At 75.2% G+C, this 56,779-nt stretch carries 45 protein-coding genes, 5 tRNA genes and 1 pseudogene (1 of these 51 running past the window's edge); 22 read left to right on the forward strand and 29 right to left on the reverse strand.

The annotated features are described in order from the left end of the window. Positions 1–359, forward strand: the 3' portion of a protein-coding gene (locus tag ACFVVU_RS20015; RefSeq protein WP_387791229.1) for an LLM class flavin-dependent oxidoreductase. The gene continues 745 nt to the left of window position 1, outside the view; 359 of the gene's 1,104 nt are visible here — the last part of the coding sequence; its start codon lies beyond the left edge, outside the window; it ends in the stop codon at positions 357–359. A gap of 21 nt (positions 360–380) precedes the next feature. On the opposite strand, the gene ACFVVU_RS20020 is transcribed toward ACFVVU_RS20015, so the two are convergent. Both ACFVVU_RS20020 and ACFVVU_RS20025 read right to left on the reverse strand, forming a co-directional pair. After that, a complete protein-coding gene (locus ACFVVU_RS20020; RefSeq protein WP_387791278.1) occupies positions 381–2,291 on the reverse strand; it encodes a putative bifunctional diguanylate cyclase/phosphodiesterase in 1,911 nt (636 codons plus the stop codon). A gap of 535 nt (positions 2,292–2,826) precedes the next feature. After that, positions 2,827–3,255, reverse strand: coding sequence for an OsmC family protein (locus ACFVVU_RS20025; RefSeq protein WP_350571830.1), 429 nt, complete (start codon positions 3,253–3,255; stop codon positions 2,827–2,829). Positions 3,256–3,587: 332 nt separating this feature from the next. On the opposite strand from ACFVVU_RS20025, the gene ACFVVU_RS20030 reads away from it, so the two are divergent. Together ACFVVU_RS20030 and lepB are read left to right on the forward strand one after the other, a co-directional pair. Further along, the gene (locus ACFVVU_RS20030) at positions 3,588–3,950 is read left to right on the forward strand and encodes a chorismate mutase (RefSeq protein WP_380683919.1); all 363 of its coding nucleotides are present in this window, start codon (positions 3,588–3,590) and stop codon (positions 3,948–3,950) included. A 147-nt stretch (positions 3,951–4,097) separates the two neighbouring features. After that, on the forward strand, positions 4,098–4,886 hold the full coding sequence (lepB, locus tag ACFVVU_RS20035) for a signal peptidase I (protein WP_380683920.1): 789 nt from the start codon (positions 4,098–4,100) through the stop codon (positions 4,884–4,886). Positions 4,887–4,929: 43 nt separating this feature from the next. Here the strand turns inward: lepB and ACFVVU_RS20040 are convergent, their stop codons facing one another. The 3 genes from ACFVVU_RS20040 to ACFVVU_RS20050 form a co-directional block, all read right to left on the reverse strand. Further along, positions 4,930–6,030 carry a DMT family transporter gene (locus ACFVVU_RS20040; RefSeq protein ID WP_387791232.1) on the reverse strand — a complete coding sequence of 367 codons (1,101 nt, stop codon included), beginning with the start codon at positions 6,028–6,030 and terminating at the stop codon, positions 4,930–4,932. Positions 6,031–6,150: 120 nt separating this feature from the next. Continuing rightward, positions 6,151–8,682 (reverse strand): transglycosylase domain-containing protein, encoded by a 2,532-nt coding sequence (locus ACFVVU_RS20045; RefSeq protein WP_387791234.1) that lies wholly within the window; start codon positions 8,680–8,682, stop codon positions 6,151–6,153. Positions 8,683–8,939: 257 nt separating this feature from the next. Then, positions 8,940–9,013: transfer RNA gene (locus ACFVVU_RS20050), tRNA-Lys, on the reverse strand. 205 nt (positions 9,014–9,218) lie between these two features. Between ACFVVU_RS20050 and ACFVVU_RS20055 the strand changes: the two genes are divergently transcribed. Both ACFVVU_RS20055 and ACFVVU_RS20060 read left to right on the forward strand, forming a co-directional pair. Further along, entirely contained in the window at positions 9,219–9,953 is a 735-nt protein-coding gene (locus ACFVVU_RS20055) for a DUF998 domain-containing protein (protein ID WP_387791280.1), read from the forward strand. Continuing rightward, entirely contained in the window at positions 9,950–10,840 is an 891-nt protein-coding gene (locus tag ACFVVU_RS20060) for an alpha/beta fold hydrolase (protein WP_380683923.1), read from the forward strand. Before ACFVVU_RS20055 ends, ACFVVU_RS20060 begins: the two co-directional genes overlap by 4 nt. Before the next feature lie 94 nt (positions 10,841–10,934). Here ACFVVU_RS20060 and ACFVVU_RS20065 read toward each other — a convergent pair. The 4 genes from ACFVVU_RS20065 to ACFVVU_RS20080 all read right to left on the reverse strand — a co-directional run bounded on the left by ACFVVU_RS20065 (position 10,935) and on the right by ACFVVU_RS20080 (position 15,186). After that, positions 10,935–11,008, reverse strand: a tRNA-Lys gene (locus ACFVVU_RS20065). 101 nt (positions 11,009–11,109) lie between these two features. After that, a complete protein-coding gene (locus ACFVVU_RS20070) occupies positions 11,110–13,197 on the reverse strand; it encodes a dipeptide ABC transporter ATP-binding protein (RefSeq protein ID WP_387791236.1) in 2,088 nt (695 codons plus the stop codon). Then, positions 13,194–14,081 (reverse strand): ABC transporter permease, encoded by an 888-nt coding sequence (locus ACFVVU_RS20075; protein WP_380681971.1) that lies wholly within the window; start codon positions 14,079–14,081, stop codon positions 13,194–13,196. Before ACFVVU_RS20075 ends, ACFVVU_RS20070 begins: the two co-directional genes overlap by 4 nt. 121 nt (positions 14,082–14,202) lie before the next feature. Continuing rightward, positions 14,203–15,186 (reverse strand): ABC transporter permease, encoded by a 984-nt coding sequence (locus ACFVVU_RS20080; protein ID WP_380681955.1) that lies wholly within the window; start codon positions 15,184–15,186, stop codon positions 14,203–14,205. Positions 15,187–15,539: 353 nt separating this feature from the next. On the opposite strand from ACFVVU_RS20080, the gene ACFVVU_RS20085 reads away from it, so the two are divergent. Together ACFVVU_RS20085 and ACFVVU_RS20090 are read left to right on the forward strand one after the other, a co-directional pair. Next, positions 15,540–17,246 carry an ABC transporter family substrate-binding protein gene (locus tag ACFVVU_RS20085; protein WP_380681956.1) on the forward strand — a complete coding sequence of 569 codons (1,707 nt, stop codon included), beginning with the start codon at positions 15,540–15,542 and terminating at the stop codon, positions 17,244–17,246. A gap of 520 nt (positions 17,247–17,766) precedes the next feature. Next, positions 17,767–18,960, forward strand: a complete 1,194-nt coding sequence (locus ACFVVU_RS20090; RefSeq protein WP_387791238.1) for a low temperature requirement protein A — start codon at positions 17,767–17,769, stop codon at positions 18,958–18,960. Between the two features lie 395 nt (positions 18,961–19,355). Here the strand turns inward: ACFVVU_RS20090 and ACFVVU_RS20095 are convergent. Next, positions 19,356–20,357, reverse strand: a pseudogene (locus ACFVVU_RS20095) (LysR substrate-binding domain-containing protein); the annotation flags it as partial. Between the two features lie 63 nt (positions 20,358–20,420). Here ACFVVU_RS20095 and snpA (ACFVVU_RS20100) point away from each other — a divergent pair. From snpA (ACFVVU_RS20100) to ACFVVU_RS20110, 3 genes are all read left to right on the forward strand, one after another. Then, the gene (gene snpA, locus ACFVVU_RS20100) at positions 20,421–21,059 is read left to right on the forward strand and encodes a snapalysin (RefSeq protein WP_387791241.1); all 639 of its coding nucleotides are present in this window, start codon (positions 20,421–20,423) and stop codon (positions 21,057–21,059) included. Positions 21,060–21,233: 174 nt separating this feature from the next. Beyond that, entirely contained in the window at positions 21,234–21,854 is a 621-nt protein-coding gene (gene snpA / locus ACFVVU_RS20105; RefSeq protein ID WP_387791243.1) for a snapalysin, read from the forward strand. A 225-nt stretch (positions 21,855–22,079) separates the two neighbouring features. Further along, positions 22,080–22,736 (forward strand): pentapeptide repeat-containing protein, encoded by a 657-nt coding sequence (locus tag ACFVVU_RS20110; RefSeq protein ID WP_380681960.1) that lies wholly within the window; start codon positions 22,080–22,082, stop codon positions 22,734–22,736. Here the strand turns inward: ACFVVU_RS20110 and ACFVVU_RS20115 are convergent. Further along, positions 22,720–23,490 (reverse strand): hypothetical protein, encoded by a 771-nt coding sequence (locus ACFVVU_RS20115; RefSeq protein ID WP_387791245.1) that lies wholly within the window; start codon positions 23,488–23,490, stop codon positions 22,720–22,722. The genes ACFVVU_RS20110 and ACFVVU_RS20115 overlap by 17 nt on opposite strands. 254 nt (positions 23,491–23,744) lie before the next feature. Between ACFVVU_RS20115 and ACFVVU_RS20120 the strand changes: the two genes are divergently transcribed. Continuing rightward, positions 23,745–25,880, forward strand: a complete 2,136-nt coding sequence (locus ACFVVU_RS20120) for a phosphocholine-specific phospholipase C (protein WP_380681972.1) — start codon at positions 23,745–23,747, stop codon at positions 25,878–25,880. A gap of 59 nt (positions 25,881–25,939) precedes the next feature. Here ACFVVU_RS20120 and ACFVVU_RS20125 read toward each other — a convergent pair whose 3' ends face one another. Further along, on the reverse strand, positions 25,940–26,737 hold the full coding sequence (locus tag ACFVVU_RS20125; RefSeq protein ID WP_380681962.1) for a phosphoribosyl-dephospho-CoA transferase MdcG domain-containing protein: 798 nt from the start codon (positions 26,735–26,737) through the stop codon (positions 25,940–25,942). A gap of 318 nt (positions 26,738–27,055) precedes the next feature. On the opposite strand from ACFVVU_RS20125, the gene ACFVVU_RS20130 reads away from it, so the two are divergent. Beyond that, positions 27,056–27,322, forward strand: coding sequence for a hypothetical protein (locus ACFVVU_RS20130; RefSeq protein WP_387791247.1), 267 nt, complete (start codon positions 27,056–27,058; stop codon positions 27,320–27,322). A gap of 30 nt (positions 27,323–27,352) precedes the next feature. Here ACFVVU_RS20130 and ACFVVU_RS20135 read toward each other — a convergent pair whose 3' ends face one another. After that, the gene (locus ACFVVU_RS20135; protein WP_380681964.1) at positions 27,353–30,580 is read right to left on the reverse strand and encodes a S41 family peptidase; all 3,228 of its coding nucleotides are present in this window, start codon (positions 30,578–30,580) and stop codon (positions 27,353–27,355) included. Between the two features lie 225 nt (positions 30,581–30,805). Here ACFVVU_RS20135 and ACFVVU_RS20140 point away from each other — a divergent pair, with 225 nt between their 5' ends. Then, positions 30,806–32,494, forward strand: coding sequence for a chitinase (locus ACFVVU_RS20140; RefSeq protein ID WP_387791249.1), 1,689 nt, complete (start codon positions 30,806–30,808; stop codon positions 32,492–32,494). Positions 32,495–32,584: 90 nt separating this feature from the next. On the opposite strand, the gene ACFVVU_RS20145 is transcribed toward ACFVVU_RS20140, so the two are convergent. Next, complete coding sequence (locus tag ACFVVU_RS20145) at positions 32,585–32,947, reverse strand: MerR family transcriptional regulator (RefSeq protein WP_355370094.1); 363 nt, start codon at positions 32,945–32,947, stop codon at positions 32,585–32,587. 65 nt (positions 32,948–33,012) lie between these two features. Here ACFVVU_RS20145 and ACFVVU_RS20150 point away from each other — a divergent pair, with 65 nt between their 5' ends. Beyond that, positions 33,013–34,239 carry an MFS transporter gene (locus tag ACFVVU_RS20150; RefSeq protein WP_380681966.1) on the forward strand — a complete coding sequence of 409 codons (1,227 nt, stop codon included), beginning with the start codon at positions 33,013–33,015 and terminating at the stop codon, positions 34,237–34,239. A gap of 89 nt (positions 34,240–34,328) precedes the next feature. Here ACFVVU_RS20150 and ACFVVU_RS20155 read toward each other — a convergent pair whose 3' ends face one another. Both ACFVVU_RS20155 and ACFVVU_RS20160 read right to left on the reverse strand, forming a co-directional pair. After that, positions 34,329–35,006, reverse strand: a complete 678-nt coding sequence (locus ACFVVU_RS20155) for a response regulator (RefSeq protein WP_387791252.1) — start codon at positions 35,004–35,006, stop codon at positions 34,329–34,331. Positions 35,007–35,077: 71 nt separating this feature from the next. After that, entirely contained in the window at positions 35,078–36,247 is a 1,170-nt protein-coding gene (locus tag ACFVVU_RS20160) for a sensor histidine kinase (protein WP_387791254.1), read from the reverse strand. A gap of 184 nt (positions 36,248–36,431) precedes the next feature. On the opposite strand from ACFVVU_RS20160, the gene ACFVVU_RS20165 reads away from it, so the two are divergent. Both ACFVVU_RS20165 and hemC read left to right on the forward strand, forming a co-directional pair. Further along, complete coding sequence (locus tag ACFVVU_RS20165; RefSeq protein ID WP_380681969.1) at positions 36,432–37,124, forward strand: DUF2306 domain-containing protein; 693 nt, start codon at positions 36,432–36,434, stop codon at positions 37,122–37,124. Positions 37,125–37,165: 41 nt separating this feature from the next. Then, entirely contained in the window at positions 37,166–38,101 is a 936-nt protein-coding gene (gene hemC / locus ACFVVU_RS20170) for a hydroxymethylbilane synthase (RefSeq protein WP_387791256.1), read from the forward strand. Between the two features lie 81 nt (positions 38,102–38,182). Here the strand turns inward: hemC and ACFVVU_RS20175 are convergent. Together ACFVVU_RS20175 and ACFVVU_RS20180 are read right to left on the reverse strand one after the other, a co-directional pair. Continuing rightward, positions 38,183–38,256 (reverse strand) — tRNA-Lys (locus ACFVVU_RS20175). 75 nt (positions 38,257–38,331) lie between these two features. Continuing rightward, positions 38,332–39,240: an NADP-dependent oxidoreductase gene (locus ACFVVU_RS20180; protein WP_380688657.1), complete on the reverse strand. Its 909-nt coding sequence runs from the start codon at positions 39,238–39,240 to the stop codon at positions 38,332–38,334. Positions 39,241–39,472: 232 nt separating this feature from the next. Here ACFVVU_RS20180 and ACFVVU_RS20185 point away from each other — a divergent pair, with 232 nt between their 5' ends. Continuing rightward, positions 39,473–41,056, forward strand: coding sequence for a Na+/H+ antiporter (locus ACFVVU_RS20185; protein ID WP_387791258.1), 1,584 nt, complete (start codon positions 39,473–39,475; stop codon positions 41,054–41,056). 202 nt (positions 41,057–41,258) lie between these two features. Then, on the forward strand, positions 41,259–42,920 hold the full coding sequence (gene pgi, locus ACFVVU_RS20190; protein ID WP_387791260.1) for a glucose-6-phosphate isomerase: 1,662 nt from the start codon (positions 41,259–41,261) through the stop codon (positions 42,918–42,920). A gap of 136 nt (positions 42,921–43,056) precedes the next feature. Here the strand turns inward: pgi and ACFVVU_RS20195 are convergent. From ACFVVU_RS20195 to ACFVVU_RS20220, 6 genes are all read right to left on the reverse strand, one after another. After that, a tRNA-Lys gene (locus ACFVVU_RS20195) sits at positions 43,057–43,130 on the reverse strand. A gap of 89 nt (positions 43,131–43,219) precedes the next feature. Then, positions 43,220–43,807, reverse strand: coding sequence for a bifunctional DNA primase/polymerase (locus ACFVVU_RS20200; protein ID WP_380690317.1), 588 nt, complete (start codon positions 43,805–43,807; stop codon positions 43,220–43,222). Between the two features lie 84 nt (positions 43,808–43,891). After that, positions 43,892–44,299, reverse strand: coding sequence for a hypothetical protein (locus tag ACFVVU_RS20205; protein ID WP_380690315.1), 408 nt, complete (start codon positions 44,297–44,299; stop codon positions 43,892–43,894). A gap of 248 nt (positions 44,300–44,547) precedes the next feature. Further along, on the reverse strand, positions 44,548–45,918 hold the full coding sequence (locus ACFVVU_RS20210) for an AAA family ATPase (RefSeq protein WP_387791262.1): 1,371 nt from the start codon (positions 45,916–45,918) through the stop codon (positions 44,548–44,550). An 8-nt stretch (positions 45,919–45,926) separates the two neighbouring features. Then, complete coding sequence (locus ACFVVU_RS20215; protein WP_380688459.1) at positions 45,927–47,564, reverse strand: hypothetical protein; 1,638 nt, start codon at positions 47,562–47,564, stop codon at positions 45,927–45,929. Next, positions 47,561–48,844, reverse strand: a complete 1,284-nt coding sequence (locus ACFVVU_RS20220) for a hypothetical protein (protein WP_387791264.1) — start codon at positions 48,842–48,844, stop codon at positions 47,561–47,563. The genes ACFVVU_RS20215 and ACFVVU_RS20220 overlap by 4 nt, the downstream gene beginning before the upstream one ends. Before the next feature lie 228 nt (positions 48,845–49,072). Between ACFVVU_RS20220 and ACFVVU_RS20225 the strand changes: the two genes are divergently transcribed. Next, positions 49,073–49,723 (forward strand): histidine phosphatase family protein, encoded by a 651-nt coding sequence (locus ACFVVU_RS20225; protein ID WP_380688463.1) that lies wholly within the window; start codon positions 49,073–49,075, stop codon positions 49,721–49,723. A gap of 42 nt (positions 49,724–49,765) precedes the next feature. Here the strand turns inward: ACFVVU_RS20225 and ACFVVU_RS20230 are convergent, their stop codons facing one another. Next, positions 49,766–51,403 (reverse strand): tetratricopeptide repeat protein, encoded by a 1,638-nt coding sequence (locus ACFVVU_RS20230; protein WP_387791266.1) that lies wholly within the window; start codon positions 51,401–51,403, stop codon positions 49,766–49,768. 371 nt (positions 51,404–51,774) lie between these two features. Here ACFVVU_RS20230 and ACFVVU_RS20235 point away from each other — a divergent pair, with 371 nt between their 5' ends. The 3 genes from ACFVVU_RS20235 to ACFVVU_RS20245 all read left to right on the forward strand — a co-directional run bounded on the left by ACFVVU_RS20235 (position 51,775) and on the right by ACFVVU_RS20245 (position 53,895). Continuing rightward, positions 51,775–52,281: a hypothetical protein gene (locus ACFVVU_RS20235; RefSeq protein WP_387791268.1), complete on the forward strand. Its 507-nt coding sequence runs from the start codon at positions 51,775–51,777 to the stop codon at positions 52,279–52,281. A gap of 84 nt (positions 52,282–52,365) precedes the next feature. Continuing rightward, the gene (locus ACFVVU_RS20240) at positions 52,366–53,295 is read left to right on the forward strand and encodes a spermidine synthase (protein WP_387791269.1); all 930 of its coding nucleotides are present in this window, start codon (positions 52,366–52,368) and stop codon (positions 53,293–53,295) included. Between the two features lie 135 nt (positions 53,296–53,430). Further along, a complete protein-coding gene (locus ACFVVU_RS20245; RefSeq protein ID WP_380688544.1) occupies positions 53,431–53,895 on the forward strand; it encodes a GNAT family N-acetyltransferase in 465 nt (154 codons plus the stop codon). An 89-nt stretch (positions 53,896–53,984) separates the two neighbouring features. On the opposite strand, the gene ACFVVU_RS20250 is transcribed toward ACFVVU_RS20245, so the two are convergent. From ACFVVU_RS20250 to orn, 4 genes are all read right to left on the reverse strand, one after another. Further along, on the reverse strand, positions 53,985–54,956 hold the full coding sequence (locus tag ACFVVU_RS20250) for a hypothetical protein (RefSeq protein WP_387791270.1): 972 nt from the start codon (positions 54,954–54,956) through the stop codon (positions 53,985–53,987). A 114-nt stretch (positions 54,957–55,070) separates the two neighbouring features. Continuing rightward, positions 55,071–55,517: a DUF4442 domain-containing protein gene (locus ACFVVU_RS20255; protein ID WP_380690432.1), complete on the reverse strand. Its 447-nt coding sequence runs from the start codon at positions 55,515–55,517 to the stop codon at positions 55,071–55,073. Positions 55,518–55,695: 178 nt separating this feature from the next. Continuing rightward, positions 55,696–55,771: transfer RNA gene (locus tag ACFVVU_RS20260), tRNA-His, on the reverse strand. A gap of 125 nt (positions 55,772–55,896) precedes the next feature. Continuing rightward, positions 55,897–56,499 (reverse strand): oligoribonuclease, encoded by a 603-nt coding sequence (orn, locus tag ACFVVU_RS20265; protein ID WP_380687736.1) that lies wholly within the window; start codon positions 56,497–56,499, stop codon positions 55,897–55,899. Positions 56,500–56,779: the final 280 nt, after the last annotated feature.

The raw sequence follows: 56,779 nt of genomic DNA on the forward strand, positions 1-56,779 counted from the left end.
CGTACTCGGTGATCGGGGTGAGCGCGGTCGCGGCCGACGACGAGACCTCCGCCCGCCGCCTCGCCCGCTCCGCGGCGCTCGGCATGCTGCGTCTGCGCCGGGGCGACCCGGGCCCGATCCCCACCCCCGAGGAGGCCGAGGCCTACCCGTACAGCCCGGTGGAGGCGGACTTCATCGACGACTGGCTGGGCAATGTGGTCCTCGGCGCGCCGGGCGCGGTGGCCGACGGCCTGGAGGCGCTGCGCAAGCGGACCGGGGTGGACGAGCTGATGGTGACCTCGCACGTCCACGGCCGCGAGGCGCGGCTGCGCTCCTACGGTCTGATCGCCGAGGCGTACGGCCTGACCGCGACCACCTGACACCGGCCAGGCCTGACCGGCCTAACGCCCGCCCCGGTCCTCCCGGTCCTCCCGGTCCTCCCGGCCGTCGCGGAGTATCGCGGCGACCAGTTCGGCCTCGCCGGGGCGGGCGAAGTACCAGCCCTGGGCGGTGTCGCAGCCGGTGAGCCGCAGCCGTTCGGCCTGGGCGGCGCTCTCGATGCCCTCGGCGGTGACGGTCAGGCCGAGGGTGTGGGCGAGCTGCACCATCGCACCGACGATCTGCTCGTCCGCGTCGCTGCGCCGCGAGCGGAGCTCGGGGAGCTCCGGTCGGCCGCCGCTCGGCGCCGGGTCGCGGAACCCCTCGATGAAGGTGCCGTCCAGCTTCAGCACGTGCACCGGGAGCCGGGAGAGGTAGGCCAGGTTGGAGTAGCCCGTCCCGAAGTCGTCGATCGCGATCCGCACACCCATGTCGGCGAGCGCCTGGAGCGCCTGGAGCGGGCGTCCGCCGGGGCCGAGCAGCGCGCTCTCGGTGATCTCCAGCTGCAGCAGCCGGGCCGGCAGGCCGGTGCGGTCGAGGGCCTGGGCGACGTCGGCGACCACGTCGGAGTCCCAGATCTGGCGGGCGGCCAGGTTGACGCTCACGAAGGTCTCGGTCTCGGGGAACTCGGTGAGCCAGCGCCGCGCCTGGCGGCAGGACTCCTCCAGCACCCACTTGCCGAGCGGCACGATCGCCCCGGACTCCTCGGCGAGCGGGATGAAGCGGTCCGGCGAGAGCGTCCCGTAGCGGGGGTGGCGCCACCGGACCAGGGCCTCGGCGCCGTGCACCGCGCCGTCGGCGAGGCCGACCAGCGGCTGGTACTCGATGGTGAACTCGCCGCGTTCCAGCGCGGGGCGCAGCGCGGTGGCGAGCAGCTGGCGGGTCAGCTGGTGGGCGCCCCGGTCGGGGTCGTAGAGGGTCCACCGGGCGCGGCCGTCGGCCTTGGACCAGTACAGGGTGGCGTCGGCGTCCTTGACCAGGTCGGTGGGCGTGGTCTCGTGCACGGAGCGTTCGACGACGCCGACGCTGGCGGTGACCACCAGCCGGTGGCCGGCCACGTCGAAGGGGCGCTCCAGGGCGTCGAGGATCCGGGCGGCCAGGTCGGTGAGCTGGTCGCTGCCGCGGCTGTCGGGCACCAGGACGGCGAACTCGTCGCCGCCCATCCGGGCGACCAGCCGGGCGCCGTGCGCGGAGAAGCCGCGCCGCAGCCGGGTCGCGACGGCGATCAGCAGCTGGTCGCCGATGTGGTGGCCGAGGGCCTCGTTGATCGCGGCGAACCCGTCCAGGTCCAGGTAGCAGACGCCGATCCGGGGCCCGTCGGTCCCCGTTCCCGGGCCCACGCCGGCGCCCAGCGGGTCGGTGGCCCGGTCGGGGGTCAGGCAGGCGGCGTCGAGCCGTTCGAAGAAGTAGGTCCGGTTGGGCAGCCGGGTCAGCGGGTCGTGCAGGGCCTGGTACTCCAGGCGGTCGCCGAGCCGGCGCTGCTCGGTGATGTCCTCGACCAGGGCGAGCGTGTAGAGCGGGCCGCCCTCGGCGTCCCGGATCAGCGAGACGGTCACCTTGCTCCAGACCGTCCGCCCCGCGCGGTGCTTGAGCTGCTTCTCGACCCGGAGCCGGTCGTGCTCGCCGTGGACGAGCGCGCGGAACAGCCGGCGCGGCATGCCCTCGGGATCGACGATCTCGTGGATGTGGGTCCGCACCAGTTCGTCGACGGTGCGGCCGGTCAGCGCGGCGAAGGCCGGGTTGACCTCGATGATCCGGTCCTCGGGGTCGATGAGGGCCATCCCGATGCCGGCGTCGCTGAACGCGGCCCGCAGCCGGGACTCGCTGGCCCGCAGGGTGGCCAGATCCCGCTCGTCGGCCTCGTCGGTCTCGGCGGTCTCGTCGGCCGGCCGGCCGTTCGCGCCGGAGCCGTTCGCACCGGGGCCGTCCGCCACGTGGTGGGTGCCGCCGGGGGAGAGCGGGGCCGAGCAGGCGGGGCAGCGGTGGGTGGCACCGTCGTCGGCCAGGGCGGCCCGGGCCGTGCCGTTGACCGTGCCCTCGGCCGGGGCGGTGTGCGCGTCGGCCCCCTCGTTCTGGCCCGGCACGGCATGCTCCCGTCCGCTGCTGACGCTTGACGCTGGTCCGGCCGGTCACCCGACTTCGGCGGCCGGCTCCGCACTCTGCCGCGCTCGCGGAGGTCGGACTCCGTGCGGACGCTCGGGACGGAGCGGCCGGATGGGAGCCCCCCTGAGGAACCGTGAGGAACAGGGCGCTGCGGCCGATCATAGGACGCGACGGCAACGCGCGGTGACCGCCGCCAGGGTGATTCGCCTGGTTTGGGCGTGAGTGTGGTGATACATGCGGACGCCCCTGGTGCACATCACATGATGTGCACCAGGGGCGTGTGCTCCGGGAGAGCGCCCTGCGGACCCCGGCCGAGCACCGGACGCGCGCCGGGCCGGGGTCGTCGGGCGGGACGCCCGGGGGAGGTCAGCCGGCCAGGTTGGCCGTGAGGGTGATGGTGGTGCCGGTCAGGGCCTGGCTCACCGGGCAGTTCGCCTTGGCGTCCTCGGCGGCCTTCACGAAGCCGGCCTCGTCCAGCCCGGGCACCTCGCCGGTGACCGTGAGGTGGATGCCGGTGATGCCGGTGCCCGGCTGGAAGGTGACGTCGGCCTGGGTGTCGAGCTTGGTGGGCGGGGTGCCCGCGCCGGTCAGGCCGTGCGAGAGGGCCATCGAGAAGCAGGCCGAGTGCGCGGCCGCGATGAGCTCCTCCGGGCTGGTCTTGCCGTTCGGGGCCTCGGCGCGGGCCGGCCAGGAGACCGGGTACTCGCCGATGCCGGACGACGCGAACGTCACCTGGCCCTTGCCGTCGACCAGGTTGCCTTCCCAGGCGGTGCGGGCGGTGCGGGTGGTTGCCACGATCGGGACCTCCGTTACTGAGGAACTGCTGATTCGTCACGTCCGGTCATGCCGCAGGCCAGCCTACGGGCAGGTCGGGGGCGGGCCACAAGTAGCGCACCGGTCCGTCGCGTCCGAAAATCCCCCAGCCGTCCCGGCGGCCCGGGCCGTCCGTGGGCGGACCCCGGCAGCTCGGGGCGCCGTCCGGCGGTCGGTCCGTGTGCCGTCCGGATCGTGGACGATTGGGCCGAATGGTGCGGGCCCGCGCCGGGCGCCCTGTTAGATTGGCCCGGGCCCGGGCCCGGCCGCCGCACGGTCGGGCGCAAGACCGAGAGAGCCGCGGAGCCGCCCCGATGACGGACCACCCCACGACCCCCGACGCCGGACTGCCCGAGGGGGTCGACGACGCCGTGCGGGCCGAGCTGACCAGCCTGCGCGAGAGCATCGACAACATCGACGCCGCGGTGGTCCACATGCTGGCCGAGCGCTTCAAGGCGACCCAGCGCGTCGGCCGGCTCAAGGCCGAGCACAAGCTCCCGCCGGCCGACCCGGCCCGCGAGCGCACCCAGATCAAGCGCCTGCGCGAGCTGGCCGCCGGTGCGCACCTGGACCCGGTGTTCGCGGAGAAGTTCCTGAACTTCATCATCGCCGAGGTGATCCGGCACCACGAGGCCATCGCGAGCGACACCGTGGCCGGTGGGAACGCCTCCGCCTGAGGGCGCGACCGGCCGGGCCGGGAGCACCCGGAGACGCCCGGTCCGGGCCGGTGGGATGTCTGACGAGGGTAAAAGCCCGATTTCGCCTGGAAACCCGGTTGGCGTAGCGTGCAGGTTCCCCCGCAGCCTGAGAGTGGAGCAGCGACGATGGCGGTGAACCTGCCCGATACGCACGGCGGCGAAGCAGAGGCAGGACCCGCCGCCCCGAGCGGGGGCCGGGCCGAGGCCCGGCGGGCGCGCCGTGCCGCCGAGGGGCGTCGGGTCAGGCCGCCGAAGGCCCGCCGCCCGGGCCGCCGGACGCGCCCGTGGTGGATCGAGATCCCGGCCATGGCGGCGGTCGGCCTGGTGGTCGCGCTGCTGATCAAGACCTGTCTGTTCCAGGTGTTCACCATCCCCTCGGGGTCGATGGAGAACACCCTGCGGGTCGGCGACCGGGTCGGCGTGAACAAGTTCGCCCCGCTGACCGGCTGGGAGCCGGAGCGGGGCCAGCCGGTGGTCTTCAAGGACCCGGGCGACTGGCTGCCGCCGCAGCCGACCGGCGGGAACCCGGTCACCAACGCGCTGGGATCGGTGCTCTCCTTCGTCGGCCTGGTGCCGCCGAAGGACGACAACTACCTGGTCAAGCGCGTCATCGCGACGGGCGGGCAGACGGTGCAGTGCTCCGGCAGCACGCTGACCGTCGACGGCGCCGCGGTCGACGAGCCCTATCTCCACCCCGGGGACGACTCCTGCGCCGGGCTGGACTTCGGTCCGGTGACGGTGCCGCAGGGCCACGTCTGGGTGGAGGGCGACCACCGCAGCGACTCCGCGGACTCGCGCTACCACCAGCGCGGCCCCGGTGGCGGGGCCGTGCCGGTGGACAACGTGGTCGGCCCGGTGTCGGCCGTCGTGTGGCCGCTCGGCCACCTCGACTGGTTCGGCTGGGTCGGCCGCTGATCCCGGAGCGGGCCGCGGCGCACCCTCCCGGACGCCCGGTCGGCTAGCGCCGGCCCTGCTCCCGGCCGAGGTGGGCCTCGGTGTCGGCCTCGGCGGCCCGGGCGAGCCGCTCGCCGAGGGCCGTCGCCCCGGCCGGTATCGCCTCCGGCGCGGCGGCCTCCGAAGACAGCGGCCCGGACCGCTCCGGCCCGGCCGGTTCGGCGGACCTTCCGGCCCCGGCGGACTTTCCGCTCTGGGCGGCGAACGCCCCGGCCAGGACCAGCAGACCGCCGGCCATCTGCGGCAGGCCGAGGTGCTCGCCGAGCAGGACCCAGGCCAGCACGGTGGCCACGACGGCCTCCAGGTTGGCCACCACCCCGGCGACCGGCGGTGACAGGTGCTGGACGGCGACGACGCCGGTCAGATAGGCGAGCACGGTCGCGACCAGCACCATCCAGGCCGCCGGGATCAGCGCGGGCAGGGTGTGCCCGTTCATCACCACGTCCCCGCCGAGCTTGTCCCAGTCGGCCTCCCAGGGGCGGGTCACGGCGGTGAGCACGACCGAGCCGATCAGCAGGCCGTAGGCGCTGACGGCGATCGGATCGACCGGGCGCTCGCCCCGGCTTCCGGCGTCGGCGAGCACGAAGTAGCCGACCTGGCAGCAGGCCGCGCCCAGGGCGAACAGGACGCCGAGCGCGTCGAAGCTCAGGCCGTTCCAGACCTCGACCACGCAGGCGAGCCCGGCGACCGCGACGCCCGCGCCGATCGCCGAGCCGCGGCTGATCGGCCGGCGCTGGACGAACCGTACGTAGCCGAGCAGCAGCGGCGGGCCGAGGTACTCGATCAGCAGGGCGACGCCGACCGGTATCCGGGAGATCGCCGCGAAGTAGCAGGCCTGGACGCCGGCCACGGCGAGCAGGCCGAAGCCGATCAGCAGGCCGGGCCGGCGCCGGACGGCATCGCGGTGGCGGTAGGCCAGCGGCAGCAGTACGACGGCGGCCCCGGTGACCCGGAGCCAGACCACGTGGAGGGGGGAGAGCCCGGCCTCGATCAGTGGTTTGGCCGCGGTGCCGGAGCCGCCGAAGGCGAACGCGGAGACGAGGGCGAGGGTGAGACCGAGGGTCCGGCCGGAGGAGCGGCCGAGCAGGGGGTTGGAGCTGTGCACCGACGAATTCTGACAGTCGTACCGTCATTCGGTAAGGGGTCATTCCATCATTCGGTCCTGCCCGGCACGGAGCGCGAGCGTCCGCCGCCCAGCGGCCCACCCGCGCCCCGACCCCGTCGACTACCCCCCGGTTCCGGTCCCCGTCCCGGCGCCGACGCCCGCGTCCGTCCCGGTGCCGCCGCCGGTCCCCGAGCCCGAGCCGGAGCCCGAGCCCGAGCCGCCGGTGCCCCCGGTCGGCGGCGGGGCGGTCGGCCCGGTGGTGGGGCCGGTGCTCGGCACCGGCGGCTTGGTCGGCTTGGTGCTCGGCTGCGGCGTCGTCGGCTGGGTCGGCGTGGTGCCCGTGCCACCGGACCCGGACCCGGACCCGGACCCGGAGCCGCCCGAGCCCGAACCGGAGCCGGAACCCGAGCCGGAACCGGAGCCCGAGCCGCCGGTGCCCCCGGTCGGCTGCGGCGGAGTGGTCGGCCCGGTCGACGGCGCGGTGGTCGGTGCCGAGCCCTGGTCGCCGGAGGAGCCGGAGCCGCCCTGCCCGGCCGGGGACGACGGCCCGCCGGACGGCGTCGCCGACCCGTCGGGGGTGCTCGACGGAGTGCTCGAAGGACCGGACGACGAGCCGGAGCCCGAGGAGCCCGAGCCGCTGCGCGCGGAGTCGTCCGCACCCGAGGGCGCCGGGAAGTCGGCGACCGGCTGCCCCTTCAGGGCGGCCTTCATGTAGCTGGTCCAGATCTGCGCGGGGTACTGGCCGCCCGCCGCGCCGTCGATCCCGCCGGTGCCGCTCAGGCTGACCTGCGCGCCGGTGTCCGGGTCCTGGCCGAACAGCGCGACCGAGGTGACCAGCTCGGGGGTGTACCCGACGAACCAGACCGACTTCTGGTCGTCGGTCGTACCGGTCTTGCCCGCCGCCGGCCGGCCCAGCGCCTTCGCGCGCCAGCCGGTGCCGCCCTGGTCGCTCACCACGCCCTGGAGCATCGAGGTGACCTGCCGCGCGGTCTGCTCGCTGACCGCCTGGGTGGCCTTGTGCGCGGGCAGCTCGACCGGCTCGCCCTCGCGGTCCACCGACTGGACCAGCCACGGGGTGATCTGCTTGCCGCCGTTGTCCAGCGTGGCGTACACGCCCGCCAGGTCGAGCACGCTCGGGGTGGCGGTGCCCAGCGGGATCGAGGGCACCGGGTCCAGCCCGGGGGTGTTGCTGGGCAGGCCGAGCGCGATCGAGGTGTCCCGCACCTTGCTCAGCCCGGTGTCCTGGGCGAGCTGGGCGAACGCCGAGTTCACCGACCAGTCGGTGGCCTGCTGCAGGGTGATCTGGCCGTAGCTCTTGTCGCCCTCGTTCGGCGGCGCGTACGGGGTGCCCTTGCCGCCACGGACCTTGCGGCCGCTGGTGCCGTCGTAGACGGTGCGCGGGGTGATGGTCTGGCCGGACTGGGTCTTGGCGTTGTTCTCCAGCGCCGCCGCCAGCGCGATCGCCTTGAAGGTCGAGCCCGCCTGGTAGTCCCGCCGGGTCGCGTTGTCGACGTAGTGCTTGGTGTAGTCGACGCCGCCGTAGAGGGCGACCACGGCACCGGTCTTCGGGTCCACGGAGACGGCGCCGGGCTGGGCCGCGGCGTCCTTCTTCCGCTTCTCCGGGTTCAGGGTGTCGTGCAGCTGGCCCTGGACGGCGCTCTCCAGGGCCTGCTGGCGGCCCGGGTCGACGGTCAGCTTGATCGTGTAGCCGCCCTTGGCCAGCTCCGACTCGCTGATGATCTGGTTGGTGGTGAGGTACTCGGTCGCGGCGTTGACCAGGTAGCCGGCCTGACCGGACAGCCCGAGCTGCGCCTGCGGGTCCTTGACCTCGGGGAAGGTGGTGGCGGCCCGCTCCTCGGCGGAGAGCCAGCCCTCCTTCACCATGCCGTCGAGCACGTAGTTCCAGCGGTTGACGGCGTTCTGCTTGCCCGCCGGGGTGGCGGTGGCCACGTCGTAGGCGCTCGGGGCGTTCAGCAGCGTGGCCAGGTAGGCGCCCTGGGCGGCGTTGAGCTCGGAGGCGTCGATGCCGAAGTACTGCTGTGCGGCGGCCTGGATGCCGTAGGCGCCGCGCCCGTAGTAGGAGGTGTTGAGGTAGCTGGAGAGGATCTCGTCCTTGCTCTCGGTGGCATCCACCTTGATCGCGATGAAGAGTTCCTTCACCTTGCGCGATATCGACTGCTTCTGGCTCAGGTACGTGTTCTTCACGTACTGCTGGGTGATCGTCGAGCCGCCCTGGGTGCCCTCGCCCTTGGCGGTGTTGACGGCGGCGCGGACCAGGCCGGGCACGTTGACCGCGCCCTCGTGGTAGAAGTTGCGGTCCTCGGCGGCCAGCGTGGCGTGCTGCGCGGCGGGGGAGACCTTGTCCAGCCCGACGTTCTGCCGGTTGGTCTGGCCGGTCCGGGCGATCACCGAGCCGTCCGAGTAGAGCCAGTTGTTGCTCTGCAGGGTCGCGGCGGCGTGCGCGTCCGGCACCTTCACCAGCGTGATGCCCAGGGCGAAGAGGCCGATCCCGAGCAGCAGCGCGGACGCGAAGCCGATCAGGGTCATCCGCCAGGTCGGGATCAGTCTGCGCCAGCCGGTGCGCCGCTTGCGGGGCCGACGGGCCTTGGGTTTGCGGACGCGCGGCGCGCCGCGCAGGGCGATACGGGACAAAGCGGCGGCCTTTCCAGCGGGCGGGCGACTGAGCGGGCGGCAGGACGCACGGGTGCTGTGCCGGCTCGCGCAGACGGGATCGTCGGCGGTCGGGGGACCTTTGTCCCTTATCCGATATACAGCCCAGAACGCGCCGAAGGTACCGGTTGGCTCCACCGCGACGGGAAGCGAGACCGACATCACACACAAATCGGACGTCAATGGGCAGCGAAAAGCCGGAGAGCCCCTCGTATGAACGAGAGGCTCCCCGGTGTCGGTGCGCCGCCAGGGACTCGAACCCCGGACCCGCTGATTAAGAGTCAGCTGCTCTAACCAACTGAGCTAGCGGCGCCGGCTGACGGGGAAAACAATACACGCTCCCGAGGGGCGCCTCGAACCGTCCGGTCCGTCGCCCGGGCCGGGCCGTCCGTTTCCTCCCGGTTGGGGAGGGGTTTACCGCCGGTTAGGGTGGAATCGTGCCCAGCTCCCACCCCGGTCACCGGAAGGCTCGGCTCACTTCCGCCCCGGCCCCCGCCCTCGTCCGCGCCGTCGCCGCCCTGCTGCTGCTCAGCGCGCTCGCGTACACCGCGTGGGTCCTGGAGGTGGTGCTCAGCACCGGGCTCGACCCGGTCCAGGCGTACCTCAGCGAGCTGGCCGCCGAGGACCAGCCGCTGGGCGGTCTCTTCCGGGCCACCGACCTGGTCGCCGGACTCGCGGTGCTGGCCGCCGCCGTCCTCGCCCTGACCGCCTTCCGCGGTCCGGTCCGGGCGCGTGCGGGGACCGGCCGCTGGGCGGTGGCCGGATGGGCCGGGCTCGCCCTGTTCGGCGCGGCCACCGCCGCCGACTCCCGGCTGCCGCTGAGCTGCGCGCCCACCAGCGACGAGATGTGCGCCGCCCGGGAGACCGCCGGGCTCGTCCCCGCCACCCACACCGCGCACGCCGTGACCAGCAGCCTGGCGGTGCTCGGCGCGCTCGGCGGGCTGACCGCGCTCACCGTCGCCGCCCGCCGCCACGGCCGGTGGCCGCCGGTGCGGCGGTACGGGCCGTGGCTGCTGGGCGCCGAACTGCTCGCCACCGGGTGGAGCCTCGGCGCGATCGCCGCCTTCGAGGCCGGCCACGGGACCTGGGCGCTGGGCGCCGGCCAGCGCCTCCAGGTGCTGCTCGTCGCCCTCTGGCTGGCCCTGCTCGCGGCGGCGCTGCGCTCCGGGGCGGACACCGGGGTTCCCGCGGCCGTCCCGGCCCCCGCCGCGGTCGCCCGTGCCCGGCCGTCCGGGGAGCGGGATCCGGTATGACCGGCGCACACCCCTCCGGTCCGCACGGTGCCGCCGCGACCTTCCTGCGGATCGACGGCACGCCCCTGCACGTCCGCGCCGAGGGGCGGGGCCCGGTCTGCCTGCTCGCCGGAGGCCTCGGCAGCAGCTGGTTCGACTGGGACCTCGTCGTCCCCTTCCTCACCCCGTACCGCACCGTGGTCCGCTTCGACCGGCCCGGCTACGGCCTGAGCGCGCCCGAGCCGGCCGACCGGCCGCTGCCGACCGCCGCCGGGGAGGCGGACCGGATCCGGGCCGTGCTGGACGCGCTGGACCTGGCCGGGCCGTGCACGGTGGCCGGGCACTCGCTCGCCGCGTTCCACGTCGAGGCCTTCGCCCGGCTGCACCCGGAGCGGACGGCCGGGCTGGTCCTGCTGGACGGCAGCGTCGAACCCGATCCGCACCCGCTCCCGGCCCCCGGCCTGCGCGATCTCGCGGCGCGCACCGCCGCCGGTGCGGCCACCGCCGTCGCGGTGCCGTACCTGTTCGGGCCCACCGTGCGCCGGCTGACCGCCCGGGCCACCACGGTGCGCCGCGAGGACCTCGCCCCCGCGTCGCTGGTCCGGCGCTGCTACCGCACCGGGCGCTCGCTGCGGGCGCTGCTCCGGGAGAACGCCCGCTACCTGGACATGGCCGCCGAACTGGCCCGACTGCGCCGCACCGCCCCGCTGCCGGCGGACCTGCCGGTCACCGTGCTCGCCGCGGACGACGGTCTGCGCGGCCGCCGCACCGGGGAGTGGCTGGCCGTCCAGCGGGAGCTGGCGGCGCTGCTCGGCGCCGAGTTCCGCAGCACCGCCCCGGCCGGGCACCTGCTGATGTTCGACCGCCCGGACGCGGTGGCCTCGGCGATCCTGGACACGGCCCGCTGAACAGGGCGGACGCGTGGGAAGCCCGGACGCACGGGACGCAGGGGAAACGCCGAAGGGCCCCCTCGCTGCTGCGAGGGGGCCCTTCGACCGTCTGTGCGCCGCCAGGGACTCGAACCCCGGACCCGCTGATTAAGAGTCAGCTGCTCTAACCAACTGAGCTAGCGGCGCCTGCTGACCTGGAAGACATTACACGCAGTCGGGCCGATCCGCCGAATCGTCGGCGCCCGGTGACCCAGGGTGACGCCGGACGGGCCTCACCGCGCGGCCCGTCACCCCTCCGGGAAGTGACAGGCGGCCTGGTGGTCGGCGTCCCCGGGCCCGGTGGCGGCCGTGAGCGCCGGCGCTTCGCTCGCGCAGCGGGCGCGGGCCGCCTCGTCGAGCGCCGGGTGGACGGGGCAGCGGGCCCGGAACGGGCAGCCGGCGTGCCGGACGGTGGGGGAGGGCGGGTCGCCGGCCAGCAGGACGCGGGTGCGGGCGCGTTCGGCGGCCGGGTCCGGCAGCGGGACGGCGGAGAGCAGGGCGCGGGTGTAGGGGTGCCGGGGGCGCTCGAAGACGGCGGACACCTCGCCCTGCTCGACCGTCCGCCCCAGGTACATCACGCTGACCCGGTCGGCGAGGTGCCGGATCACCGAGAGGTCGTGCGAGACGAAGAGGTAGGAGAGGCCGAGCTCCGCCTTGAGCGACTGGAGCAGGTTGAGCACCCCGGCCTGGATCGAGACGTCCAGCGCCGAGACCGGCTCGTCGAGCACCAGCAGCCGGGGCCGGACGGCCAGCGCCCGGGCGATCGAGATGCGCTGCCGCTGCCCGCCGGAGAACTGGTGCGGGTAGCGGACGGCGTGCGCCGGGTCGAGGCCCACCTGGCGCAGCAGCTCGGGCACCCGGCGGGCGATCTCCTCCTTGGCGGCCCGCTGGGCGCGCAGCGGCTCGGCGACGATGTCGCCGACCGGCATCCGGGGGTCGAGGCTGGCCATCGGGTCCTGGAAGACGATCTGCAGCCGGGCCCGCATCCGGTGGGCCTCGGCGCGGGAGAGCCCGGCGGTGTCCCGGCCGAGCAGCTCGATCCGGCCGGACTCGGGGGCGGCCAGGCGCAGCAGTTCGAACAGGGTGGTGGACTTGCCGGAGCCGGACTCGCCGACCAGGCCGAGGGTCTCGCCCTCCCGGATCGACAGCTCGACGCCGTCCACCGCGTACACCGAGCCGACCCGGCGCTTGAAGACGGTGCCCTTGAGCAGCGGGAAGGTCCTGGTGAGGCCGCCGACCTCCAGGACCGGCGGGCGCTGCGCGCGGGGGAGCGGCGGGCCGGGCGCCACCGGGAGTTCCGGCACGGGGTACACCTCGCCGGGCGCGGGCCGTCGCTCGGCGAGTTCGCCGGACCGGACGCAGGCGCTCAGGTGGCCGTCGCCGGCGAGCGGCGGCTCGGCCGTGCGGCAGCGGTCCTCGGCCAGCGGGCAGCGGGCGGCGAACGGGCAGCCGTCCGGCAGTCCGGCCATCGGCGCGGGTGTGCCGGGGATCGGGACCAGCGGTCCGCGCCGCCCGTCCAGCCGGGGGACGGCGCCGATCAGGCCGAGGGTGTAGGGGTGGCGCGGCGCGGCGAACAGCTCGTCCACGCCGGCCGTCTCGACGACCCGCCCGGCGTACATCACGGCGACCCGGTCGGCCATCCCGGCGATCACCCCGAGGTCGTGGCTGACCAGGACGAGCGCGGCGCCGGTCTCCCGGCGGGCGGTGCGCAGCACGTCGAGCACCTGCGCCTGGATGGTGACGTCGAGCGCGGTGGTGGGTTCGTCGGCGAGCAGCACGTCGGGGTCGTTGGCGACGGCCATGGCGATCATGGCGCGCTGGCGCATGCCGCCGGAGAACTCGTGCGGAAAGCCGTCCAGGGCGCGGTCGGGGGCCGGGATGCCGACCAGGTCGAGCAGTTCGGCGGCCCGTTTGCGGGCGGCGGTCCGGTCCAGGCCGGGCCGGTGGACGCGCAGCGCCTCGACGAGCTGGTCGCCGATCCGGTAGACGGGCGTGAAGGCGGAGAGCGGGTCCTGGAAGACCATGGCGATCCGCCGGCCGCGGACGGCGGCCAGCTCGCGGCCGGGCAGGCCGAGCAGTTCGCGGTCGTCCAGCCGCACCGAGCCGCGGACCCGGGCGGTGCCGGGCAGCAGTCCGAGGACGGCCAGCGCGGTGACGGACTTGCCGGAGCCGGACTCGCCGACGATGCCGAGGGTCTCACCGCGGCGCAGGGTGAGGTCGACGCCGCGCACCGCGGGGACGGGGCCGGCGCCGCGCGGGCCGGTGAAGTCGACCCGCAGGTCCTGCACCCGCAGCAGCGGGGTGCCGGTGGCGGTGGTCGCGGCGGTGTCGGTCACGCGCGGGTCCCCTTCCTCGGAGCACGGTCACGCTCGCGCGTGCGGCGGGGTCTGCGGGCGGCCTCGGCGGTGGGGTCGAGGGCGTCGCGCAGCCCGTCGCCGATCAGGTTGACGGCCAGGACGAAGAGCACCAGCAGCCCGGCGGCGAAGTAGAACAGCCAGGGGAAGACCGGTGCCTCACTGGTGCCGGCGGCGAGCAGGGTGCCGAGCGAGACGTCCGGCGCCCTGACGCCGAAGCCGAAGTAGGAGAGCGCGGTCTCGCTCATCACGGCGCCGCCGACCGCGATGGTGGCGTCGATGATGAGGAAGGAGGCGACGTTCGGCAGCACGTGCCGGGTGATGATCCGCAGCGGGTGGACGCCCATGAACCGCGCGGCGCGCACGAACTCCCGCTCGCGCAGCGAGATCGTCATCGACCGGACCACCCGGGCGGTGATCATCCAGTTGAACAGGGCGAGCAGCAGGACGAAGGCGAGCCAGCCGGCGCCCTTCAGCCGGGGCGAGACGATGGTGACGACCAGGAAGGCGGGGAAGACCAGCATGAGGTCGACCAGGAACATCAGCGACCGGTCGGTCCAGCCGCCGAAGTAGCCGGCGCAGGCGCCCACCAGGGAGGCCAGCACGGTCGAGAACAGCGCCACCAGAAGGCCGATGACCAGGGACTTCTGCAGACCGCGGAGGGTCTGCGCGAAGACGTCCTGGCCGATCCCGTTGGTGCCGAACCAGTGGGTGGCGGAGGGCGGCTGGCGCAGCGCGCCGTAGTCGGGCGCGGCGTAGTCCCAGGGGGTGAGGTGGGGGCCGCCGAAGGCCAGCAGGAACAGCAGCAGGACGACGACGGCACCGGCCACCGCGCCGCGGGCGGCGAGCAGCCGGGCGAGGACGATCCGCCCCCGGCCGGCCGTCGCGGGTACCGGGGCGGGTTCGGGTGCGGTCCCGGGCGTCCCGGCGGGCTCGGCGGGTCCGGCGGGTCCGGTGATCGCGGCGGTCACGGCGCTCCTCCTCGGGTCAGGCCCGCACGCGCGGATCGAGCGCGGCGTGCAGGGTGTCGGCGAGGAAACCGGAGGCGAGCACCACGACCGCCGCGAACAGGTTGACCGCGACGACCGCGTTGACGTCCTGCTCGTTGACGGACTGGATGAACCACTCGCCCATGCCGTGCCAGCCGAAGATGGTCTCGGTGAAGGCGGCACCGGTGAAGATGCCGAGGAAGCTGTAGGCGAACATCGTCGACATCGGGATGACCGCCGTCCGCAGTCCGTGCCTGACCAGTGCCCGGCCCCTGGTGAGGCCCTTGGCCTCGGCGGTGCGCAGGTAGTCGGAGCCGAGCACGTCGAGCATGGTGCCGCGCTGGTAGCGGCTGTAGGTGGCGAGGCCGCCGAGCGCCAGCGAGAGGGTGGGCAGCAGCAGGTGCAGTGCCCAGTCGGCGAGGTGCGCGCCGAGGCCGCCGTCGAGGCCGGGCGTCTCGTACCCGGTGAAGGGGACGACCTCGTGGCCGACGGCGTCCTTGGCGGCGATGGCGCCGTTCTTGAGGAACAGCGCGACCAGGAAGACCGGGGTGGAGAGCAGGACGAAGGACAGCACGGTCAGCAGCCGGTCGGAGAGCCGGTACTGGCGCACCGCGCTCCAAGCCCCGGCGGCGACGCCGAGCACCATGCCGAGCAGGCTGCCGACCAGCAGCAGCCGCAGCGAGACCCAGACCCGGCGGCGGAAGTCGTCCATCACGGGGGTGTCGTGGATGGTGCGGCCGAGGTCGCCGTGCAGCAGCAGTCCGCCGGCCCAGCGGCCGAAGCGCTCGACCACCGGGGTGCGGTCGTTCAGGTTGAGGTCGGTGAGCTGGCGCTCGACCGAGGCGGCGGCCGGGCGCGGCACCTTGGCCTCGAAGTAGGCGCGCGGCTGCAGGGCGGCGCCGGCCAGCGCGTACGCCAGGAAGACGGCGGCGACCAGCAGGACGGCGTAGTAGGCGAGCCGCTTGGTCAGGTAGCGGAGCATCAACGGCCGCCCGGGGTGGGGGCGGGGCCGACGCGTCTGGTGGGCATCGGAGGGTGGCCTTCGGGTCGGGGGCGGGCGCGCGGGCGCGGGCGAGGGAGGGACGGCCGATCGCCGTTCTTGACCGTGGTCAGGAAAGCGCAGCTCAGAGTGTGGCACCGGTGCGCGGCCGCGGTGTTGCGGCCGTGTTGCGCCCCGTTTCGGTCGGATCAGGTGTCAACTCGGCCCCCTGGTACTCGTTCTGATCGGCTGTTACGTTCGGTCCCCGGCACCGACTTGGCTGCCCACGCTCAAGCCTCGCCACACCTCGCGACGCTCATCTCTCACCACTCGCCGGACATCACGGAGGGACCCTCATGGACGCTTCCGCCACGCCCGCGCGCCGACTCGGCCGCGCCGCCGCCCTCGCCCTCGCCGTCGCGCTGGCGACCGCCGCGTGCACCTCCGGCGGAGGCGGTTCGGCGGACACGGCGGTCAGGAGCGAAGCGCCCGGGCAGGGGGCCATCGATATCAACGCCAAGCCGCCGGAGCAGATCCGCGACGGCGGCGAGGTCCGCTTCCCGCTCTACCAGTGGATCACCCAGTGGAACCCGTTCCAGGTGGACGGCCGCTACGGCGACGCGGTCGACATCATGCGCACGCTGGAGCCGAGCCTGTTCAGCACCGACGAGACCGGCACCTTCAAGCCGGTCGCCGACTACCTGGTGGACGCCAAGGTCACCTCCGCCTCGCCGCAGGTGATCACCTACAAGCTCAACCCCAAGGCCAAGTGGTCGGACGGCAAGCCGCTGAGCTACCTCGACTTCAAGGCCGACTGGGAGGCCACCAACGGGAAGAAGGACGGCTACAACATCGCCGACTCGGCCGGCTACGAGCTGATCTCCGCCGTCGAGCAGGGCGCCGACCCGGCCGAGGTCAAGGTGACCTTCTCCGAGCCGTACGCCGACTGGCAGAACCTGTTCCGCCCGCTGGTCCCGGCGGCCGGGATCGCCACCGCCGACGACTTCAACAAGGGCTGGGTGGAGAAGATCCCGATCACCGCCGGGCCGCTGAAGATCGGCACCGCCGACAAGACCGCGCAGACCCTCACCCTCGTCCCGGACCCCGACTGGTGGGGCGTCAAGCCGAAGGCGGAGCGGATCACCTTCCGGGTGATGTCCCAGTCGGCGACCACCCAGGCCTTCCTCAACAACGAGATCGACTTCGCCACGGCCGGCACCGCCACCGCGTACGGGCAGCTCAAGGACGCCAAGGACGCGGTGATCCGGTCCGCCAGCCCGTGGGACGAGGTGCACATCTCCTTCGGCGGCGGCGGTCCGCTGGCGGACGTCAAGGTCCGCCAGGCGCTCGGCAGGGCGCTGGACCGGGGGGCGCTCATCAAGATCGCCAACAATGGCGTGCCGGTGGAGTTCAAGCCGCTCGGCAACCACATCTTCATGCCCAACCAGACCGGCTACCGGGACAACTCCGGCGAGTGGGCGAAGTTCGACCCGGCCGCCGCGAAGAAGCTGCTGGACGAGGCCGGCTGGAAGGAGGCCGGCAGCGGTCAGCCCCGCACCAAGGACGGCCAGACGCTGACCCTGCACTGGGTGCTCAACGAGTCCGCCCCGCAGGCCCAGGTCGACCTCGCCACCGCCGCCCAGGCGATGTGGCTGGCGGCCGGCGTCAAGGTGGAGATCGACAAGGTCGCGGCCAACGACTTCTTCACCAAGTACGTCAACCCCGGCAAGTGGGACATCGCCAGCTGGCGCAACACCGACTCGTTCCCGCTCTCCAGCAGCCTGACCAACTTCCGCCTGCCGCAGGGCGACAACGTCTTCGGCAACTACTCCAAGCTGGGCAGCGAGGAGATCGACGCGCTGCTGAAGAAGGCGGCCGGCACGATCGACCCGGTGGAGGCCGCGAAGCTCTACAACCAGGCGGACGCCCGGATCTGGGAGCTCGGCCACACCTTCGAGCTGTACCAGCGGCCGACCGTGGTGGCGGCCCGCAAGGGTCTCGCCAACTACGGGGCGTTCGGCCTGGCGAGCACCGACTACGCCAAGATCGGCTGGGAGAAGTAGCCGGGACCGGGGGCGGGGCCGGGGGCGGGACGGCGGTGCGGTCCCCGGCGGCCCGGGCGGGCGCGCGGCGGGCACTGGCGAGCAGCGCGGTGATCACGAGGCCGGTGGTGCGGACACGGGAAGGCCGGTGATGCCGCCCCCGCTGTCCTGCCACCCGCCTTGACCTTCCGCGATGCCCGCAGGCCGCCCGTGCCGCGAGGTCCGTCCCCGGGCCCCGTTCGCTTCGAACCGGGGACGAATCTAGCGGGGCGTCCGGGCGGTCGCACCGTACGGCGCGGCGCGTCCGCAAACCCGCCGCGCTGTCACCCGGTTCGCGCACCGGGGCGTCAACTCTCGCTGACGCCAGGGCGTATCGGTCCAAAACGGGGCAATCTCCCGATCCGGCGGCGCTCGCCGCGATCCGTGCGCTCCCGGGCAATGTCCGGTGCTCCCTGGTGTCCCCGGATGCGTGCGCGGCGCCCGGCGCGCTGTCAGGATGCGGCGGGTACAGCCCGCCCGTCCGGATCCCGGAGACCCGTCCATGAGCAGCGATTCCACCGCAGTCCCGCGCCCGCACCCCGTCGATCCCCGCCCGGTGCGCCGGATGGTCCCGCGCAGCCGGGACGAGCCGCACCGGGTCGCCACCCCGCTGGAACTCTTCTTCGACCTCTGTTTCGTGGTCGCCGTCGGCCAGGCCGGCCGGGAGCTGGCCCACGACCTCGCGGGCGGCCACTGGGGCGACGGCCTGACCGGCTACCTCTTCGCCTTCTTCGTGATCTGGTGGGCGTGGATGAACTTCACCTGGTTCGCCTCCGCCTACGACTGCGACGACGTCCCCTACCGGCTCACCACCCTGGTCCAGATCGCCGGTGTGCTGATCCTCGCCGCCGGGGTGCCGCGGCTCTTCGCCGACCAGGACCTCGTGCTGGTGGTGATCGGCTACGTGGTGATGCGGCTGGCGATGGTCACCCAGTGGCTGCGCGCGGCGGCGGCCGAGGAGGGCCTGGCCCGCGTGGTGGCGCTGCGCTACGCCGTCGGGATCACGCTCTGCCAGATCGGCTGGGTTGCGGTGCTGCTGCTGCCGCACGACGTCCGCTCGGTGCTGATCCCGATCGGGATCCTGGCCGAGCTGGCCGTGCCGGTGGTCGCCGAACTGCGGCTGCGGACCCCGTGGCACCCGCACCACATCGCCGAGCGGTACGGCCTGTTCACGCTGATCGTGCTCGGCGAGACGGTGGCGGCGGCGACCGTCGCGGTGCAGTCGGCGGCGGACGAGCAGGAGGGACTGGCCCGCCTGCTGCCGGCCGCGGTCGGCGGTCTGCTGATCTGCTTCTCGGCCTGGTGGATCTACTACGCCCGGCCGGTCCACCAGCACCTGCGGTCCAGCCGGCAGGCCTTCCTCTGGGGCTACGGCCACTACCTGGTGTTCGGCGCGGCGGCGGCGATCGGCGCCGGACTGGAGGTGGCGGTCGCATCGGCCGTGCACAAGGCGCACGTCTCCGAGACGGCCGCCACCGCGGCGGTGACCGTGCCGACCGCGCTCTACCTGTTCGCCGTCTGGGCGCTGCACGCCCGGCACGCCAAGACCGGCGCGCTTCAGCTGTCGCTGCTGCCGGTGGCCTCGGTGGCGGTGCTCGCCTGTACGGCGGCGGGCGGCTCCGGCGTCCTCGCGGCGGGTCTGGTGACGGCGGCCGCGGTGGCGGCCGGGGTGGCGCTGCACGCGAGGGAGCGCTGAACGAGGGCGGGCGGACGGCGCTGCGGCGAGCCCTCCCGCGGCTGCCCGTCGCGGGGGTGCTCCTCGGCCCGGCCGTTCGTCCCGTTCGGCGGGCCCGTTCCGTCGGGCCCGTCGGCGTCGTTCGGTGCCGAGCCGTGCAGTGCCGAGCCGTGCAGTGCCGAGCGGTGCAGTGCCGAGCCGTTCAGCGCCGCACCGCTGAGTGCCGCACCGCCGAGCGCCGTTCCGTTCGCGCGGAGCGGGTCCAACGGGGGCGGCCCCAGCAGGGCGCGTCGCACCTCGTCGTGCCCGGCGAGCCAGGCCCGGTACGCCGGGCTGGCCTCGGCGAGGTCCAGGTAGGCCGCCCGCAGTTCCTCGTACAGCGCCTCGCGGGCCGGCGGGCCGAGCGCGCGCGGCCGCCAGACCAGCAGCAGCCGCACGGCCAGCGGGTCGCCGTGCAGCCGCCGCACGACGGTGCCCGGCCCGGGCAGTGAGGTCGGCTGACAGGGGCGGACCGCCTCCCCAGAGGCGACCAGTTCGGCGGCGGTCGCGTTGTCCCGCACCTGCACCACCCGGGGGTTGAGCCCGGCGGCGCGGAACACCCGGCGCATCGCGGCGTACTCGTGGTCGGCGGTCGGGTCCACCATCCAGGTGTCCTCGGCGAGCTCGGCCAGCCGGACCACCGGCCGGGCCGCCGCCCGGTGGCCGGCCGTGAGCGCGACGAACTGCGGCTCGCGGGTGAGCAGCACCCGGTGCTCGGCGTCCGGGGGCAGCCGCAGCGGGAAGCCCTCGCTCTCGTGCACGAAGGCCACGTCCAACTGGTCGGCGGCGACCATCCTCAGCAGGGCGTTGGCCGAGATGTCGATCTGGATCGTGGTGTCGGTCTCCGGCAGCCGTTCGTGCAGCCGGCGCAGCCAGGCGGCCACCGCCCGGCTGCCGACGCTGCCGATCCGCAGCCGCCGGGCGCGCTCGCCACCGGCCGCCTCCCTGGCCTCCTGGCGGGCGGCGGCCACCAGCGCCGCCATCTCGGCGATCACCGGCCTGGCCCGGGACAGCACGGAGTGGCCGAGCGCGGTGGGCCGGCTGCCGGTCTGCTCCCGGGTGAACAACGTGCCGCCGACGGCCCGTTCGATGCGGTGCAGCTGGGTGGTCAGCGACGGCTGGGTCATGCCGAGCTGCAGCGCTGCCTTGCGGAGGCTTCCGGTGTCGGCGATCGCGCACAGCACCCGCAGGTGTCTCACGTCGAGCTCCACATCCGGGAGCGTAACGGTGGAAACGGGATGACGCCAGGGACATGACAGGCTGTTGGCCGGAGGATCGGACCGGCCGTCCGGGCGGCGCGGTGATTGGTCCGGGCTATCGCCGGTTGACATCATCCGCCGGGCCGCCGGCCTGGCCGAAGCTCTGGGGGCAGCAAGCATTCATCCGATGCCCGCGGCCCGGCCCCCACCGTCCGCGGCGCACTCGCGAATCGGAGCCCCCACATGAACCGTGTCCCGCGCATGTTCTCCGTCGCACTCGGACTGGCCCTGGCCGTGGGAACGGCCGCCCTGCCGACCGCCGCCACCGCCGCCCCGGTGAGCGCTCCCGCCGCCGGGCACTACACCCCGGGCACCGCTGCGAAGGGCGCGGGCAAGGCGGACGACCGGGCGTTCTTCGAGGCCGTCATGAAGTCCGCGCGGGCCAAGCAGGCCGCCAACCCGTACCTGCTGGCCGTCACGGTGACCTACGACGCCAGCAACGCGCCGTCCTTCGCCGGGGTCATATCCCAGAGCGCGCAGATCTGGAACAGCTCGGTCGGCAACGTCCGGCTCCAGCAGGGCTCCAACGCCGACTTCGCGTACTACGAGGGCGACGACCCGTCCAACGGCTCCTACGCCAGCACCGACGGGCACGGCAACGGCTACATCTTCCTCGACTACTCCCAGAACCAGCAGTACTCCTCGCTGCGGGTGATCGCGCACGAGACCGGTCACGTGCTGGGCCTGCCGGACCACTACTCGGGCCCGTGCAGCGAGCTGATGTCCGGCGGCGGCCCCGGCCCGTCCTGCACCAACCCGTACCCGAACAGCACCGAGCGCAGCCGCGTCAACTCGCTGTGGCGGTACGGCCTGGCCGGCTGATCCGGCCCCTCGACGGCCCGCCCCCGCGGCGGCCCCCCGGCGCGCGCCGACCGGACGACCCCCTCCGGCCGGTCGGGCGCATGCCCACCCGCACCACCGCACCACCCGCGGTGCGTCCCGCACCGCCGCACCGGCGTACCCCCACCCCTCGACCCGTGAACGGGAGCCCCCCACATGAACCGTGTCTCGCGCACCTTCTCCGCCGCCCTCGGCCTGGCGCTCGCCGCCGGCCTGGCCGCCCTGCCGACCAGCGCCGTCGCCGCGCCGGCCCAGGGCTACACGCCGTCCACCACCGCGACCGCCTACGCCGGCTCGGCCGCCGAGGACGCCAACAACCAGGCGTTCTTCGAGGCCGTCATGAAGTCCGCGCGGGCCAAGCAGGCCGCCAACCCGTACCTGCTGGCCGTCACGGTGACCTACGACGCCAGCAGCGCGCCGTCCTTCGCCGGTGTCATAGCCCAGAGCGCGCAGATCTGGAACAGCTCGGTCACCAACGTGCAGCTCCGGTCCGGTTCGGCCGCCGACTTCCGCTACTACGAGGGCAACGACTCGCGCGGCTCCTACGCCAGCACCGACGGCCACGGCCGCGGCTACATCTTCCTCGACTACGCGCAGAACCGGCAGTACAACTCGACCCGGGTGACCGCCCACGAGACCGGCCACGTGCTGGGCCTGCCCGACCACTACTCGGGCCCGTGCAGCGAGCTGATGTCCGGCGGCGGCCCCGGCACCTCCTGCACCAACCCGTACCCGAACAGCACCGAGCGCAGCCGCGTCAACTCCCTCTGGCGGTAGTCCCTCCCAAGGCCTGCCCCGCGCACCGCAGTGACGGCCCGGTCGCCGCAACCCCGGCGACCGGGCCGCCCCGCGTGCGTTCCCGTCCCGAGCGGCGCATCCGAGCAGGGCCGGCGGTGCGCGCCCCACCGTGTCACCGCCGCGCCCGCTCGCGCCGGACTGTCGGTGCCCCGTGCGAGCATGCGGACCAGGACCCGTCCGCCGCCGACCGCGAGGTGCCCCCGCATGCCCCAGCACGTCCCCGACCACCTGGAAGACCTGCCCTACGCCGCCCACCTGACCGCGCACACCGGCCCGCTGCGCAGCGACGACCGCTACGACACCGTCCACTTCGACGGCGGCGAGTACACCGACCAGTCGGCGGGCGGCGCGACCTTCCTGGAGTGCGCCCTCACCGGCGTGGCCCTGAGCGGCGTCAGGCTCCGCCAGGCCCGGTTCAACGAGGTCTGGGTGCAGGCCGGCCGCTGGGTGGCCTGTGACCTCGCCGACAGCGACTGGCAGGACACCGCCGTCTCCGGCGGCGTGCTGGCCGGCATCGCCGCGCACGGCTCGGCGCTGCGCCGGGTGGTGTTCCGCGGCTGCAAGCTGGAGGCCGTCAACCTGCGCGCCGCCGTGCTGCGCGACGTCGTCTTCGAGGACTGCCTGCTGCGCGACGTCGACTTCGGCGACGCGCGGCTCACCGGCGTCACCTTCCCCGGTTCCACCCTGGAGGAGGTCCGGCTGCGCGGCGCCACCCTGAGCAAGGTGGACCTGCGCGGCGCCGTCGGCCTCGGCCTGCCCGACGGTCACCAGGGTCTGCGCGGCGCCCTCATCAGCTCCACCCAGCTCCTCGAACTGGCCCCCCAGTTCGCCCACGCCCTGGGGATCACGGTGAAGGACTGACGGTGGCCCACGGGTCCTCCACCTCGGCCGGCGCCGGTACGGGCATGTCCGGGGCGGCGCCCGGCTCGCTGTACTCGGCCGTGGCCTGCGCCCGGTCCTGACCGGCGCTCAGGGCGAGGGTGAGTTTGACCAGCTCGTGGCGGTCGTTGACCCAGTAGTCGGCGGTGCAGGCCGAGCCGGCCGGCGGTGTGTAGTCGGGGCCGCCGACGAGGCGCCGCTCGGCGTTGCCGCTCATCGCCGGCACGGGTGACACGCTGCGGTAGTGCGCGACGGGGACCCCGCCCAGGTCCTCCCGCCCTTCCGCGGTGACCGTGCCGTGCCCGGCGGCCCGCCGCAGTTCGGCGGCGGGCGAGGACGCCAGCTCCATGCTCAGCGTGGCCAGGTCGATCGGCGTGGGCGGCTCGTCGGCCCGCGAGGTGAAGTGGTCGAGCCGCTGCCAGCGGTCGAGTCCGAGGCCGCGGACGTACATGCCCCCCTGGACGAGGCGCATCGTGGAGTCGCCCTCGGTGGTCTCGAAGGACGGCCGGCCCCGCCAGCGCACGTACCCGTTGAGGGTGGCCGGCGCCTTGTCGCCCTCGGCCGCGGTGAACCGGAGCCGGCCGTTGCCGATGCGGTCCATGGCGTCGGCGGCCTTGACGAGCTCACCGGGCGGGCCGCCGACGGCCGGGGCGTGCGATCCGCCGGTGCAGGCGCTCAGGGCGCCGGCCGCCAGCACGACGGCGGCGGTGGACAGGGCGAAGCGTGACATCTGCATGGAAATCCCCCCACGTAACGGTGTCTGGCCTCAGTGTGGCAAAAACTTTGAACGCGTTCAAATGAGGAGGTCCGGAGGTTTCGGCCCGGCCGTCCGTTCAGCCGCAGGTCGTTCGGCGACCCAGGGGGGAACAGTCCGCCAACCCTGCCGCCGGCCCCTGGTGGGGCCGTCGGGAGCGGGTGGAGGATGCTGCGCGATCGTGTGGGCGCCGACTTGTGTGCACAACATCGCCGATGAAGGGACGGGCTGGGCTGATGGCCGAGCTGAGTCGTAGGAAGTTCGTGACCCTGTCCGGTGCCGCCGCCGCGGGCCTCGCCGTGGCCGGTGCCGGGACCACCGGCGCCGGGGCGGCCCCCGCCGCCGACGCACCCGCCGGTACGCCGGCCGCCGACCCGGCCGCTCCGGACGCCGCGGTGGCCACCACGCCGTCGGCGGCGCTGTCGCAGACCGGCGGCCTGGCCGACGCGCGGCACATCGTGATCCTCATGCAGGAGAACCGCAGCTTCGACCACTACTTCGGCATGCTGCGCGGCGTGCGCGGCTTCGCCGACCGCTCCGCCATCCAGATCGCCGGCGGCTACTCCGTCTTCAACCAGCCCAACGGCCTGCTGGGCCGCCAGTACCCGTGGCAGTTCAGCCTCACCAAGCCGGCCGGCGGCGCCGACGCGGAGCGCCTCGCCCAGTGCAACGGCGACCTCAGCCACGGGTGGAGCGACCAGCACAGGGCCTGGAACGGCGGCAAGCTGGACTCCTGGGTGGCGGCCAAGGGCAACGTCCGCACCCTGGGCTTCCTCACCCGCCAGGACATCCCGTTCCACTACGCGCTCGCCGAGAACTGGACCATCTGCGACGCCTACTTCTGCTCGGTGCTGAGCGCCACCGGCCCCAACCGCACCTACCACTGGTCGGGCCAGATCGACCCGTCCGGCGCCGCCGGCGGCCCGGCCTACGACGGCGGCGACGAGAAGGGCCTGCGCTGGCAGACCTACGCCGAGGCGCTGGAGAACGCGGGCGTCAGCTGGAAGGTCTACCAGAACGCCGCCGACAACTACGGCGACAACGCGCTGGGCTACTTCACCCAGTTCACGGGCGCGCCCGCCGGCAGCCCGCTCGCGGTCAAGGGCATGGGCTCCGTCCCCAAGGTCACCGGGCGGACCCCGGACGACATCGTCGCCGCGATCAAGGCCGACGTGCTGGCCGGCACCCTCCCGCAGGTCTCCTGGATCGTCCCCAACCAGGAGGTCTCCGAGCACCCGTACGCCACCCCGGCCGACGGCGCGCACTTCGTCCACAACGTGATCGACGCGCTCAACGCCGACCCGGACGTCTTCAACTCCTCCGTCCTGTTCCTCAACTACGACGAGAACGACGGCTTCTTCGACCACGTCCCGCCGCCCGCCGCCCCGGCCGGCACCCCGGGCGAGTTCTACAACGGCACCAACATCGGCCTGGGCTTCCGCGTCCCGCTGATCGCCGTCTCCCCGTGGACCCGCGGCGGCTGGGTCTCCTCCGAGGTCTTCGACCACACCTCGGTGCTGCGCTTCCTGGAGAAGTGGACCGCCGCCATCGGCAAGCCCGCCACCTGCGTCAACATCAGCGACTGGCGGCGGCGGGTCTGCGGCGACCTCACCGGCCTGTTCGACTTCGCCAACCCGGTGTACGGCCTGCCCACGCTGCCCGCCACCGCCGGCGCGGTGGTCGGCATGGCCAACTGCGGCCCGCTGCCCAACCCGGCCCCGGTCGACAACAAGCTGCCCGCCCAGGAGATCGGCACCCGTCCGGCCCGCGCCCTGCCCCACCAGCCGAACGCCAACCTGGACCACCTGGAGTTCGGCTCGGCCGGCGCGATCAAGGTCTGGCTGACGATGGCCAACGAGGGCGCGGTGGCGACCAGGACCGCCCACTTCGCCGCGTACGCCAACGCCTACCGCGGCGGCGGCCCCTGGCAGTACACCGTCGACCCGGGCGGCAGCCAGAGCGACTTCTTCAACTGCGGCACCGGCTACGGCAGCGGTCAGTACGACCTGAGCGTGGTCGGCCCCAACCGGTTCCTGCGCCGCTTCAAGGGCGACGCCACCAAGGCGGGCAAGAACGCGGCCGTCACCTGCTCGTACGCCGTCGAGCCGGGCACCGGCAAGCCGGCGGTCTGGTTCAAGCTCGCCAACACCGGCACCACCGCGCTGACCTTCACCATCACGTCCACCAACTACCGCACCGACGGCCCCTGGACGTACCAGGTGCCGGCCGGCGGCAGTGTGAGCGACTTCTTCAACGCCGTCGCCTACACCGACGGCTGGTACGACTTCACCGTCACGGTGAACGCCGACGCCACCTGGTCGCAGCGGTTCACCGGCCACCTGGAGACCGGCGCGGCCAGCATCAGCGGCTGAGCCGGGCGCTCACCCGGGCCCGGGCGAGGGCGTCAGGCCCGGGTGGGCGCGTCACGGGCTCACCGGCCCCGGGGGAACCACGGGTCGTGGACCTCCCGGGGCCCGTCCGGCGTGAGCAGGGTCAGCGTCAGCGGCGAGGCCGCGTACTCGGCCAGCAGCACCGCGCCGTGCCGGGTCTCCAGCTCGGCCTGGACCGGCACCCGCAGCCGGCTGAGCGCCCGCCGCAGGTGCAGCGCGTCGCGCCGGCTCACCGGCTGCGGGGCGCGCAGCACCAGCCGCAGCGGGCTCAGCGGGCCGGCCACCGGTTCGCCGGTGGCCAGCTCGTAGCCGATCGCGCCGATCGGCCCCCAGGCCAGCCGGTGGTCGGCGATCAGCTGCCCGGCGAGCGGCAGCACCGTCAGCGCGGGGATCGCCGCCACCCGCTCGGGCGACAGCAGGGAGAGCCGCCCCGGCAACTGCTCGGGGCGCAGCATCCGGGCCACCGCCGACCGGGGCGCCAGCGCGTCCAGCCGCTGCCCGCGCAGGGGGCCGCGCACCGTCACCGGCAGCCAGGTCTCCGGGGCCGCCGACACGTCCCGGGTGCAGCGCACGGGGTGCGGGGTGTCCGCGGGGGTGCCCGCCACGGCCGGCGCCCGTCCGACGGTCACCCAGGGGTGCGCGCGCAGCACCTGCCGCGCCCAGTCCGGCAGCGGGCCGCCGCCGAGCGGGCGCAGCGAGCTGGGGCACTGCATCAGCAGCAGGTCGTGGACGCCGGCCTGCCGTCCGTCGAGCGCGGCCAGCGATCCGACCAGTCGGCGCGGTCCGCCGTGCAGTTCCTCACTCGGACGGGGGACGCGGGGGCGGGCGGCGACGGTCACGGCGGGCTCCAGGGGTGGGATCGGGACCGGCTGACGGTCTCCACCCTCCTCCCGCCCCGCCGAACCGGCTACGGCCTTTCGGCGCCCGCGACCAGGGACCAACGGCTCAATCGCCGTCCGGCGCCCGGCCCGCAGCCCGCGCCCCCGGCCCGCCTCCGTGCCCAGGGGTGCGCCCTGCGACCCCGCGTCCACCCGCCCCGCCCTCGCCCGCCCCCGCGCGCCCCACGCGCCCCCACGCGCCCGGCCGGGCAGCGGGTGCGGGCGGGCGGCGGCGGTGTGAGAGTGGGGGCAGTCCGGAATTCGCCCGGAGGAGGAGTCATGGGCATCTTCGACAGGTTCCGCCACAGGACGCAGCACGCCGCCGAGGAGAGCAGGTCCTCGCTCGGCGGCGGCGCCGAACAGGACACCACCGCGCGGACCGACGCCGCCCAGCGGGCCGCCCTGGCCCACGACGAGGCCGCCGACGCCTTCAGCGCCGAGACGGAGAAGACCCGCGAGGCCCAGGAGGCCTCCGCGGTCGGCGAGCGGGAGGCCGAGGAGCGCGCCCGCCAGGACATGACCTCCGAGGGCGACCCCTGGGGCTGAACCTCGCAGGGCGCCCTGCCGCCCCCGCGCTCACCGGTCCCGCGGTGGCAGCGGGGGCCGCCGCAGGTCCGGCCGCGGCGTGTCCGGCGGCGGGGGGACGGCGGCCGGCAGGTCGTCCAGCAGCTCCAGCGCCAGCCGCACCGCCGTGACCAGCTCCGGGTACCGCCCCGCGGCCCAGTCCCGGGGCGTGCGGAGCACGTGCACGTCCGGTTCGACCCCCCGGTTCTCCACCGTCCAGCCGAGTCCGCCGGTGAACCACGAGGCGTTCTTCGGCACCGAGATCTGCGTCCCGTCACCGAGCTGGTGGCGCCCGGTCATGCCGACCACCCCGCCCCAGGTCCGGGCGCCGACCACCGGGCCGAGGCCGAGCAGCCGGATGGCGGCGATGACGACGTCGCCGTCCGAGCTGGTGGCCTCGTCCGCGAGCGCCACCACCGGCCCGCGCGGCGCGTCGCGCGGCCACCGCACGGGTTCCCGGCCGCGGCTGAAGTCCCAGGCCAGCACCCGTCGGGTGAGCTTCTCCAGGACCAGTTCGGAGACGTTGCCGCCGGCGTTGCCGCGCACGTCCAGGACCAGCGCGGGCTTGTCCAGCTCCCGCCGCACGTCCCGGTTGAACTGCGCCCAGCCGGAGCCGCCGAGGTCCGGGATGTGCAGGTAGCCGCACCGGCTGTCGCTGAACTCCCGGACCAGGGCGCGCCGTTTGGCCACCCAGTCCTGGTAGCGGATGGCCCGCTCGTCGGTGAGCGGGGTGACGGTGATCCGGCGCAGGGGGCCGTCCGGGCCGCCCCGGCGCAGGGTGAGTTCGACGCTGGTCCCGCCGGTGCCGGCGAGCAGCGGCAGCGGTCCGCGCACCGGGTCGACGGGCCGCCCGGCGACGGCGAGCAGTTCGTCGCCGCCGCGCACGCCGTAGGTGGCGAGCGGGGCGCGGGCGCGCGGGTCGGAGGACTCGCCGGGCAGGATCCGGTCGAACAGCCAGCGCCCGTCGGGGGAGCGGTGGGCGTTGGCGCCGAGCAGGCCGAGCGGCTGCTGGGCGAGCGCGGGCCCCTCGCCGCGCCGGGACGGGGTGACGTAGGCGTGCGAGGTGCCGAGTTCGCCGAGCAGTTCGCGCAGCAGGTCGGCGAAGTCGTCGGGGCCGGCGATCCGCTCCAGCAGCGGCTCGTACTGGGCGACCAGGGCGGGCCAGTCGAGTCCGGACATGCCCGCGTCCCAGAACTGGTCGCGCACGATCCGGGCGGCCTCCGCGTAGGCCTGGCGCCACTCGGCGGCCGGGTGCACGGTGTGGGTGATCCGCCGCAGGTCGACGGTGGCGCCGGCGGACGGCGCGCCGACCGGGACGATCCGCAGGGTGCCGGCCGAGTAGACGGCCACCGAGCCGCCGTCCCCGGAGACCGCGTAGCCGTCGAGCCGGTCGGCGAGCGTGGAGCGGGAGCCGCGGACCAGGTCGAAGTGCTCCAGCGCGGGGCGTCCGGAGGTGTCGTCGGGATTGGTGAAGGTCTGCCCGAGGACACCGGAGATCGGCCAGCGCAGCCAGAGCAGCCCGCCGCGCACGGCGTCGGTGGCCGAGTACTTGCCGGCGAGCACCGGGAACGGGATCAGCCGCTCGCCGATGCCCTCGGCCTCCACCTCGACGGTGCCGTCGCCGCCGCCGTCGCCGTGCGGGGCGGCGTCCTCGGCGGGGGCGGCGAACGGGGAGGGCGTGGCGGCGGTGAGCGGGACGAGGTAGGGGCGGCAGCCGAGCGGGAAGGAGAGGTCGCCGGTGTGCACGTCGTGCACGGGGTCGAAGCCGCGCCAGGAGAGGAAGACGAGGTAGCGGCCGTCCCGGGTGAAGACGGGCTGCTCGTCCTCGAAGCGGCCGTCGGTGACGTCCACGACCGGCACGGAGGCGTCGACCCGGGTGAGCCGGATGCGGCGCAGCGAGCGGCCGGCGGCCGGCTGGGACCAGGCGACCCAGTGCGAGTCGGGGGAGAAGCGGGCACTGGTGACCGGTCCGTGGCCGGAGGCGGCGAGTTCGCGCACGGTGCCCTCGGCGGCGGTGACCAGCAGCAGCCGGCCGTCGGAGGTGGTGACCGCGAGGTGGGCGCCGTCGGGGGCGGCGGTGAGTTCCAGGACGCGGCCGATCCGTCCGGCGGCGACCGTCCGGTGGCCGTGCTGCGAGGGGGCGTGCTCGTGGCCGGGCAGCGGCACGACCTCGATCGCGTCCTCGCCCTCGGCGTCGGTGATCCAGGCGGCCTCGCCGGTGCGGCCGAGCACGACGGGCAGCCGGGTGCGCACGCCGGGGGTGTCGGCGAGCGCCCGGGCGGGGCCGTCGCGGTGGGTGAGCCAGTACTGGCTGCCGCGCACGGTGACCACCCCGGCCCGGCCGGTGGCGTCGCAGGCGAGGTCCTTGACGTGCGAGGCGGCGCTCACCTGGTAGGGGCGCCGGCCGGCCCGGGCGCCGCCGAGCGGGACGTGCAGCCGGCGCGGGGCGTGCGCGTCCAGGCCGTCGAGCAGCCAGAGGTCGCCGGCGTGCTGGTAGACGATCCGCTCGCCGTCGCCGGCGGCCTCGCGGGCGTAGTAGGAGGCGTGGTCGGTGTGCCGGCGCAGACCGGTGCCGTCGGGGCGGCAGGAGTAGAGGTTGCCGACGCCCTCGTGGTCGCTGAGGAAGGCGATCCGCTCGCCGTCGGCGCAGGTGACCGGCATGGGGGAGGCGAGGTGCCCGGGCAGGCCGTCGAGGATCTGCTCGCCGTCCACCCAGAGCCGGCCGGTGGCGCCGCCCCGGTAGCGCTTCCAGGCGGCGGGCTCGTGCGGGGCGGCGCCGGTGAGCAGCACGGTGTGGGCGGGGCCGACCTGGGCGTCGCCGACCGGCCCCCAGGGCATCCGGCGGGTGGGGCGGCCGTCGGGGGGCAGGGCGTGCGCCCAGGTGTAGTGGCCGAAGGGCTCGTGGTAGGAGGTGACGGCGAGCAGTTCGCCGTTCGGCAGCCAGCCGCGCAGCCGGGTGTCCTGGCTGCCCCAGTGGCTGAGCCGCACGGCCTCGCCGCCGTCGACGGGGGCGGTCCAGATCTCGGGGGCCAGGCTCTGCCAGGCGGTCCAGGCGAGGGTGCGGCCGTCGGGGGAGAGCCGGGGGTGGCTGACCCGGGTGCGGTCGCAGCTGACCCGCCAGGCCCGGCCGGTGGCGGCGGCCGCCGCGTCCAGCGGGGCGATCCAGACGTCGTCCTCGGCGGTGAACGTCAGCAGGCCCCCGCGCAGGTGGGGGTAGCGGAGGTAACCGGACGACGTCACCCCTCCATGCTTCGACGGGGCGTCACGCGCGGCAACCGGAAGCGCCCCCCACGCGCCGCTCCCGGGGCCGGAACCGGTCTGGACCATTGACACCGTACGGCCGAATCCACTTCAGTGGTCTAGTCCAACTCGTCTGCCCGGCCGCGCCGTTCCCCCACCACCGGTGCGCGCCCAGGCATGCCCGGACACCCCCCACGACCGCGCCCTCCGCAAGGAGTCCCCCACATGCGCAGAACCCCTGTCTCCCCGGCCCCCGCGGCCCCCCGCCGCCGCTCGCGCACCGCGCTGGCCGCCGGCACCGCCTCGGCCGTCGCCGCGGCCACCATGGTCGGCCTCACCCTGGGCCTGGCGCCCAGCGCCTCGGCCGGCGAGTTCCTGGTCAACGGCGGTTTCGAGAGCGGCTCCCTCGGCCCGTGGAGCTGCGCCGCCGGCACCGGCAGCGTCGTCACCGGCCAGGCCCACGGCGGCAGCTACGCGCTGGCCGCGGCGGCCTCGGCGAGCGACACCGCCCGCTGCGCGCAGACCGTCACGGTCGCGCCCAACACCACCTACACGCTCAGCGCCTACCTCAAGGGCTCGTACGTCTACCTCGGCGTGGACGGCGGTACCTCGACCTGGACGCCCGGCACCGGCGGTGCCTACCAGAAGCTGAGCGTCAGCTTCACCACCGGCGCCACCCAGACCAGCGCCACCGTCTACACCCACGGCTGGTACGGCCAGGGCACCTACTACGCGGACGACGTCTCGCTGGACGGCCCCGGCGCGCCCAGCCCGACCGCCACGCCCACCGTGACCCCGACCGTCACCCCCACGGTGACCCCGACCGAGACGCCCACGGTCACCCCCACGGTGACCCCGACCGAGACGCCCACCGGCACCCCCACCACGCCGCCGGTCGGCTCCAAGGCCCTGGTCGGCTACCTGCACGCCAGCTTCGCCAACGGCGCCGGCTACACCAGGATGGCCGACGTCCCCGACTCCTGGGACTTCATCAACCTCTCCTTCGGCGAGCCGACCTCGGTGACCTCCGGCGACATCCGGTTCAACCGCTGCCCGGCCACCGAGTGCCCGACCGTCGAGTCCGACGCCGACTTCAAGGCGGCCATCGCCGCCAAGCGCGCCAAGGGCAAGAAGGTGCTGATCTCGATCGGCGGCCAGAACGGCCAGGTCCAGCTCACCACCACCGCCGCCCGCGACGCCTTCGTCAGCTCCGTCTCGGCGATCATCGACAAGTGGGGCCTGGACGGCCTGGACATCGACTTCGAGGGCCACTCGCTGTCGCTGCAGACCGGCGACACCGACTTCAAGAACCCGACCAGCCCGGTCATCGTCAACCTGATCTCCGCGATCAAGACGCTCAAGGCCAAGTACGGCCCGAACTTCGTGCTGACCATGGCGCCGGAGACCTTCTTCGTCCAGCTCGGCTACCAGTACTACGGCTCCGGCCCCTGGGGCGGCCAGGACCCGCGCGCCGGCGCCTACCTGCCGGTCATCCACGCGCTGCGCGACGACCTGACCCTGCTGCACGTCCAGGACTACAACTCCGGCTCCATCATGGGCCTGGACAACCAGTACCACTCGATGGGCGGCGCCGACTTCCACGTCGCGATGACCGACATGCTGCTCAAGGGCTTCCCGGTGGCGGGCAACACCGGCAACGTCTTCCCGGCGCTGCCCGCGTCCAAGGTCGCCATCGGCATGCCGGCCACCACCAACGCCGGCAACGGCTACGTCGCCCCGGCCGAGGTCAACAAGGCCCTGGACTGCCTCACCAAGCTGGCCAACTGCGGCAGCTACGTCCCGAAGGCGGGCGCCCAGCCCAACCTGCGCGGTCTGATGACCTGGTCGATCAACTGGGACCAGTTCGGCGGCCGGGAGTTCTCGAAGAACTTCGACTCCTACTTCCGCCGCTGACGGACCGGCGGGTCGGACAGCCCTGACGGGTCGTACGACCGGCCGGGACCGACGCGCCGACCGCTGGGCGACGGGGCCCGAACCCGTCGCTCAGCGGTCCACCCGCACCTCCGCCAGGTACTGCGCGATGGCGTCCCGGTTGCGGGTCAGACAGGCGATCCGCGCGCTCATCCCCGCCAGCTCCTGCTCCAGGGTGGCGATCATCTCCGGTGTGGCGTCCTCGAAGTGGATCGTCCGGGGCTTGCTGAGACAGGGCAGGATCTGTTTGATGATCCGGGTCGGCAGCCCCGCGTCGAGCAGCCCGCGGATCTGCAGCACCCGGTCCACCGTCGAGTCGTCGTACGCGCGGTAGCCGTTCGCGCAGCGCCCGGCCGCGATCAGCCCCTGCTCCTCGTAGTAGCGCAGCAGCCGGCGGGACGCCCCGGTCCGCTCGGACAGCTCCCCGATCCGCATGTGGCCCACCTCACAACCGGTCGCGTTGACCCTCACATCAATGTGAGCGTTTGAGCATAACGGCCATGCGGACCTCCACGCGGACCACCGACCGACCACTGCCGCCCGCCGCCCCCGAGCGGCCGGCCGCCCTGCCCCTGCCCGCCCTCCTCGCCCTCGCCACCGCGGTCTTCGTCACCGCTCTCACCGAGACCCTGCCGGCCGGCGTCCTGCCCGCCATGAGCGCCGACCTCGGCGTCGGCGAGTCCGCGATGGGCCAGGCCGTCACCGTCTACGCCCTGGGCACCGCCGTCACCGCCGTGCCGCTCACCGCGGCCACCGCCGGCTGGGGCCGGCGGCGCCTGCTGCTCACCGCGATGCTCGGCTTCGCCGCCGCCAACACCGTCACCGCGCTGTCCACCGACTACCCGCTCACCATGGCCGCCCGCTTCGTCGCCGGGGTCGCCGCCGGCCTCGCCTGGGCGCTGCTCGCCGGATACGCCCGCCGACTCGCGCCGCCCGAGCTGCAGGGCCGGGCGATCGCCGTCGCGATGGCCGGTGCGCCGCTCGCGCTGTCGCTGGGCGTGCCCGCCGGGACCTTCCTCGGCAAGGTGCTGGGCTGGTGGGTGGCCTTCCTGCTGATGACCGTGGCCGCCCTCGGGGTGACCGGCTGGATCGCCGCGGCCGTCCCCGAGGTGCCCGGCCGGGCCCGCGGCCAACGGGCCCCGGTGCTGCGCGCCCTCGCCGTCCCCGGGGTCACCCCCGTGCTCGCCGTCACCTTCGTCTTCGTCCTCGCCCACACCGTCCTCTACACCTACATCGCGCCCTTCCTCGACCGGCGCGGCATGGGCGGCGTCACCGGCGTCGTGCTGCTCGCCTTCGGCGCGGCCTCGCTGGTGGGCATCTGGTTCACCGGCGCGCACATCCACCGCCGGCTGCGCGCGCTCACCCTCGCCTCGACCCTGCTGGTCGCCGCCGCGGCCGCCGTGCTCGGGCTGGCGTCCGGCAGCTCCGCCGCCGTGTACGCCGCCGCCGTGCTCTGGGGGCTCGGCTGGGGCGGCGTCCCGACCCTGCTGCAGACCGCCGCCGGCGACGCGGGCGGCGAGCAGGCGGACGCGGCGCAGGCGATGCTGGTCACGCTGTGGAACGCGGCGATGGCCGGCGGGGGAGTGGCCGGCGGCCTGCTGCTCGACCGGCTCGGCACCGGCTCCTTCCCGTGGGCCGTGCTGCTCCTGCTGCTGCCCGTCCTCGCCCTCGTCCTGGCCGCCCGCGCCCACGGCTTCCCGGCCCGCCGGCCGGGCTCCGACCGGTGAACCGATGAACCGACGGCCCGATGAACCGACGGCCCCATGTGCCGACGGCCCCATGAGCCGACGGGCGGTGTCCGCGGTGACCGGCGTCCTCAGGACCCGGCCCGCGGATCCCGGGGCGGCATCAGCCCGCCCCGGTAGGAGATGGCCACCGCCTGCGCCCGGTCGCGGGCGTCGATCTTCGCCAGGATCCGCTTCATGTGGGTCTTGACCGTCGACTCGGCGAGCACCAGCAGCGCGGCGATCTCCCGGTTGGACCGCCCCTCGGCCGCCAGCCGCAGCACCTCCCGCTCGCGCGCCGTCAGCTGGGCGAGCCGGGTGTCCTCCGGCTCCGGCGGGGGCCGTCCGTCGCCCCGGCCGACCACCTGGGCGACCAGGTCCCGGGTGACCGCCGGGTCCAGCACCGACTCGCCGGCGGCCAGGGTGTGCACCGCGTCGATGAGCCGCTCGGCCGAGGCCCGCTTCAGCAGGAAGCCGGCCGCCCCGGCGCGCAGCGCGCCCCAGACGTAGTCGTCGTGGTGGAAGGTGGTCAGCACCAGCACCCGGGTGGGCAGCCCGGCGGCGGTGATCCGCCGGGTCGCCTCCACCCCGTCGATGCCGGGCATCCGGACGTCCATCAGCACCACGTCCGGCAGCAGCTCCCGGCACCGGGCGACGGCCGCCGTCCCGTCCGCCGCCTCGCCGACCACCTCGATCCGGTCGTCGGTCCCCAGCACCAGGCAGACCCCGGCACGCAGCAGCGCGTCGTCGTCGGCCACCACGACGCGCACCCGTCCGCCGGCCGGGCCCGGCGCCGCCGTCCCCCGCGCCGCTGCCGCAGGACCCGTCGGCGCTGCCGCCGTCACGGGACGGGCAACTCGGCGCGCAGCCGGAACCCGCCCGGCTCGCCCGGCCCGTGCTCCACCCGGCCGCCGAGGACCGAGACCCGCTCGGCCACGCCCAGCAGCCCGCGGCCGGGCGCGTACCCGGCGGGCACGCCCCGCCCGTCGTCGCACACCTCGACGGTCAGCCGGCCGGCGGCGCACCGCACGGTGACCCCGACGGTCCGGGCGCCCGCGTGCTTGACCGTATTGGTGAGCGCCTCCTGGACGATCCGGTACGCCGAGACATCCAGGCTGCGCGGCACCCGCCGGGCCGCCGGGTCGATCCGCGTCCGCACCCGCAGCCCGGCCCGGCCGAGCCGCTCGGCCAGCCGCTCCAGGTCGGCGATCCCGGGCTGCGGCGCCGCGCCCTGCGGGTCCTGCTCACCGGCGCCGCGCCGCAGCAGGCCGAGCACCCGGTCGAGGTCGTCGAGCGCCTCCCGCCCGGTGTTCTCCATCCCGTGCAGCAGCTCCCGGGTGAGCTCCGGCTCCCGGTCGAGCAGCCGGCGGGCGGCCCCGGCCTGGACCAGCACCACGTTCAGGGTGTGGCCCACCGAGTCGTGCAGCTCCCGGGCCAGCCGGGCCCGCTCCTCGGCGACCACCTCCCGGTGCAGCAGCAGCCGGTCGGTCTCGCGCTGCTCGGCCCGCCGGGCCGCCCCGTAGCCGACCGCCCAGGCGAGCAGCCAGAGGAACAGCACCCCGGCGGGGATGGCGGGGTAGGTGTGTCCGAGGCCGGCGAAGTACGCGGCCATCCCGAGCAGGGCGGCGAACGGCCCGAGCCAGGCGTGCCGCCGGGGCGCGTACAGCCCGAGCGAGTAGAGGCCGACGAGGTCGGCGTAGGGCGAGACCGGGCTCGGCAGGACGAACAGCGACTCCGCCGAGAGCGCCGCCGCGCCCACCAGGTAGCCGGCCAGCGGCCTGGTGCGGCGCACCGCCAGCGGTACGGCCACCGCCGCGCCCAGGGCGAGCGCGAGCGGCAGGCCGCCGTGCAGCCGGTCCGCCGCGCCGATCCGTTCGACGGCCGTCACCAGCAGGAACACCCCGGCCAGGGCCGCGTCCCAGCGGGCGGCCGGCACCGCCCGCAGCGCGGGCAGCGGCCACCGGGGCGGCGGGGCCGCCGGGATCGCCCGGGCGTACGGCGGGGAACTCATGGCGGCTCCGGTCTCGGGGCGGTGGCCGCCGCGCGGTGCTGCGGGCGCCCGGGCCGTACGGTAGCGACGGCCGTCCGGTCCGCGCATCGCCCTGGTGGGGTATTCCGGACCCCCGTGCGGGGCAGCCCGGGCGACCCCGCCGGGCGGACGCGACCGGGCCCCGCCGGTCCGTAGCGTCCGGGCCATGAACGCACCCGGCCCCCGGGCCACGGCAGCCGCCCCCGCCCCGTCCGCCGACCGCGCCGCACCGCGCCCCGCCCGGGCCCGCCGGGCGGGCTGGTGGACGGTCACCGTGCTGGCCTTCGCCACCGCCCTGCTCACCGCCCGCTACCTGACCCTCGACCCGGAGGTCTTCCTCGACCGGCAGCGCTCCGTCTACCTGGCCCACCGCGTCCCGCTCGCCCTGCACGTCGGCGGCGGGGTGCTGGCGATCCTGCTCGGCCCCTGGCAGTTCCTGCCCCGGCTGCGCGCCCGCCGTCCGGCGCTGCACCGGCTGACCGGCCGGCTCTACCTGCTCGCCGTCCTGGCCGCCGGCACCGGCGGACTGCTGCTGGCGCCGTCCGGAATGGTCGGCCCCGTTGCGCCGATCGGCTTCACCGCGCTCGCCGTCCTGCTGCTGCTCTCCTCGGCACTGGCCTGGCGGGCCGCCCTGCGCCGCGACGTCGTGCGCCACCGGGCCTGGGCCACCCGCTCGTTCGCGCTGATCCTGGCCGCCGCCACGCTGCGGATCTGGCTGCCGGTGATGGACCTCGCCGGGGTCCCGTTCGAGCAGGCCTACGCGAGCGCCGCCTGGACCTGCTGGCTGATCAACCTGGTGGTGGCCGAGCGGGTGATCGCCCGGATCCCCGGGACCCCCGCCGCGCCGCCGGCCGGGTGAGCCGGCACCTTCCCGGTGATGTGACGGCCTATCATCCAGCAATGACCACCGCAGAGTTGATCCGGATCGTGTCCCGCTCCTCGCCGATGGCGCTCGCCCAGGTCGAACGGGTCAGGGCCGAACTCGCCGCCCTGCACCCGCGGGTGCGCACCGAGGTGGTGCCGGTGACCACCTCCGGCGACCGCTGGATGGGCGATCTCGCCCGGCTCGGCGGCAAGGGCGCCTTCACCAAGGAGGTGGACGCCGCGCTGCTCGCCGGTGAGGCGGACCTCGCCGTCCACTGCCTCAAGGACGTGCCCGCGGACCGTCCGCTGCCGGCCGGCACCGTGTTCGCCGCCTACCTGCGCCGCGACGACATCCGCGACGCGCTCGTCCACCCCGGCGGTCTGACCCTGGACGAACTGGCGCCCGGTACCCGGATCGGCACCTCCTCGGTGCGCCGCCGGGCCCAGCTGGCCGCCTCCCACCCGCACCTGGAGTGCGTGCCGGTGCGCGGCAACGCCAACAGCCGGCTGGCCAAGCTCGCGGCGGGGGAGGCGGACGCGCTGCTGCTCGCGCTGTCCGGTCTGGAGCGGATCGGCGAGGCCGCGCGGATCAGCGAGGTACTGCCGATCGAGGCGATGTGCCCGCCGATCGGCGCCGGGATCCTCGCCCTCCAGTGCCGCGCCGAGGACACCGCCACCATCGACGCGGTCGTCGGCCTCGGCGACCACCCGACCTGGCGCGAGGCGAGCGCCGAGCGGATGTTCCTGCACGTGCTGCAGGGCCACTGCAACTCGCCGATCGCCGGCTACGCCAGGGCCGAGGCGGACGGGCGGCTGTCGCTGCGCGGCCGAGTCTTCACCCCGGACGGCAAGCGGGTCCTGGACGCCCACGAGTGGGCCGGCGCGCTGAGCCCGGAGGACCTCGGCACCGCGACCGCCCTCGCCCTCAAGCGGCAGGGCGCCTCCGAGCTGATCGGCGGGATCCCGCACTGAGACGCCGGCGGCGGCGTTTCCGGGCGCACCCGGAAACGCCGGAAGGCCCCTCGTTCTCACGAGGGGCCTTCCGGCTGTCTGTGCGCCGCCAGGGACTCGAACCCCGGACCCGCTGATTAAGAGTCAGCTGCTCTAACCAACTGAGCTAGCGGCGCCTGCTGACGAGGAAGACATTACCTGGTCAGCGGCCGAAACACACAATCGGCCCGGAGCCCGCCCCCGGGGACCGCTCAGGGGGTGAGCACGACCTTGCCCCGCACGTGCCCGGTGCCGACCAGCCGGTGGGCGTCGGCCGTCCGCCCCAGCGGGAAGGTGTCGGCGATCTCCAGCCGCAGCCCGCCCGCCTCCCAGAGGTCGACCAGCGAGGCCAGCCGGGCCGCCGTTCGTGGCCCCCGGATCCCCAGCACGCCCAGGCGCCGGGCCGCCGGGTAGTCGACCACGGTGCCGATCCGCGCCCGGTCGGCGACCAGCTCGACGGAGGCCTCCAGCGCCCCGCGCCCGGCCGCGTCGAAGGCCGCGTCCACGCCCTGCGGGGCCGCCTCCCGGACCCGCTCGACCAGCCCCTCCCCGTACGCGACCGGGATCGCGCCCAGCTCCCGCAGATAGCCGTGGTTGCGCTCGCTCGCGGTGCCGATCACCGTGGCGCCCCAGGCCCGGGCCAGCTGGACGGCGACCGTGCCGACCCCGCCGGCGGCGCCGTGCACGAGCACGGTGTCGCCCGCGCCGACCTTCAGCTCGGTGAGCGCGAGGTGCGCGGTCTGCCCGGAGGCGGACAGCGCGCCCGCGTGCTCCCAGGGCATCCCGGCCGGCTTGCGCACCAGCTGGGCGGCGTCGGCCGCGACCAGCTCGGCCGCGCAGCCGAGCAGCCGGAAGCCCAGCACCTCGTCCCCGACGGCCCAGCCGTCGACGTCCGACCCGAGCCGGTCGACCACCCCGGCGAACTCGTTGCCGGGGATCAGCCCCGGGGTGAGTTCGATGCCGGCCGGGGACCGCCCCTCCCGGATCGCGAGGTCCACCGGCTGCACCCCGGCGGCGTAGACCCGCACCCGCACCTGGCAGGGGCCGGGCTCGGGGTCGGGCACCGCGGCCACCCGCAGCACCTCGGGGCCGCCGAACCGGGGGACGGTCACTGCCTTCATCGCGGGCACTCCTGTCGGGTCCTGTCGAGCCTCGGGTCCCCCGATCCTGTGGGGTGAAGCCCACTTGAGGTCAACCCCTCACCGGCGTGTCGTCCCAGTTGAGATCATTGTCAGATTTATCCTTGACGGCGGCCCGGGCCATGTCCGGGCCGCACCCCCGTGCACCCCGCCGGTGCACCCGCCCGTGCACTCCGCCGGTGCACACCCGCCCGCCACCGAGAGGACCCTTCCCGTGGGCCAGCTGCCCCTGCTCTTCCTGGTGCTGCTCGCCTCCGTGGTGACCATGCCGCTGGCCCGCCGGACCGGCGTGCCCCAACCGGTGCTGATGACCCTGCTGGGCATCGCCATGGCGCTGATCCCGCAGATCCCCGACATCGCCATCGACCCCGAGCTGATCCTGCCGCTGGTCCTGCCGCCGCTGATCTTCGCCGTCGCCCGGCGCTCCTCGGTCCGCTACTTCAAGGCCAACTTCCGCTCCATCCTGCTGCTCGCCGTCGCCCTGGTGGTGGTCACCACCGCGGCCGTGGCCGGCGCCGCGCACTGGCTGCTGCCCGGACTGCCGATCGCCGCCGCCATCGCGCTCGGCGCCCTGGTCTCCCCGCCCGACCCGGTCGCCGCGGTCGCCGTGGCCGGCAGCGTCGGGCTGCCCCGCCGGCTGGTCGCCATCCTGGAGAGCGAGGGCCTGTTCAACGACGTCACCGCGATCGTCGTCTACTCGCTGGCCATCGACGCGGTGGTCGGCGGCGACTTCTCCACCGGCCACGCCGTGCTGCGCTTCGTCCTCTCGGCGGTCCTCGCCGTCGTCATCGGCGTCGCCCTCGGCTGGGCCAACACCAAGCTCGCCGCCCTCCTGGAGGACCCCACCCAGCAGGTCGCGCTCAACCTGCTGGTGCCCTTCGCCGCCTACAGCCTGGCCGAGGAGATCCACGGCTCCGGCGTGCTCGCCGTCGTGGTCTGCGGGCTCTACCTCGCCGAACGGGCCGCCGACGCGGACGCCGTCGCCTACCGGCTGGTCGGCAACGCCTTCTGGGAGATCGTCGAGATCCTCATCACCGGCGTCGCCTTCGGCCTCATCGGCCTGGAGCTGGCCACCGTCCTCAAGGAGGCCGGCTCCGGCTGGACCGGCATGCTCGGCGACGCCGCGGTGGTGATCGCGGTGGTCGTGGTGGTCCGGCTGCTCTGGCTGCTGCCGGCCGGCTGGCTCTCCCAGAAGCTGCGCTCCGGCTCCGAGGAGGACACCCCGATCAGCTGGCAGGAGAGCGTGCTGCTCTGGTGGTCCGGGATGCGCGGGGTCGCCACCGTCGCCCTGGCCCTGGCCATCCCGCTCACCCTCGACTCCGGCAAGGCCTTCCCGGAGCGCGGCCGGCTGGTCTTCATCGCGTTCAGCGTGGTGCTCTTCACCCTGCTGGTCCAGGGCCTCACGCTGCCCTGGCTGGCCAAGCGCTTCGAGCTCGACCTCGACCACGACCGGCACGAGCAGGAGGTCCGCCGGCTCTGGTGGCGGGCCGCCAAGGCCGGGCTGCGCAGGCTCGGCGAACTGGAGGAGGCCGACCGGCTGCCCGCCGAGGTCGCCGACCGCCTGCGGGACCGTCAGCACGACCGGCTGGCCCGGCTCTGCCCCGAGAACTACGCCGAGGAGGAGGCCGCCGAGGCCAAGCTGCGGCTCGCCCAGTGGCGCGCGGCGCAGAGCGTCGAGCAGGAGATGATCGCCGCCTCCCGGCGCGAGATGGTGGCCGCCCGCGCCGAACCCGGCGCCGACCCGGAACTGGTCGACCAGGTGCTGCGCGGCCTCGACCTGCGCTCCGAGCGGCGGTGACGCCCGGTCCGGCCTGACGGGGCGTCCGAACGGGCACGGGTCGTCGGGGGCGGAATGTGCGCCCGGGGTCGCGGTGTTGCATAGGCTGACCTCGGGCAAGGCCGTCAACGGAGTCGGCGCACCCCGGTACCCGCACGACCTCGCGAAACCCTCCCGCCTGGCCCTGCCGGTATCCGCACCCAGACGAATCGAGGAGCCACCGATGTCGGAGACCCGCGCCGACGCCCGTACCCCGCTGGACCGCACCCCGCAGTGGGCCGCCCTCGCCAAGCACCGGGAGGAGTTCGGCGACACGCACCTGCGCGACCTGTTCGCCGCCGACCCGGAGCGCGGCCGCCGCTACACCCTCCAGGTCGGCGACCTGCACGTGGACTACGCCAAGCAGCTCGTCACCGACGAGACCCTGGCGCTGCTGCGCGAGCTGGCCGCGGCCACCGGCGTCGCCGAGCTGCGGGACGCCATGTTCCGCGGCGAGAAGATCAACACCACCGAGCGGCGGGCCGTCCTGCACACCGCGCTGCGCGCCCCGCGCGGCGCCGTCGTGGAGGTCGACGGCGAGAACGTCGTGCCGGCCGTGCACGCCGTGCTCGACAAGATGGCCGGCTTCGCCGAGCAGGTCCGCGGCGGCCAGTGGCGCGGCCACACCGGCAAGCGGATCCGCACCGTCGTCAACATCGGCATCGGCGGCTCCGACCTCGGCCCCGCGATGGCCTACGAGGTGCTGCGCTCCTTCGCCCAGCGCGACCTCGACGTCCGCTTCGTCTCCAACGTGGACGGCGCCGACCTGCACGAGGCGGTCCGCGACCTGGACGCCGCCGAGACGCTCTTCATCGTCGCGTCCAAGACCTTCACCACCATCGAGACCATCACCAACGCGGTCTCCGCCCGGAACTGGCTGCTCACCGAGCTGAGCGCGGACACCGACGCGGTCGCCAAGCACTTCGTCGCGCTCTCCACCAACGCCGAGGGCGTCGCCGACTTCGGCATCGACACCGCCAACATGTTCGAGTTCTGGGACTGGGTCGGCGGTCGCTACTCCTACGACTCGGCGATCGGCCTCTCGCTGATGATCGCCATCGGCCCGGACGCCTTCCGCGAGATGCTGGACGGCTTCCACCTGGTCGACGAGCACTTCCGCACCGCCCCGCCGGAGGAGAACGTCCCGCTGCTGCTGGGCCTGCTCGGGGTCTGGTACGGCGCCTTCTTCGACGCCCAGGCGCACGCCGTGCTGCCGTACTCGCACTACCTGTCGAAGTTCACCGCCTACCTCCAGCAGCTGGACATGGAGTCCAACGGCAAGTCGGTGGACCGCGACGGCCGCCCGGTGGGCTGGCAGACCGGCCCGGTGGTCTGGGGCACCCCCGGCACCAACGGCCAGCACGCCTACTACCAGCTGCTGCACCAGGGCACCAAGGTCATCCCGGCGGACTTCATCGGCTTCGCCCGGCCGGTCGCCGACCTGCTGCCCGGCCTGGTCGCGCAGCACGACCTGCTGCTCGCCAACTTCTTCGCCCAGACCCAGGCGCTGGCCTTCGGTAAGACGCCGGAGGAGGTCGCGGCCGAGGGCGTGCCGGCCGAGCTGGTCCCGCACAAGACCTTCCGGGGCAACCACCCGACCACCACCGTGCTGGCCGGCGAGCTGACCCCCTCGGTGCTCGGCCAGCTCGTCGCGCTCTACGAGCACAAGGTGTTCGTCCAGGGCGCGATCTGGAACATCGACTCCTTCGACCAGTGGGGCGTCGAGCTGGGCAAGGTGCTCGCCAAGCGGATCGAGCCGGTGCTGCTGACCGGCGAGGGCACGGAGGCGCTGGACAGCTCCACCGCCGCGCTGGTCGCCCGCTACCGCGAGCTGCGCGGGCGCTGACCTCTCCCGGTCCGGTGCGAGGGCCGTCCGCTTCGGCGGGCGGCCCCGTGCCGGCCGGCCCCCGGGGCGTCTCGGAAGACGTGTCCGGAAACGCCGGAAGGCCCTTCGCGAGAGCGAAGGGCCTTCCGGCTGTCTGTGCGCCGCCAGGGACTCGAACCCCGGACCCGCTGATTAAGAGTCAGCTGCTCTAACCAACTGAGCTAGCGGCGCCTGCTGACAGAGAAGACTCTAGCAGCGGGGCGGGGTCCGGCCAAAATCGAATACCCGCACCTCCCGGGCCCGCCGCCGGCCCGGGAGGCTCAGAGCGCGTCGACCGGCTCGCGGGCCGCCCGCACACAGGCCCAGAGGACGACGGAGGCCCCCGGCAGCCACGGCTCCCGGCTCTCCGGAGCGACGATCCACCGCCCCGGGCCGTGACCCGGCGTGTCCGGGGCGCCGACCGTCCGCTGCACCGGCGGCACCGTCACGGTGTCGCCTTTGCCGTGGCAGAGCAGCGGCGGCACGTCCCGGGCCCACTCCTCCCAGGCCAGCAGCCGGCGCAGCCTGGGCGCCGCCCCCGGCTGCACGAACAGCAGCGTTCGCCCCCGGACGGCCGCCACCGGCCCGCAGCCGGGCCCGGAGGCCCAGAGCTCGTCCAGGACCCGGCGGCCGAACAGCGCCGGCATGCTGATCACGTCGAAGGCCCGCCCGCAGGGCAGCACCGAGGGTGCCCACGGGCGGGACTCCCAGAGGGCGCGCATGCTGCGCGGGTACTCGCTGGCGGAGGCGAGCCAGGCCGCTCCGGCCACGGTCACGTGCTCCACCGACTGATAGGTCCAGATGTCCACGGACAGCAGAGTGGGGTGTCCGGGGCGGGTCCGGGAGGGAAAAAGCGGTTCGCCGGACAGCGGGCCGGGCGGGGGCGTACCCTTCCGCTTCCTCCGGCATATGCCAGTGGCCACGGAACCGGACCGCGAACCCCTCCGGGCGGATCAGTCCTCCTGCCGCCGCGGCTGGAGCAGGGTGCGGCCGTACTCGATCATCTTGGCCGCGTAGTCCGGCGTCCAGTCGGCCCGGTCCGCGATCTCGGCGTCGGACAGCGCGTCGAAGCGGCGCGGGTCCGCCAGCTGCGCGGCCGCGACCGCCTGGAAGTCGGTGGCCCGCTCGGCGGCCGCCCGGAAGGCCAGCGCCAGCTCGGTGGAGCGGCGCAGCAGCTCCGCCGGGTCGTCGATCGACTCCAGGTCGAAGAAACGCTCCGGCTCCGGTTCGGCGGCCTGCGGCTCGAACAGCAGCTGCGCCGGGCGCTGCCGCCGGCCGGGCGCCGCACCGGCGCCCGTGCCGGGACCGGCCGGTGCGGAGAGGCCGCTCGGGTCGGACGCCTGCGCATGGGAGTCGGGCATGGACGGACACCTCCGGGTGCTCGATGGGTGCGGGCGACGGCTGCTCGGGTCGGGCGCCGCCCGGTCGTGGCCGTCGTCCATTGTCTCGCGGCGGCGGCCGGTAACGGAACGGTGCGCGTCCGGGCGCTATTCCCGCCCGGCGCGCCGGGGGCGCGCGTCAGTCGGGCCGGCCGGGCGCGCGCCGGCCCGGTTCCGTACGCGCCCGGCCGGCCCGTCGCACGCCCGTGCCGGTGCGCAGGCCCGCGCCGTCAGGACCGGCCCAGCCGCACCCGGTGCCCGGACAGGTGGTGCAGCACCCGGTGGTTGGCCTCCCAGCCGTCGGGGAACGCCACCGGAACGCCCAACTGCACCGGCTCGGTGGCCGGATGCTCGTCCAGCAGCTCCGCGATCCCGGCCCGGGCCACCACGATGCAGGCGTGCCGGTGCCGGGAGGCCAGCACGCACAGCCGGCCGGTCTCCAGGTGGAACGCGGTCGCGTCCGGCCGCCCCGACAGCGGGTGCAGCACCACGGTGACGTCGTACTCGCGCCCCTGCAGCCGGTTCGCGGTGTCCACCGTGACCGCCGGCCCGGCCAGCGGGTCCACCGGCACCCCGGCCGCGGCCAGCGCGGACCGTACCGCCGCCGCCTGGTCCCGGTGCGCGGTGCCGACGGCGACCCGGTCCGCCGTGAGCGGGGCGGAGCCCTGCTCGGAGTGCGCCGTCAGCCCGCGGTCCAGCAGTCGGCGCACGGTGGCCGCGACGGCCGCCACCGCCTGCGGATCGGTGCGCACCGTGTGCCGGGCCGGCAGCTCCAGCAGGGCCCAGCCGTGCTCGGCCGCCCGGTCGATGGCGGCGTCCACCGCCGAGCCGTCCGGGCGCACCGACGCGGTCAGCGAGCGGTCACCGGGACCGGTGCCCGAGCGGAACGGCGTGAACGGGTAGAACGCCCCGGAGATCAGCGGCGCCGCACTGGCCGGCAGCCGCCAGGACACCGGCAGCCGGTGCGGCTCGATCTGCGGGTTGTGCGCGAGCAGGGTGACCACCGCGCTGCTCGACGGGTCGTACGACAGACCCGCCCACTGCTCGGTGCCCACCACGGTGAACGGGTCCAGCTGGCCCGGGTCGCCGACGAACAGCGCCCGCTCGAACAGCCGGGCCACCGCGAGCAGCGCGTCCGACCGCATCTGGTACGCCTCGTCGACGATCGCGTGCCGCCACGGCTGCTCGGCCCGCACCCACTGCCACTTGGCCGAGGTGGAGATCACCACGTCCAGCTCGGCCAGCTCGGCGACCTTGTCCGAGGGCGTGACGTTGGGGTGCCGCAGCACCTCCGGCCCCGGGCGGGCGTCGGCCGCGTGCAGCCGGCCGATCGTCAGGTCGGGGGCCTTGACGGCCAGTCGGTCGACCAGGTCGTCCACCTGGCCGTTGGTCTGGGCGACGATCATCAGCCGCTCGCCGGCCCCGACCAGCTCCCGGGCGGCGCGCACCACCAGGGTCGACTTGCCGGCGCCGGGCGGCGAGTCCACCACCACGCCGCGCGGTGCCCCGGTGGCCGGCCGGACGGTCGCCTCCAGGATCCGCGCCACCGCGGCGTCGGCCGCCGCGCCGGGGCTCTGGCCGGCGTCCTGCTCGGTGCTCATCGGGCGGATCACTCCCAGTCCTCGGCGGCGCCGGCCACGGCCGGCAGCACGGTGACGGCGGCGCCGGGCGGGCCGCCGTGCGTCCACGGCGTGTCGTCCGGATCGGGCAGCGGCGCGGCCTGCCGGACCGTCAGTTCGAACAGCGTGAAGGTGACCCGCTCGCCCGGCTCCGGCAGGCTGCCCGGCTCGGGCTCCCGCTTGCGCCCCATGCCGGACAACACCCGCACGGTGATGGTGCCCGCCTCCGGGTCGGCCGCCGCGATCACGGCCTTCTGCGCCGGACCCGCCGCGGCCTCCGGCGCCGCCGGCTCCCGGACCCGGTGCACCTCCCGGCCCAGGTCGGCGTGCGGGCGGTCGTCGGTGCGGACGGTCACCAGCGGGCGCGGCTTGGGGGAGCGGCCGGTGGTGTCGTAGTCCGGCACCACCTCGGTCACCACCCCGCTGAACGCCTCCCCGGCGAGCCGGTGCTCGGCCATCGCCAGCGGGTCGTCCAGCGCCTCCTGGACGTCCAGCCGGGCCTGCTCGCGCTCGCGCTGGGCGAGCTTGCGGGCGGCCGTCACGGCGTCGTCGAGCCGCGGCTGCGGCGGCTCGCCGGCCGCCAGCCGGTCCCGGTGACCGGTGTACGACCAGCGGTCGCCGGTCCACCGCTCGGGCAGATGGCCGGCGGGCGGCAGGGCTCGCAGCAGGTCCAGGCCCCGCCAGACGTCGTGCCAGGTCGGCAGCAGTTCCTCGCGCAGCACGGCGCGCAGCCGCTCGACGGAGACCCGCACCGCCTCCCGGGCCGCCTCGGCGTCCGCGCGGCCCGCCGGGCCGGCGCCCTCCGCTTCGCGCTGCGCCGCCGCGGCCGCGTCGTAGCGGGCGATCGCCGGGGCCAGCACCTTGGCGTCGAACACCGGGTCGGTGGTCGGACCGGCCGGCGGGTGGATCAGCCGGCCCTCGAAGCCGCGCCCGGTCTCGGCCAGCTCGGCCGCCTCCGCACCGGTCAGCCCCTCCGGCGGGGCGTGCCAGGCCAGCCGGGCGGCCAGGTGCTGGTCCTCCAGATGGCTCTGGCCGGTGGCCCAGTGCCGGGCCAGCAGCCCGGTCATCGGCAGCAGCAGGCTGGAGCCCGGCACCATCGCGCGCTCGGCGAGGTGGGTCAGCCAGCGGCCGAGCAGCGGCACCCGGGCGGGGGCCGGGAACGGGCCCGGGTCCTCGTCCTCGGCGGTGCGGCGGAACCGGGTCGAGCGGCCGAGCAGCGCCAGGTGCCGCACGCCCCCGCTGTTCGGCACGATCAGCTGCGGGGCGTCCGCGCACAGCTCCCGGACGACCGGCGACTTCTCACCGGTCTCCGGGTCCTTCTCGGAGCCCTCGATGAGCTCGACCTCGTCGCCGAAGGACTCCAGGTAGGGCAGCAGATCGGCGGCCAGGTCCGCCAGGAACTCCGAGCGCAGCGTGCGGTTGAGCGGCTGCGGCACGATGTGCAGCACCGGCGCCTGCCGGTCGGTGCCCAGCAGCACCGCCAGCGGAGCGCCGTCCTCACCGGCCGAGGTCAGCGGGACGAACACCATCGGGCGCTCGGACAGGTGCCGGTGGCGGACGGTGGCCAGCGGCTCGGCCCGGCCGCTGCGCACGGCCTCCAGCCGGGCCAGGGTGGACAGCAGGCTCACCGCTCGCCCCCCGCGGCGGCCGGCGCGGTGCGGCCGAGCGCCTCGGCGCGCAGCGCGGCGGCGTAGGCCAGCCGGGCGGCGGCCTCGTCGGCCCCGTCGCCGTCCTCGCTCCCGTCCTCGTTGCCGTCCTCGTTCGCGGCCCCGTCGGCGCCGGTCCGGCCGGCCCCGCCCGGGCCGGTACGGGCGACGGCCAGCGCCTCCGTCACCGTGCGGATGCTGCCCAGCTCGCCCCGCACCCCCCGGCCCAGCTGCTCGACCCGGTCCCCGCAACGGGCCTGGGCACGGCAGTGGAAGCCGAGCTCGCAGGTGGACAGGCAGTCCGGGCTGTACGCGGCGGGCACCGTCCCGAGCGTCTTCTCCAACTCCTCGGCGGACCGGACGGGCGCGCCGTCCGCATCGGGGGAGAGATCGAGGTCCGCCCCCGGCGGCAGCACCGCCAGCAGCCGCTCGATGCCGGTCATCCGGCTCAGCTGGCGGCGGGTGGTGGCCAGCTCGCGGCGCACGTCCACCGGTACGGCGGTCGGCCGGCTGCCGAAGTCCTCGGGGCAGACCAGCAGCACGCTGGTGCGGGGGCTGCCCGGCAGCCGCTGCTCGCGGTACGGGTCAGGGTCCACCGGCTGCCCGGCCAGCGCGGCGGCCGCCTCCTGCAGCGCCAGCACGTAGACGGCGGCCTGCCGGGCGGCGGCGCCCACCTTGCCCGGGTCCGCGCTGCCGTCCAGCACCGGGAAGGACTTGATCTCCACGACGGTGCAGCGCCCGCCGTGCACCACGACGGCGTCCGGCTCCAGGTAGGCGGTGGAGCCCGCCACCTCCAGCCGCAGCATCGGGTGGTCGAGGAGCGTCCAGGCCCGCTCCTCGGCGGCCGCCTCCGCCAGGGCGGCGGCCGTCCGGTCGGCCCGGACCGCCGGACCGGAGGAGCGGAGCAGGTCCGGCACCAGCAGCGGGCCGCCCTCCTCGGACATGCCGAGCCGGCGGCGCAGCGGCTCCAGCAGCGCCGCGTAGCCGTCCTCCTTCAGCCGGGCCTCGAACACGACGCCGCGCGCCAGCGCGAACGGCGATCGGCCGAAGGGGGCGGGGCGGCCCAGCCGGGCGGCCAGCGCCGCCTTGTCCACCCCGGCGGCGTCCAGCACGGCGCGGCGGTGGCACCCCGGATTGGCGGCCAGGGCGGCGAGGGAACGGGCGTTCAGACTGCGCTGCTGCGCCGGTCCGCGCAGCTCGGCGAGCCGCTGGGCGAGCGGCTCCGCCGGCCCGCGGAGCGGGGCGTTCGTCGAGACGTTCATGGTGCGGCCCAGTGTCGCATCCGGCTCCGACAATCCGCCCCGAACGGGCCGTTGACGGCGAACCCGGACCGGCCGGACCGGCCCCGGGTGCCGCCCGGCATCCCGTGACCGGCCCCGCCGCGGGACGCGGGCCGGTCGCGTGCGAGGCGCACCGGTGGGGGATCATGGAGTCCGGTGCTCGCTGGCGAGGCCGACCGTTGACACCGCCCGAGTGCGAGGAGCCCGCCCATGCCCGCCCGAATCCTGCTGGTCCGCCACGGCGAGACCGACTGGTCGGCCACCGGCCGCCACACCGGCCGCACCGACATCCCGCTGACCGAGGACGGCCGGGCGATGGCCCGCGCGCTTGGCACCCGGCTCGCCGCGGCGCCCTGGAACGGCCTGCCCGACGCCCGCGTCTACACCAGCCCGCTCGGCCGCGCCAAGGAGACCTGCGAGCTGGCCGGCTTCGGCGACCGGGCCGTCGAGCGCCCCGAACTCCTGGAGTGGGACTACGGACAGTACGAGGGCCGCACCGGCGCCGACATCCGCGCCACCGACCAGCCCGGCTGGCTGATCTGGCGCGACGGCGTCCCCGGCGGCGAGAAGCTCTCCGAGGTCGCCGCCCGGGTGGACTCCCTGCTCGCCGAGCTCAACACCGCGCACGGCGTGCCGGACCCGGACACCACGGTCATGCACTGCGCCGACTGCGACGTCGTGCTCTTCGCCCACGGCCACCTGCTGCGCATCCTCACCGCCCGCTGGCTCGGCCTGCCGCCCGAGTTCGCCCAGCGGTTCAAGCTCGGCACCGCCGCGCTCTGCGTGCTGTCCTGGGAGTACGGCGCGCCGGCGGTGGAGCTGTGGAACGACCAGGGTCACCTGGAGACCCTGAAGCACTGACCGGAGGCGGCCGGCCCGCGGTGGCCGGCCGCCGTCGCCCGCTCAGGCCGCCGTCGCCGCGCCGTACTCGGCCAGGAACCGCTCCACCTCCGGCACCCGCCGGTGCTCCCGCAACCGCTGTGCGGTGTCCGCGAGCATGGCGCGGATCCGGGCCGAGCGGACGTCGCCGAACAGCGCGACGGCGGCCGACCCGTGCTCGGCCGCACCCGCCAAGTCCCCCCGGCCGAGCCGGTCGTGGGCGAGTTCGGCGGTGTAGAGCACCCGGTTGCGCACGAAGTGCGGCTGCTGGAGCGCTATGGCCAGCCGGGCGTGCTCGCTGGCCCGGTCCCAGTCCCCGAGGGCGGACCAGCACTGGGCCTGCAGCCCGGCGAGTTCGGCCTCGCCGAAGAACGACATCCACTCCGGGTCGGCCTGCCGGGGGCCCTGCTCGAACAGCCGGCAGGCCCGGACGATCGCCCGCTCGCAGGTGCCCCGGTCCCGCAGCAGCGCCCAGCCGCCGGCCTCGCGCATCGTGAGCAGGGCGAGCAGCCGGGGGGAGTCGAGGTGCCGGGCGGCGGACTGCCCGGCCTGGGCGGCCCGCAGCGCCTCGCGGGGGCGGCCGGCGTCCCGGGCGAGGAAGGCGCCGTTGGAGAAGACGTGCGCCTCCAGCGCGGCGTCGCCGGCCATCCGCGCGGTGGCCAGGGCCTCCGCGTAGTACGAGCGGGCGTCCGCGAGCCGGTTCGAGTCGTGCGCCAACCAGCCCACCGAGATGGCCAGTTCGCCGGCCCCGACCTGGAGCCTCTGCTCGGTCTCGGTGGAGTACTCGCAGGCTTCGAGCAGCAGGTAGGCCTCCCGCAGCGAGCGGCCGGCCTGCTCGAACAGCGCGTCGGCACCGTGCGCGTCGTCGGCCAGCCGGATGTCCCGGACGGCCTGCTCCACACCGAGCACCTCGGCTGCGCCGACCTTGCGGGGCGGCGGGACGACGGGGCCGGGGCGGCCGGGTACGACGGTGCCCGGTGGAGCGGGGTGGGCGGCCTCGCCGTGGGGGGCGGGGGCCGCGGCGGCCGGGCCGGGCCGGTCGATGCCGATCACGGAGGCCAGCGCGGCCGGGCCGCCGGCCAGGAACGTACGGCGACGCACGACGTCGTTCTCCTCGTCACAGGGGTGCGGTTCGTCGGGCCCCCGGGGCGCCGTCGTGAACCTCGGCGCCGGGGCCCCGGGCGGTGGGGGCGGTTCCGCGTACGGCGAGGCAGCGTACGGGAGTCGGGTGGAGAGCGGCGATCGCGGGGCGGGCAGGGGTGGGAACGCCGGGTGGAGGGGTGGTGGTGCTCCGGCCCCCGGCCCGCCGGCCCGGCCCGCCGCCCGGAGGCCGCCGCTCGCGCCTGTGCCCGGGCCCCCGCCCCCGCCGCCGTCCGCCGGGCGGCGGCGGACGGCGGTGCGGGGCGCGAAGCCGAGGTCGGTGAGCGAGCGGTCCGGCCACATGTGCCGGAACACCCGCTCGTACGCGTAGTTGGGACAGCGGATCTCGCCGGACTCGACCCGCCCGACGTACCGGGCGTCGCAGGAGACGTGCTCGCCGATCTCCCGGGCCGCCCGGCGCACGGCCGTGGCGAACTCGCCCGGCGAGCGGTCGCCGCGCAGGGCGCGCATCGCGGTGTTGGGTGACGGGCGGTTCGGCTCGGCCGGTGGGGTGGCTGCCATGGTGCGCTCCGTGGTGGTGCGGGTGGTGGTGCGAGGGTCGGGCGGCGCTGGGACGGCGGGGACGCCCGGCCGCGGGTGGGTCCGAAGGGGCCCGGTGGACGGCCGGGCGAGGCACGACAGTACCGGGAGTCACCGATTGGACACAGCGTGTTGGCGGTCGATGTACCACCAAATGGGTGCAAACCGGGCATAGTTGCCGGGATCTGCCATGAAATGCCATGCCTTGCTGTAAAGCGCCCCGTGGCCTGCGGTACGGGCCCCGCGTTGTCCTGGTACATGGAAGCCCCCGCCGCCGTCCCCCGCCGCGCCCCTGCCGGCACCCCCACCCGGGCGGTTCGGCTTCCGGTCCCGACGAGGCGACAGGAGGGCCCATGGCGGCCACTGGAGTACCGCAGTTCCGCCGTCCGGCCGTCGGCGGGGTGCTCGACGGAGCGGCCCCCGCCCTGTTGCCGGAGTCGGCCGACGACCGCGGCCCCGGCCGGGTCCCGTCCGGTGGCGGCCCCTGCCGGCGCCAGCGCGCGGAGGCGGGCACGGACGCCGTCCTCGTGGCCACCTTCGACACCGTGACGGTCGCCCTGCGGCACGGTCTGGAGGCGGTCGACATCCTGCGGCTGCGCCGGGCCTGCGGCGCGGTGCTGCAGAGCCGCAACGACGCCACCGTCTCCTTCCTCGTACCGGCCGGCACCTCGGCGACCTGGCACCTGCCCGGCAGTTCCTGTACCGCCGGCGCCCAACTGCTGCCCGCCACCGACCCGCGCTGGGTGCTGCCCCCGGCCGGCGCCGACCGCTCCGCCCGCCCCACCGACCCCTGGGTCCTGCGCTCGGCCCTCTGCGAGGCCGCCTGCACCCTCACCGCGGGCGGCCTCGGCCCGTCCTGACCCCCGTCCTGACCCCCGCCCGCCCGCGCCCGCCCGCCCCGCCGAGCCGCGGGGCTCTTCCGCGCGGCGGCGATAATGGCGGGTATGGGACGAAGCAACCGGGCCGGCCGCACCGCGGACCGCGGCCGCACCGCCGCGGAGAGCGGCCCGGCCGCCACCGGCCCCGCCGGCCGCACCCACGCCCAGGGCCCGCTCACCCGGGCCGTCGACTCCGGGCTCGCCGAACTGCGCCCCGACCGCGACCGGCCCGCCGCCTGGTCGCTGCTGATCGACGGCGCGCCGCAGTCCCTGGTCGACCTCGCCGACCCCGCCCACCTGGGCTTCGAGTACCAGCGGCGGCTCGGCCACCTGATCGACCTGGTCGCCCCGCCCGGCCGCCCGCTCACCGTCCTGCACCTCGGCGGCGGCGCGCTCACCCTGGCCCGCTACGTCGCCGCCACCCGCCCGCGCTCGCGCCAGCAGGTCGCCGAGATCGACACCGCGCTCACCGAGCTGGTCCGCGCCGAACTCCCACTGGAGCGCGGCTGGCAGGTCAAGGTGCGCGGCGCGGACGCCCGCAGCGTGCTGGAGCGCACCCCCGAGGGCACCGTCGACCTGGTGATCGCCGACGTCTTCTCCGGTGCCCGGGTGCCCGCCCACTGCACCACTGTCGAGTTCACCGCGCTGGCCGCCCGGGCCCTCGCCCCCGGCGGCTGGTACGCCGTCAACATCGCCGACGGCTCCGCCCTGCCGTTCGCCCGCTCCCAGGTGGCCACCCTCGGCGCGGTCTTCCCCGAACTCTGTCTGGTCGCCGACCCCGCGGTGCTGCGCGGCAAGCGCTTCGGCAACCTCGTGCTGGCCGCCGCGCACACTCCGCTCCCGCTGGCCGAACTGACCCGCCGGGTGGCCTCGGACGCCTCCCACGGCCGGGTCGAACACGGCCGCGCCCTGGCCGACTTCGCCGCCGGCGCCACCCCGGCCACCGACGCCACCGCCACCCCCTCCCCGGCCCCGCCCGCGGGGGTCTTCCGTTAGGCCGCCCTCTGGTGCACCATGTCCGGGTCCCGGGCGGCCGGATCGTGTGCGCCCGGATCCCGGACGGGCGGATCCCGGACAACCGGATTCCGGACGGCCGGATCCCGGACGACCCGACCAGGAGGGGCACCCACCATGCTGATCCGACCGGCCAGGCCGAGCGAGGCGGCCGCGCTCAGCGCCCTCGCGCTGCGCTCCAAGGCGCACTGGGGCTACGACGACGAGTTCATCGAGGCCTGCCGGGCCGAACTCACCCTCGACCCGGAGCGGATCGGACCCGACCGCACCGCCGTCGCCGAGGACGACGGCCGGGTGCTGGGCTTCGTCACCCTCACCGGGGCGCCCCCGAAGGGCGAACTGGGCATGATCTTCGTCGAACCGGACGCCATCGGCCGCGGCATCGGCCGTCGTCTGATGGACCACCTGCGCGCCGAGGCCACCGCCCTCGGCTTCGACCGGGTCACCGTCGAGGCCGACCCGAACGCCGAACCCTTCTACCTGGCCATGGGAGCCGTCCGCACCGGCACGGCCCCCTCCGGTTCCATCCCCGGGCGCGAACTGCCGCTGCTCACGCTTCACTTGGCCACCCCCGCCGTCTGATCCCGCCTATTGATCCCCGCCTGTGATCCCCGCCCGCCGACCCTCGCCGCCCGATCCCCGTCCATCAGGGGTCGCCCCCGGCGGTCCGTTCAGTGGCCCTTCGGCAGGCCCCGGTGCTTGTACATCGCGGCGCCGGTCAGCAACAGCCCGGCCGCGATGGGGGCGAGGACGGCGGTCGCGGTGCCGGCGGTGTCGTGGGCGACGGTGACGGCGGCCGTCCTGGTCGCGGTCCCGCCGGGCCGCGCCGTCGGGCCCGCCGCCGGGCCGGCCACCGGGGCGCCGGTTGCGGCGGACGGGTGTTCGCGGCCGCCCGGCCGCCCGTCCCCGCCATCCGCCGGGTCCGGGTGCCCGGGTCCTGGGGGCGGGGGTGGCGGCCGGTCCGGTGCGGCGGGGGCCGACGGTGGGGCGGCCTGGCCGTGCGGAGTGCCGCCCGGTGGGGGCGGCGGTGCGGCGTCGGCGGGCCGGGCAGAGGTACCCGACGGCCCGTCGGCGACCTCGCCGCGGGCCGCCCGAGCCTCGACGGGGCGGGTGCGGGCGGGCCCGGCGCCCCACAGTCCGGAGGCGATCGCGAACGCGTCGGGCACGGCGGACCGCTGTCCCGGCAGGGGGAGCCCGCCGGCCCTGATCCGGTCCTGGAGGGCGCTGCCGATCGGGCCGGCCGGGTCGGTCGGGGCGGTCGCGGGGGACCGCCCCGGCGCGACGACGTCGGCGGCGACGTCCGCCGTGGCGACGTCCGCCGCGACGACATCGGCCGCGACCCGGGGGACGTCGTCGGCGAGCCGGTCGAGCAGCCCGCCGGACGGGCTCGGCACGGGCCGCTCCACCGGGTCGTCGGGCGCCGTCCCGCCGCCGGTCAGGGCCCGGCCGACGGTCCGCCCGACCGGCTCCGGCAGCGGTTCGGCGTCGGCCGCGCAGGCGCCGAACCCCCAGAGCTGCGCGAGGAGGGCCCCGCCGGCCGCGACGGCCCGTGGCCGGGGCAGCCACCGCCGGGCCGCCCGCCACCCGCCGCCGACGGTCCGTCGGGCGGCTTCCGGGCCTCTGGTCGCGTGTTTGGCTCGCACGTGAATCGAGAACGAGCGGGCGGACCGGGAGGACACGGCCGCCGTCACGGACAGTCATCGCGGGCGGTCGTCGCGGGCCGTCCGCCCCCGTCGGCCCCGCCCGCCGTGCTCCGCTCAGGAGTTGGGGCGCAGCGTCCAGATCACCGTCATGACGCCGGTCACCGCGCCGTCGGCCCGGGTGATCTCGACGGTCACCGGGAACTCGGGGCGCTCGCCCTTGTCGAGCTCGGCGACGATCTCGGCGGCCGGCCGGCCGAGCACGGCGGTGGCCGTGACGGCGCCCATGGCGAGCTTCTTGTAGGAGATCTCGGCGCTCACCGCCAGCGGCACCGCGCGCGAGAGCTGGTCGCCGAAGGCGCCCAGCACGATGCAGCCGCTGGCTGACTCGGCCAGGGTGAACATCGCGCCGGCGTGCGGGCCGCCCACGTGGTTGTGGTACTCGGGCTGGTCGGGCAGCCGCAGCACAGCACGCTCCGGGGTGGTCTCCAGGTACTCGAGCTTCAGGGTCCGGGCCATCGGGACGGTGGAGTCGAGCAGCCGGCCGATCGAAGGAGTGGTCATGGCGGCAACGTTACTAGTCAGTAGCTTCCGGTGGCAGACCCGCGGCCGGGGAAAAGAATGAGACGCGGACCACGGTGCGACGCGCGCCACACCATCCCCGCCCGGCCGCCGCCGATGTGAGGGAACGCGAAAAAGCCCGAGGGGCCGGTCTCTTGACGAGACCGGCCCCTCGGGGCGATGGGGTGAGTGACGGGACTCGAACCCGCGGCCACCTGGACCACAACCAGGTGCTCTACCAACTGAGCTACACCCACCATCTGTCCGGACCGTTCGCGCCTTTCGGCGTTCCCGCTCCGACAAGAAGAACTCTACAGGATCCGGAAGGGTGCTCGCGCCAGGGTTTCCTCGCCCCGGCGCGAGCACCTCCGCCGCTCCGGGCTCAGCCCGTCGGCGGCTGGTACTTCTCGGCGATCGCGCGCGCGGTGTCGGTGTCCGGGCCGGGTTGCGGGACGAACACCGCCTCCCGGTAGTAGCGCAGTTCGTCGATGCTCTCGCGGATGTCGGCGAGCGCCCGGTGGTTCCCGCCCTTCTGCGGGCTGTTGTAGTACGCCTTCGGGTACCAGCGCCGGGCCAGCTCCTTGATCGAGGAGACGTCCACGATCCGGTAGTGCAGGTGGCCCTCCAGCGCGGGCATGTCCCGGCTCAGGAACCCGCGGTCGGTGGCCACCGAGTTCCCGCACAGCGGCGTGCGCCCGGCCTCCGGCGCGTGCTCGCGGACGTACGCGAGCACCAGCGCCTCCGCCTCGGCCAGCGTGACGCCGTGCTCCAGCTCCTCCAGCAGCCCGGAGGCGGTGTGCATCTCCCGCACCACCCCGGGCATGTTCGCCAGCGCCTCGGCGGGCGGCCGGATGATGACGTCCACACCCTCGCCGAGGATGTTCAGCTCCGAGTCCGTCACCAGTGCCGCGACCTCGACCAGGGCGTCCCGGTCGAGGTCGAGGCCTGTCATTTCACAGTCGATCCATACCAAACGGTCATTCACGCCACTCACCCTACGGCGCGATCACGCGCCGCGGGCACCGATGGAGCCGAGCGCGGTGCCGGGGTGCGGCCCTCGGAGCCGTGCTCCTCCGGCGCGTGGCCGTCCGTCTCCCTGACCTCGCGGACCTCCCGGCCGGGGTACGCCGGGCGGGCGTCCCGCCCGGGCCGCCCCTCGCGGGGCTCCCTGGCCTCGGCCGCGGTGCCCCGCACGCCCTGCGGACGGAGCTGGCCCGCCCGGGCCTGCCGGGCCCGGACCTCCGGCGACCCATCCTGCGGCCGGT

The sequence above is a fragment of the Kitasatospora sp. NPDC057965 genome, assembly GCF_042887135.1.
GTDB lineage: Bacteria > Actinomycetota > Actinomycetes > Streptomycetales > Streptomycetaceae > Kitasatospora.

Excerpts from the sequence above, each read along its gene's own strand:
- ACFVVU_RS20030 (WP_380683919.1), top strand. The coding sequence starts at position 3,588 with ATGACGGACCACCCCACGACCCCCGACGCCGGACTGCCCGAGGGGGTC.
- lepB (WP_380683920.1), top strand. The coding sequence starts at position 4,098 with ATGGCGGTGAACCTGCCCGATACGCACGGCGGCGAAGCAGAGGCAGGA.
- ACFVVU_RS20060 (WP_380683923.1), top strand. The coding sequence starts at position 9,950 with ATGACCGGCGCACACCCCTCCGGTCCGCACGGTGCCGCCGCGACCTTC.
- ACFVVU_RS20080 (WP_380681955.1), bottom strand. The coding sequence starts at position 15,186 with ATGCTCCGCTACCTGACCAAGCGGCTCGCCTACTACGCCGTCCTGCTG.
- ACFVVU_RS20085 (WP_380681956.1), top strand. The coding sequence starts at position 15,540 with ATGGACGCTTCCGCCACGCCCGCGCGCCGACTCGGCCGCGCCGCCGCC.
- ACFVVU_RS20090 (WP_387791238.1), top strand. The coding sequence starts at position 17,767 with ATGAGCAGCGATTCCACCGCAGTCCCGCGCCCGCACCCCGTCGATCCC.
- snpA (WP_387791241.1), top strand. The coding sequence starts at position 20,421 with ATGAACCGTGTCCCGCGCATGTTCTCCGTCGCACTCGGACTGGCCCTG.
- snpA (WP_387791243.1), top strand. The coding sequence starts at position 21,234 with ATGAACCGTGTCTCGCGCACCTTCTCCGCCGCCCTCGGCCTGGCGCTC.
- ACFVVU_RS20110 (WP_380681960.1), top strand. The coding sequence starts at position 22,080 with ATGCCCCAGCACGTCCCCGACCACCTGGAAGACCTGCCCTACGCCGCC.
- ACFVVU_RS20115 (WP_387791245.1), bottom strand. The coding sequence starts at position 23,490 with ATGCAGATGTCACGCTTCGCCCTGTCCACCGCCGCCGTCGTGCTGGCG.
- ACFVVU_RS20120 (WP_380681972.1), top strand. The coding sequence starts at position 23,745 with ATGGCCGAGCTGAGTCGTAGGAAGTTCGTGACCCTGTCCGGTGCCGCC.
- ACFVVU_RS20130 (WP_387791247.1), top strand. The coding sequence starts at position 27,056 with ATGGGCATCTTCGACAGGTTCCGCCACAGGACGCAGCACGCCGCCGAG.
- ACFVVU_RS20140 (WP_387791249.1), top strand. The coding sequence starts at position 30,806 with ATGCGCAGAACCCCTGTCTCCCCGGCCCCCGCGGCCCCCCGCCGCCGC.
- ACFVVU_RS20145 (WP_355370094.1), bottom strand. The coding sequence starts at position 32,947 with ATGCGGATCGGGGAGCTGTCCGAGCGGACCGGGGCGTCCCGCCGGCTG.
- ACFVVU_RS20150 (WP_380681966.1), top strand. The coding sequence starts at position 33,013 with ATGCGGACCTCCACGCGGACCACCGACCGACCACTGCCGCCCGCCGCC.
- ACFVVU_RS20160 (WP_387791254.1), bottom strand. The coding sequence starts at position 36,247 with ATGAGTTCCCCGCCGTACGCCCGGGCGATCCCGGCGGCCCCGCCGCCC.
- ACFVVU_RS20165 (WP_380681969.1), top strand. The coding sequence starts at position 36,432 with ATGAACGCACCCGGCCCCCGGGCCACGGCAGCCGCCCCCGCCCCGTCC.
- hemC (WP_387791256.1), top strand. The coding sequence starts at position 37,166 with ATGACCACCGCAGAGTTGATCCGGATCGTGTCCCGCTCCTCGCCGATG.
- ACFVVU_RS20180 (WP_380688657.1), bottom strand. The coding sequence starts at position 39,240 with ATGAAGGCAGTGACCGTCCCCCGGTTCGGCGGCCCCGAGGTGCTGCGG.
- pgi (WP_387791260.1), top strand. The coding sequence starts at position 41,259 with ATGTCGGAGACCCGCGCCGACGCCCGTACCCCGCTGGACCGCACCCCG.
- ACFVVU_RS20205 (WP_380690315.1), bottom strand. The coding sequence starts at position 44,299 with ATGCCCGACTCCCATGCGCAGGCGTCCGACCCGAGCGGCCTCTCCGCA.
- ACFVVU_RS20210 (WP_387791262.1), bottom strand. The coding sequence starts at position 45,918 with ATGAGCACCGAGCAGGACGCCGGCCAGAGCCCCGGCGCGGCGGCCGAC.
- ACFVVU_RS20220 (WP_387791264.1), bottom strand. The coding sequence starts at position 48,844 with ATGAACGTCTCGACGAACGCCCCGCTCCGCGGGCCGGCGGAGCCGCTC.
- ACFVVU_RS20225 (WP_380688463.1), top strand. The coding sequence starts at position 49,073 with ATGCCCGCCCGAATCCTGCTGGTCCGCCACGGCGAGACCGACTGGTCG.
- ACFVVU_RS20230 (WP_387791266.1), bottom strand. The coding sequence starts at position 51,403 with ATGGCAGCCACCCCACCGGCCGAGCCGAACCGCCCGTCACCCAACACC.
- ACFVVU_RS20235 (WP_387791268.1), top strand. The coding sequence starts at position 51,775 with ATGGCGGCCACTGGAGTACCGCAGTTCCGCCGTCCGGCCGTCGGCGGG.
- ACFVVU_RS20240 (WP_387791269.1), top strand. The coding sequence starts at position 52,366 with ATGGGACGAAGCAACCGGGCCGGCCGCACCGCGGACCGCGGCCGCACC.
- ACFVVU_RS20245 (WP_380688544.1), top strand. The coding sequence starts at position 53,431 with ATGCTGATCCGACCGGCCAGGCCGAGCGAGGCGGCCGCGCTCAGCGCC.
- ACFVVU_RS20255 (WP_380690432.1), bottom strand. The coding sequence starts at position 55,517 with ATGACCACTCCTTCGATCGGCCGGCTGCTCGACTCCACCGTCCCGATG.